Consider the following 57,671-nt stretch of genomic DNA (forward strand, 5'->3'; position numbering starts at 1 on the left):
GACCGTTGCTGTCCACTGCACGCCAACGCCAGTCTTTCACACCCCGGATCATGATGAMTACTTCGTCGAGATGCCATTTATCGCTGGACCGATTGCGGCTTGCGCGGATCCGTTTCGCGATTCCAGGACCGAGTTTTTTAACCCACGCGCGGATCGTTTCGTAGCTGACGGTAATACCTCGTTCAGCGAGCAGATCCTCAACATCCTGCAAGCTGAGAGCAAAGCGATGGTAGGCCCAGACCGCGTAGGAAATGATAGAAGTTGGGAAGCGGTGACCCTTCAGGCGGGATGGGGAGATCGTACAAATCATCGGAGTGGGCTACGTATGTGTCGGCCACAGGTCAACAAGTTGACGATGCCGGTGATGGTGTTGATACGCTCGACTTCACGCATTCAGGTAACAACGTTTCCATTGACCTCTCACAATCTCTGGTGACTTCGGAAAGCGGCACTATAGAACAGGTTCTGAACATCGAGAATGTCATTGCAGGCTCTGGCGACAATGACATCACTGGCTCCAATGTTGATAACGTATTGGCTGGCGGCGCAGGTGACGACACGCTGTCTGGCGGTGCAGGCAACGATACCTACATCTACGCACAGGGCAACGGCAACGATGTCATCAATGATGCAGGTATCGGCGGCGGTACGGACAGGTTGCATCTGACGGATCTAAATGCCGGTGATGTTGGGTTCTCGAGAAGTGCACAGAATGCCCTTGTAGTGACGGTTCTTCTGACACTGGAGACAATCACGATCACTGAGTATTTCGAGGAAAGTTCTGAGGGTATCGAAAGCATTCTGTTTGCCGATGGTACCATCTTGGATGCGGCTGGCATTCAGGCGAAGTTTGAAGCGGAAAACCCGGTAACAGATGCTCCGCCACCCACAGATGACCTGTTTGAGGGCACAGGTGCGAGCGATACGTTCACGTTTGAGGCCGGGCACGGTAACGATAGTATCAGTTCGTCAACTAACAATTCCGGTGAGGTCGATCGCATTATTTTTGGCGATGGCATTACAGTGGATGATATCTTTGCGGAATATGTCGGCACTGACCTACGTATTAGCCATGAAACAGAGGATGGCTCACTTACAGTGATCAACGATGCCGATGACAGTCGTTATGCTGAGATCCATCAAATCGAAGCCTATGAGTTCTCGGACGGCACAACGCTGAACCGTCAGGAGTTCCTGGCACAAGTGCTTGGGACAGACGGCGACGATGTGTTCAATGCCTCGGGTGAGAATGACACCTTCAGTTTCCGGGGTGGGGAAGGCGATGATCGGATCGACTCGTATTCCAACAACTATGAAGAGACGGATCGGATCAAGTTTGGTGATGGAATTACGGCCAACGACATCTACGCTGAATACGTCGGCGCTGATCTGAAGATCAGCCATAAGACACTCGGCGGTTCAATCACGATTGTTAAAGATGCCGATGACAGCCGATATGCTGAGATCCATCAAATCGAAGCCTATGAGTTCTCGGACGGCACAACGCTGAACCGACAGGAGTTCCTGGCACAGGTGCTTGGGACAGACGGCGACGATGTGTTCAACGGCTCGGGTGAAAGTGATACCTTTAGCTTCCAAAGCAACCAGGGTGATGATCAAATCGTCTCGGTTTCCGACAACTCAGGTGAGGTGGATACCATCGTGTTCAAAGACGGGATTGGTGTCGATGACCTGACCTCACAACGTTTGGACGTAAACGCTGATGGTGTTGATGACCTGGTCATCAGTCAGATTGGTCAGGACGGATCTTTAACGGTGATCAGCGCCTACTCTGGTGACAACTATGCCAACCTCTATGCGGTGGATCAGTTTGTGTTTGAAGATGGAACGGTTCTGAACCAGGCTGACTTTATTACGGCAACGGATGAGCTGCTGGCTTAAGCGGTGATTTAAAACAAGCGTGCTGCGCGACTATTAATGGCGTGCGGCACGCAACATGTAGAAGATTGACTGATCTTAAGCCTTTGAGCGTGGGTGGCCATTCAGGGAAATTTAGGTCAGTGCCAATTACTTATTTAACATAATAAGCATTATAGGCTTTCAATTTCCGCCATAAAATCTGCGATGGATACACCCAATTGCTGGCATATCGCTGCCAGCACAGTAAGTGTTGGTTGCCTATTTTGAGTTTCAAGCAATGAAATGTAACTCATCGACAACTCAGTCCTGAACGCCAGTTCTTCTTGCGATAAACCAGCCGCCCTCCGTCTTTCCTTCAAGACGGTGGCAAATGCTTTTATTAGTTGGGTGTTCTTGCGCTCCATTTATAAACTTATTGGAGAGCTTGACCGTTTCGTCTAATGACTATAGTCATATATATACTATAGTCAGTGAAAGAGTATCTAGTGCACACCATCACCATTCACGCATCCAAAGGCGGATCCGGGCGGACGACGGCAGTAATGGCGTTGGCGTCGGGATTTCTGGCTTTGGGCAAGTGTGTGATGGTGATGGATTGCACCAGCCAGGCCTACAGGAGCCCTAAATGCCAAGACCCTTCCACATTACAGACATGGCTGGCGGCAATGGAGGCCTGCCGGTTACGGCCGCCTCAACTAGAATTTGTTGAATGTCCGACAGACGAACGCGTGGAAGATGCCCTGGCCGGTGCCTCGACGCGCGGCATTGATATTGTTTTGATCGATACACAGGTCTATCCAGAAAACGCCCGGATGGTGGCACTTGCCAAGGCCGATCTGATTGTCGTGCCCGCCACAGGGCCGCTGGAAGCGCGTTTCTCATCGCAGAGCATCAGTGAACAGTTCGACTGCCCCGAACACATATTTGGCCTGATCACCGGCCATCGTCACGGTGAAGCAGAAGCTGCTGAGATCCGCGCGGCTTTTGGGACACTTCCCGTCTTCCAATCAGAACTCCCCGGTTCAGAGGCCTTGGCAGATCAAATCCTGCATGGCGATGTCGCACATTTCACCTCCATGTTGGTCTGCAAGCCTGGCCAGCCCGGATATGCCCGCTATCGCGAAGCGCGGGCAGCTTGGTCTGAAGTGCTTGCGCTGACCATCGAGCTTCAGTGGGCTCTGCAAGGCTTGCGCCTAGAAGCCTTTGAAGGCGATACCTCCCCCTATTCGTACATAAGAAAGTCAGTTGCATGACCCGTTTTTCATTTGCACTTGGGTTTTCCCTTTCGTTTGCCTCAGTTGGTTTCGCGGAAGATACTCTGGCCACTATGTCCGCACCTGCAGAGCGGCCATATCCCTATGAGATCCTCGGTATGCAACCCGGCGATCCGTTGGATGATGTACTTGTCGTCTACGCCGAACGCAGCGACGCTGCCCCAACAAGCGAGAGCGAAGTTCTGCGGATACAATCTCCAGACGGCGCGATGTTTGAGTTCACCTATCAATTGTTCTCCCGGATCGGCGATGTTGGCATCGATGGTCGTCTTGCCGGGGCAGCGCAGGATCAGGTGACAGCCCGCTTGTCCTCGGTTGTGATGGAGCAACGCCCGATGGCGATCTATCGCAGCATTCGCCAGCCGAGTGATGATCTGCCCGAACCGCTGGAACTGAAAGCACAGATTGAGGAGACCTATGGGCCGCCCTCCCGCGTTGAGATCAATGGGCGCGACATGGTGCTGACCTATGCCTGGAGCATGGACGGGTTCATTCCTGACCTCGATGCGCTTGGACCAATTAGACGTGAGGAAACGACCAGTTCTGGCGGCAAACTCATTTCTGAATATGAGCTGTGTGGTCCTGCCCAACATTACCGCAACAATGTTGAATATCGCTTTGAGCACCCGCGCGACAAGCTGATCAAACCGGGTTGCGTCGCCACCTTCAAAGTCAGCTATCGTGGTGAGCCGGGCATAACCTCTATCAACTTTTCTTTGGAGGACTATGAGCTTGGTCGGATGCACACCGAAGAACTGGATCGCCAAATTGTGGGCGCGCTGACCGACGAGGAGGTCGAAGCCTCGGACATGGATCTGTGAGTTCTCGGATAGCCAGGCGGGCTCCAAGCCGCTATGAACGCCACATGATCACAGTACGCGCACATATCACCCTATTTTAGCGCCCGCAGAATGGCGGGCGGCTTCGAGCTGTTTGCCACGCGATGATCCCCCATCCCTGCACTGTCTCTGACGCCGCCACCACCAGACATAACGGACCGGCATGACGGAGTTAAAGACATGACCAATTGGTATACAGCAGACCCCCATTTCGGGCACGAGAACATCATCAAGTTCTGTGACCGACCGTTCCGCTCGGCGAACCATATGGATGCGGTTCTGATGCAAAACCTTTGGGCAAAGGTCGGCCCCAAGGATGCTCTGTGGATCGTTGGCGACTTCGCCTTCGGACAGAAAGCAAAGGACCGCGAATGGCTCACCAAACTGTTTGCCAAGCTGCCGGGCGCGGAGAAGCACCTCATTGTCGGCAACCACGATCTTGAGCCGACGCTGGCCCTGCCCTGGGACAGCATCTCGTATTTGGCTGAGGTCAAAGATGGCCCTGACAACCAGATGCACCCCCTATGCCACTATCCCATGATCACCTGGAACCGCGCCCGACGCGGCGCGCTCCAGATATTCGGCCATGTGCACAAGAACTGGAAGGGCTCCAGCAACAGCGTCAATGCGGGCGTTGATGTCTGGGACTACATGCCCGTGCGGTTCGAAGATCTCGCGCGCCGTGCCAAATCGCTGCCCCAGAACAAGCACTGGCAGGATGTCGAGCATAATGTGAGGGAGTTCTGACATGGCACAACCTACATATTTCGGTGTTGATATTATCGAGGGTAAAGGTGTGCGCGAGAGCGATATCCGCAGCCTGCCCTTCTATGCATTCTGGTATGAAGGCGCGGTTGAAACAGAAAGGCTGAAGGATCCCGAAACGGGCGACATCTACGTGCCCGCTCGTGATTGGATCACCTTCTGTCAGCTATTCATCCTCACCGGTCGTCATCGCAACATGCCCCTGCCCAATGAAGCCGCCGAATTTGATTGGGAGATTTAGGATGTCCCGCTCCGATCGCAAAACACCCATCTATGGGATGACCACTGCCGCCAGCGACAAGGTCTGCACGAAAGCCGAGCACCGTCGCGCACGTCGGCAATTGAAAACCATTGATTTGCAGCGCAACGACCCGCCTGCACCAAAGGTCTACGGCAATTCCTGGCCCAGCGAAAAAGATGGCAAGCAGTGGTTTGATGCCGTGCGCTGTCCAGATCTGGTGCGCAAGTAGAGCGTACTTGCTGCATCGGTATACGTGGTAACGCTTCGCGCAAGACAGGCTATCAGTGATCATCACCTGATATGACACGCTGAACAAGAACTCCAAATGCTGCAGCACTGATTGTTGCGAATGGCAAAGCGACCAAACCAACGCCGAGGAACACAGCTATGAGGGCAAAAAGAACTCCATAATCTGCGACATCCTGAGGTGGGTATTGATTTACAATACCCATGGCTTCAATCGCAATCGGAACGAAAAGCCCACAGCATACCATAATCGGAAAACAAAGTATAACTATGAGGTTCAGCTGCCAACGCGGCAGTTCATTGTAGGATTTGACTTTCCTGTTGGCGAGTGATTTCAGAAGGTCTTTCATATCCGTTACTCCTGTTCTTGTTACCTATAGTTCAGCAATCAATGCTCGTGTTTTTCTGCTCACATTCAGGGGTGTCGGGGCTTGCCCTGACCATCGCGCGGCCGCGGATGATGGGGGTGTCGGGGGGAGGCTGCGTAGCTGTTCCCCCTGATCCCAGTTGACACTCCAGCGTATGTGGAGTTTCATTATGGGCAATAAAACTCCGATAACAGAGTTCTAAATCTGATGGCTCGCAAAAAGCGCAAACAAAGACAACCAAGAGCTGCCAGAAAGATAGCAGGTACAGGTTCAATTGTCACCAATTTTGAAACCGCAACACGCGCAGAAATTCGCGGTGCAAGTAAGCATCAGCTGATCCGCACACCTGACGGTTGGTCCGCTGTTGACCCGACACGTTCACATTTGAATCAGGTCATCATTGGCACCGGCATGGACATCGACCTAGATGTCGAAAATTACCTCAATACCATTGTTGTGTCTGAGGCAAAAAACGCCTCTCCTGATCCTTTTGTGACGATCATTTTGTCCGCGTCACCCGAATACTTCCGGCCAGATGGTGAAGACCCAGGAAATGAAGATCCGGATCGATTGAAGACATGGGAGGAAAAGACCATTGCCTGGGTGAAGGAGACATTTGCCGAAGATGCCGTCTCCCTTATCAGCAACCTTGATGAAACCACCCCACACATGCATCTGGCGGTGGTTCCGACTTACCTCAAGAAACCCCGGAAACCTGATCGTAAAAAAGCTGGCGAAAGCGATGAGAAGTTTACCACTCGTGTTGAAGAGGCCCTTTCTCATCCCGGGGTCAAAACACTAAGCCGATCGCGCAACAAAGTCTTTGGCCGCTACAACAGCTTCAAACTTTTGCGCGAGTCTTATGCCCGTGCCATGGCGCCTCTTGGGTTGGAGTATTCGCTTGAAAGTTTTGACCCCGGGATGCCTGCGGATCCACGCAGCGCGCGCGAATATGCCGAAGCCCGGGTTGAGGAGGCCAAGGAAAATCAGGCCGAACTCAGTCGGCAGGAAAAAGAGATCAGTGAAGAACTGGCCCGACGCGAAGACCTACTCAACCAACGAGAGGCCGAGCTGGCAGATCTGGAACAGCGCCTTGCGGAACGCACACGCGAACTCGATCAAGAAAGGCAAACGCTGAATACGCGTGAAAAAGACGCCGAAGCCAGAGAGCGCAAAACCACCAAAGCTATTTGGGACGCCTTTGTGCTGATGGCCGATATCTTCAACGGAATTATTGCTGGCCACATCCACAAAGATCAACAATCTAAAAAATGGATTTTACCAGAGGACTTTAAGGAGCAGCACCCGAACGTCGTAAATATTTGGTCGCGGGTGGAGCCGGCATTGGATCGCCTCGGGACGTTGTGGATCAATTTGACCAGGCTATTGAGCCAGAAAGAACAAACGGCAGTTGCAAAAGACACCCGCTCAGATTTAGAGGCCGCCAAAATGGCACCTCCAAATACCAGCAACAAATTCAGAATGTGACAAGAGCAATATGGTTGATCTTAGAAAATCCAAAGATGCGGCACTTTCGAAACTCGAACAGGATCGGCTGGCAGCGTATCGTGAGCAGTTGGACACGCATTCGCAAGAAGCGCTTAACCATTTTGAAGAGATCAAGCAGCAACATTTGGCGCAACAAAAACATCAGATGCATTCTATACATCAGCATTATCTCGAAGAGACGAGCGGCGCATTCAACGAGAGCTCCCGCCATATCAAGCAGCTGAATTCCAAAATCGACGCCATCGAAAAATCGTTCAGCGATACAGGGCTGCCAACGCGTCTGAAATTATACATCGCTGCGGCCGCGATTGCCGGTATCGCTGCCCTAGCGATCATGCTTTTGAGCGCCAGTTTTGTCTCTGTGAAACGACATCAACTCTCGGAACTCAAATCCCAGGCTGCCGCACTGGAGGCCAGAGTAGCATTGCTCACGGACGCGAAACGCATCGGAACTCGCATTGCCTTTGAAAGCGGCCGGTATGTGTTTCACTTACCCTCCGGGCATAAATTCAAACGCCACGTGTCCGTGAATGGGCTACAAAACCTCGGACGCAATGCCTGGTATATCGATGAGTAAACGGCCCATAGGAGACATTTGTTGCTAGAAGAATTCATCAAGCCGTCTTCTACGAAGCAGACCTTGGTGTGGAGCGTAGCATTTGCTGGCCACTTTGGCAGCAAATGCTACGTGCGAAGGATAGTTACATTCTCAGCGTCGCCTCTATATGGCGAAAGCCCGCGCCATAACCATTCCTAGGCGTCGAGCAAATTCTGGCGGATCAGATGGCGTTTCGCCTTCAACAATCCGCGCCTGATCAAGCAGCAGATGCGCTGCATCTTTGAGCAAACCATCTTCACTCGCTCCCTCACCCTGCGCGCGCTCTGCCAGCTTAGTGACTAACGCATGGCCAGGGTTCAATTCCAGCACCCGTGGCGCGCCGTGCTGCAATTGACCGTGGCGTTTGAGTAGGCGTTCAAGGCTAACGTCCATATCGCCGTCATCAGCAATCAGGCAAACGGGACTGTCGGTCAAGCGCTTGGACGGGCGAACATCTTTGACGGCCTCGCCTAGTTCAGCCTTGATGCCAGCAATCAACGCTGACAGGTCTGCTTCGTCAGCTTGATCCTCTTCCTTGTCATCTGCAGTGACATTATCCAGATCCGCCGCTCCGCGCGTGATGGATTTGAAAGGTCTACCGTCAAACTCGGTGATATGCTGCAACCAGAATTCGTCCACGTGGTCAGACAGCAGCAGCACTTCAACCCCTTTGGCTTTGAACCCTTCCAGATGCGGTGACTGGGCCAGTTTGGCAGCATCATCACCTACAATGTAAAAGATCGCCTCTTGCCCTTCTTTCATGCGCGTCACGTAGTCGGCCAGACTGGTCAGCGCCCCTTCAACTGTGGATGCAAAGCGGCAAATCTCTAGGATACGGTCGCGCAGGGCGGCGTCTTCGACGAGACCCTCTTTCAGCACAGCACCAAAATTACCCCAGAACTGAGCATAGTCCTCCGGCGCCTTGTTGGCATTTTTCTTCAACTCGCTCAGCACCTTCTTGCTGATCTGCGTCTTGATCTTGGCAAGCTTCGGATCGCTCTGCAGCATTTCCCGTGAGACATTCAATGACAGGTCCTGACTGTCCACCACCCCGCGTAAAAAGCGCAGGTAAGCGGGGATTAGATCCGTCGTCGTCTCTGTGATAAACACCCGATTGACGTGAAGCTTAATGTGGCTTTTGCGCTCAGGTTCAAACAGATCAAGTGGCTGGGTGCTGGGCACAAACAAGAGGCTGGTATGGTTCAGTGTGCCTTCGACCTTATTGTGCAACACATGCCACGGCGCATCAAACGCGTGGGACGTCTGGCGATAAAACTCGGCATATTGCTCCTCTGTGATGTCCTTGGCTGGCCGCGTCCAGAGTGCCTCTGCCGCGTTCAGCGGTTCTTCCCCCAGTTTGACAGGAAAGCTGATATGTTCCGAGTAAGTCTTGATGATATGGCGGATGCGTGCCTCTTCGGCGAATTCCTTGGCGTCTTTCTTAAGGTGCAACGTGACAGTGGTACCCGCCCTCGCACGCTCGGCAGATTGGATTGAAAACTCCCCCTTGCCATCAGATGACCAAAGCCAGCCTTCAGTCTCGCCCGCCTTGCGCGTCAGGACGTCCACATTGCCGGCAACCATGAATGCCGAGTAAAAGCCAACGCCAAACTGACCGATCAAACCGGGCTTGTCGTCGTCAGCTTTGAGCGCCTCGATGAAAGCACTGGTGCCAGACTTGGCGATGGTGCCCAATGTCGCCAGCAGATCGGCGTGGTTCATGCCGATACCGTTATCCGAGATCGACAGCGTCTTTTTCTTAGCGTCTATCTCTAGCGAGATCACAAAATCTTCGGCAGGCGCAAGCGATGCATCTGTCAGCGCGGCATAGCGGAGTTTGTCGCAGGCATCCGACGCGTTAGAGACCAGTTCACGCAGAAACACCTCGCGGTTGGAATAAAGCGAGCCAGCGACGATCTCCAAAAGCTGACCCACTTCCGTCTGGAAGGAAAAGGTTTCTTTCTTAAGGGTCTCTGTCATGGCTTGTACTTCCGATTTCTGATCGCGACGCAAATGGTAATTCGTCGCGTTTGTTTCAACTATTCGAATAAGATATCTCCTGACGGATGGGTGACGTCAACCGGACATCGTCGCAAATCAAGGTGTTGGCATCGCAATCTCCAGAGCCAACCGTATTCGCTTAAAGACGGCCCAAACCGGTCACTCAATGTGTGTCTTTAATTCTGCGGTCGCAGCCCACATTGCAGACATTCGCCGCGAGTGCAAAATCCAGCTATCATCGAACTCACAGTCTGCGGGACAAATTGAGCGTTCGCTGCGGTTGCACCAATGGCCGTTGTTGTGAAAATCCTCGGCCACAACTGCGCATGACAAGATTGGAGGAGCCGTGTAGAGTCACCCGTCGAACAGAGTTCGGCTCAAAGGGCATCACTTTCACAGTCCAAAAACTTGCCACAAAAAGCGCTATTTTCGGTGTATAAGGTGGTTTCGGCGACCCTGTTTCGATATGCAGCAGCGCAGACAGGATGCCGCGAGCAGTTGGCGTTTGCCCATATATTGAGGATCGGGACGGCTTTAAGCCCCGAAATTGAAATGGCGATTGGTGAATCAGGCAGTTTTGTAACGGACGGGTCGTTTGACAATCCGCCGACCTTTACCATCACCCTGACGGAACCTTTGACCGATCCGGTCTTTGCTTTCTCTGCGACAGGAAACGGCGGCGACGGTTTCAACCTGCGGCTTACCAATCAGACACTCGATTCTGACGGTAACACGACGTCCTTCACCGTTACCCTTGAAGAATGGGAATATCTGGATGGCGCGCATCCGGCTATCGAAACTATAAACTGGCTTGCAATCGAAGAGGGCGTGCACACGCTTCCCGACGGGCGCATCATCGAAGCTGGGACGAGTACAATCGGAAGTACCGGTCAGAATACCGGTGGCGCCGAGACGTTCAGTGCGGGCTTTACTGATCCGCCAGTGGTTCTGACATCTGTGATGTCGAACAATGACGGCACCACCGTCGACAGTGACCCGTCGAATGTAACATCCACTGGATTTGATCTGACCCTTCAGGAAGAAGAAGACGAGGACGGTGTCCATGGCGCGGAAACCATCGGCTGGATCGCGATTCAGGCGGGCGGTGATACGACAAGTGGTACCGCCAGCGTTTCTGGCGACACGGTGACCCACAATACAAGCACCCTTGGGCTGGGTGACACGTTCACCAATGGCGTTGTGCTGGCCGAAACCCAAACAGTTGACGGCGGCGATACAGCGGTTGTTTCGATTGCCAACCAGACCGGCACCACGGTCAGCGTCTATATTGATGAAGAACAATCAGCTAATTCCGAGACAAATCATACCACCGAAGTGGTTGGGATTGTCGCCTTTGAAGAGGGTCTTATCCCCTGCTTCACCCGCGGGGTACAAATCACTGTGCCCGATGGCACGCGGCTGATTGAACAGCTTTCCGTGGGCGACGCTGTCCTAACACGCGGCAATGGCCCTCAGACGATCCGTTGGATTGGGTCGCGCGCGTATAGTCTTGACGCATTGGCGCGAAACCCGAAGCTCCGCCCGATACGGATTGTGGCCGGCGCTTTGGGCAATGGCTTGCCGGAACGGGATCTTCTGGTCTCGCGCCAACACCGGATGGTGGTTAGTTCCAAAATTGCCGAACGTATGTTCGCCACCCACGAAGTCCTGATCCCTGCAATCAGACTCACTGCTTTGCCAGATATCTTTGTCGATGAAGGCGTCGAAGCCGTGGAGTACTTCCACCTGCTGTTTGACCGGCACGAAGTTATCTATGCCGAAGGTGCGCCCTCGGAGAGCCTGTTCACAGGACCTGAAGCGTTGAAAGCGCTTAACCCTAAAGCTCGCGCGGAAATTGAGGCGATTTTTCCGGAAATTTGTGAGCCGGATTTCGTTCCATCCCCAGCTCGCCTCATTCCCGAAAACGGAAAACAAATCAGAAAGCTCGTGGCACGCCACCAAAGAAACTGTAAACCGTTGTTTACCAAAACCTGACGCACCGCCGATTGTAACGCCTTGCCAAGGTCAGTTCATTCACAAGGCAACGAAACCCATGCAGCAAAACTCCGGTTGGTTTTGACAGATTTTTGAACGTAGCCCCATCTGAAGCTGTCATTCATGCACCACGCAGCATCGGTTAGAATGGGGCTCGCTGCTGCCGTTAGATCGGTTGCAGAAAATTCGGCTACGGGGTCTCAAGCCGCTGTCGTTGACGGCCCATACCTGCCGTTGGCTAAATCTAAGGGTTGCTGCGTCTGCAACCCGCTTAGCCGCCATTCACTGCAAGTGCGCGATCGCGATTTTTGCGAACTCACGGCCCGCAGACAATCGTAACCGCGCACAATTAGTCACGGCTTCCGGTATCACTCAGAAGCATCTTGAACAGTGCCTGCTGGGTCAGATTGAGGCCGCTGATAAATGCGCTTTGGCGGTCCTCCAAATTGCGCTTGCGCCTTGCGTCGGTTGCGCCATGCACGATCGCTGAGCGGACGTCATAGAACTGTTTGATTGCAGCTCGTATGTCGTCCTTATGTGCTTCATCGACACCCAGCAATTCTGCCATCCCATTTTGGAGTTGTTGGCTGATCCGACCGCCTTTGGGCCTAAACATCAACTCCAACGATTGCGAAATGTCCAGAATTCGGTCGTTGGCACCAAAACGCCCCGAGCGAGCCAAAGCTTCTGTAAGGCGATGAATGACTGGCGCAAGGCGTTCAAATTCCTCATCGCTCCGGTTGTTATAGGCTTGTTTAGCCAAATCAACCGAACTGTTCTGGAGTTGTGGAGGCTCTCGAAAAGGATCGTGCCGACGTCCAACTTGACGGATCGGCTGGGACCCGCCTTGACAGTGGGATAAACCCAACAAGCCATGTGCGGATCGATGCACACATCCGTGCATCAAAGTGAAAGGTAAGATCGGCGTCTGGTTGGCAACGGATAAGATCTCAAGAAACGTGAGAGCGTCATCCTCAAATCTCAGTGGCCAGCTAGCCCGCTCCTCCCGATAGTCAGCCTTATTCCGAAACACCGGTCGCCAATGGAACGGTCGCAGCACAGCGCCAATCTGCCGCCAATCACGTCGATCCATCTCTCTTGGCACAAAATCCCGGATCCAATGGCGCTCCAGATAGTCTGAGAGCATGGCCGCGGGTTTAACGATCAAACCTTCCTGAATCTCAAATTCGTTGTGAATTTCCGGACCATGGAAGAGCAGTAGATCGTAACCCACATCGAGACCGTTCGGGACATCAACATCTAAGGTCGTCGAACTCAGTTCAAGGATCGCTCCAAGTTCATTCGCAGCTTTCCTAAACCCACGATCTCCGTGATCATGTGCGCATTCCATTAGACCGGCCACGATCTGTGTTAGCCAAGTCAGCGATGTCCCGTTCAATATTCTGACGTGAAACTCGTCATTTCCGATACGGTTCCCAAGCGCCCTAGCGAGTGAAGGGTGCGACCTCAGGATGCCCCTTACCGGGTCTAGGGCCTCGCGAAGAGGCTTGTAATACTTACTTTCGGCGGATCGTGAGGCCAAGCGCGCGAGATCATAGAGGTCAGCCACGTCATCTTTTGGAAAAGGTGTTTCATCTACTCCATTGAATGACACGCGCGTGGGGTGCGAGTTCACCTGCCAATATGCTTCAAGAAAAGGCACTTGAACCTTCGCGAGTTGGCTCAGTGCTGTTCCCAAACGGTCGCACCATGTATCCAAAGAGTATGTCATCAGGTTCGTATAGCTGAAAATGGTGGAGATGACCCGGCCCAAAGTCGACCTTGACCGAGGATCACGATGCTGCGCTGCGGCTCATCCTAATTCGTCATCCTCACGCGGCTTGTTTTCCGTCATTCTTCTATTTAACGTATCAATAAGATTGACCTTCGGAGGAGTTGCGGGTTCGATTCCAATTGCTGTCGTCACACTGCTCATCGTCATAAATTTTTTAACCTTTCTGAGCTTGCTTGGAGAATCAATTAAAGGAGGAATGAAGATGGAAAAAAGCAGTAAAGAAGTCCGTGAAGAGAAGACCGAGACTTGTGAGAACAACAAAGCAACAAAGCACATACGTTTCTATAAACGATACATCGCTCAATTTATTGAGATCACCGTGTCGATGAGCGTTAGTGTGATGGCGGCTGGTTCCGCCTGCCTCATCCTAAATGTCAGGGCTGCGTCTCCCCGCAGCCCTGTCTAATCTGATTAGCACAAGCAAAAATCACTGATCGGCCCAAACCGGTCACTCAACGTGTGTCATTAATTCTGCGGTCGCAACCCGCATTGCAGACATTCGCCGCGAGTGCAAAATCCAGCTATCTTCGAACTGACACTCTACGGGACGGAGCAGTCGCTCACGACATCGGAGCCAATGACGGCTTTAGAAATTGACGGCTTAATCTTTCGTAAGAATGCTTTTGCGGCAACAGCCCTCAATGGACACGCCTTGCATTTAAATCGCTTCTGCGTGACATTTGAAGGGCAACAGGAGATTTAGAATACCGTGGACTTCAATCAGATAAGGTATTTCCTGGCACTCGCTGACACTCTGAACTTCACGCGGGCAGCCGAGCAGTGCTTTGTTTCTCAACCGGCATTGACACAAGCAATTAAACGGTTGGAAACGGAGCTAGGCGGAGATTTAATCTGCAGAGATGGTCGCGACAATGAACTGACCGAACTTGGCAGGTCGTTGCGGGCTCATTTTGAACAGATTGATCGTACCCGGCATATGGTTCGGGCAACTGCCAAGGCTGTAAATGCAGGCGAAATCGCGGAATTGAACATAGGACTGATGTGCACAGTTGGCCCTGGTGTGCTGGCTCCGATGCTGGATGAGTTTCGCATCAGTCATCCAATGGTCTCTATTTTGCTGCACGACGTTGCACCCGCCTCCATACCAGATTTACTGTTATCCGGAGCCTTGGATGGCGCATTCTGCGCCCGACATGGTCCACCGCATCCTCAGCTGGATTATATTGACCTGTTCGAGGAACCAATGGTCATCGCCTTTCCGTCCGATCATGCGTTTTCAAAGCTTGAGGCAGTACCTTTACGTGACATTGCAAAGCAGCAATATGTTGAGCGGCTCCACTGTGAATTTCGCGAAGAAGTTCTGGAATTTTACAAAGAACAGGACCTTGAACTTGAAGTTGCTTTCAGAAGTCAGCGAGAAGATTGGATACAGGGGTTGGTCAGGGATGGCGTGGGTGTCTGCTGTATCCCCCGCTATTCACTACTAAGGCCTGAACTGGAGCACCGGCCAATTGTCGAGCCCACACTGTCGAGAAAGGTCTCCTTTGCCACTGTAGGGCAATCGACACCAACACCCGCTTTGCATTCGCTTGCTCAACTGGCTGAGGGGCACGAATGGCCGGAGTATCGGCCCGCCGATTGACCAATAGGTATCAATCTACTGTACCAGACCCGTTTATAGATCAACTCACGACCATAAGCGGTGCCTATCGTCGTCGATCAACTCGATATTTCCGTTCGAATTAGCTGTGGCATACGATCTGTTTAACAACAGGCGCTTGCGTCTGGGTCAGGCTCAAGGAGGATCATAAGACACATCTGCTAAGGAGTGGCTAAAACGGTAGAAACCCCTGCGAAAGTTTCGGCACATGCGACCGTCTTGCCCTAATGGCAAGACAAATTGGCTGGAACAGAACGTTCCGTCTATTTTGTAGTTTACGATCCGCGGCGGAGAAACCTTCACAGGCTTGAAGTGAATCAAAGCACTCGGATGCAGGAGCAAGTCAGTTGCCAGCGGATAGAGTAGAAACCGCGTTCGACAACGAATTCTGGGATCACTGGGATGTCGGCATCTATGTCGATGCCACCAGCGGAGAGCCTTTGTTCTCTTCCGAGGAAAAGTGCGATGCCGGAACTGGATGGCCAAGCTTCTTGGGTACGATTGCAGCTGACATAATTAAGGAAATCAATGAGCGCGAGCATGGATTGATACGCATCCAGTTGTGTTCAAAGACAACAAACCGGCACATCGGGTATCTGCTCCTAGATGGGCCGGAGCCTACGGGGTTGATCTACTGTATCAAGTCTTCGGCGCTTCGCTTCGTGCCAATTGCCGACCTGCCGTAGCGACGACATCGCCCCGCAGAGTTTTTCACACGGCACGGAGACATGCCGAGTTTCAAAACCTACACAATTCATATGGGAGAACCACAATGAAACATCAAATTGGGTCTGTATACGCGACCTTCACAACAGCGTCCCTAGCGGCAGTGAGCGTCGCTGGAATGGCGCTGGCATCTGGTCATTTTATTTCGGGATTGCAGGGGCAATACCCGGAATACGACCTCAACGACACTTATGTCTTTCAATCCAGCAATGACGGCTACACAACCATTATTTCTTCTGCGAACCCCAGCACGCCCGGTTCAGTGGACTCACCTGCGGGTGTCACATTCGGCAATGATGGTCTTTATAATATCCATATTGCAAAGGATGATAGCTTTGAAACCGGCATGACATTTGCATTCACTTTTGATGGTGACGACATCGAGGCCCACAAGATCGGCTCTCCCAATGCAGAGGTTGGTGAAACGGGTGAAGCTCTTGGTCAAGGGGATGTCGGCGACCTGTTGACCCTGCCTGATGATATTCGAGTTTGGGCCGGGCGCGGCGAAGAACCGTTTTTTGGCAATGGTGTCGGTTTGGCCAAATTCAATGCCGCCAAGCAGGACGGAACGTTTTCACCAGAGATCTTTCAGGAAGACGGAGATTTGTTCCTGGGTGCAACCGCCAGCTTTATCGTCCTTGATATACCGAACTCAATGCTGGGCGACGAGATCAAGGTTTTCACAACGACGGCCGTTCCGCACAAAGGCGAGTGGAGCCAAGTTGATCGACACGCTAACGTTCTGTTCCCCTACGTATTCCTGTCTGACACGCCCGCGGTTCAGGAAGACCACGAACAACATCGACCAGACCTTGACGTGGAAGAACGACGCCAAGCCATCGTCAATAATGTGTTCTGGGCGGTTTCTGCATCCAAAGCAGATGTCGGCAACGGCGTAGATTACGCGGAGAAAGTAGCGGATTTGGTCATGCCGGACGTGATTTCGTATCGCACGGGCTCAGAGGCCAGCTACGCTGTCGAGAACCTGAATGGGCGCGCCCTCCAAGATGATGCGATGAACACCGTGTTGCAGCTCATGATGGGTGTACCGGTCGACGACAATGCCAATGACAGTCACCGCTACACTTCTGAGTTCCCATACATCCTACCAGCGAATTAACTAAAGCTATGCTCATCCAAAATCCCGGCTGCTGAATTTCGTGGCCGGGCTAATCAACTAAGCCGGAGAAATATCATGAGAAGGATTGTTGCTGGCGCAGCCATTCTGGCCTGTTTTAGTGCTGCATCATTGGCCGAAGAGTCAATAAAGTTACCTGTGTCTTTCAATGCGGATGGAACCGTAAACCGCCCTTTGAATCACAGGCATTGGGTAAATGTTGGCACAACTTTAATTCCCCACGGCGAAATCAACATTATCGACGATCTTCCGATACAGACGAGGGAGTACATCGATACTTACGTCGAACCTATGGCGTTCGCCATTTACATGGCCACCGGAACTTGGCCCAATGGTACGCAGATCGTGAAAGAGTTCACTGCCATAGAGCAAGCTGGTGAAGGCGAAGTCTTGATCGAAAGCCATTACAACGGATTGGCCATGCTGGTGAAAGACGCACAACGGTTCCCTGCAGAAACAGGCTATCTGGGATACTTCAACTTTGGGCATCATCCTGAACCCTATGAGAGCATATCACAACTTCTGCCTCGCGAGCAATGTTCGGCGTGTCATGAGGCGTTGGCCAGCGAACAGCAGTTCATATTCTCTGACCATCACATTGGACTAACGCGAAAGCAAAACTGACCCGATGTCTGGGTGTATGCAGGGGCTGTGAAGCATTAAACGGCAGCCATTCACACAGATTGCAGCAGTTGTTAGTTTGGGCTCCTGCCGACCACCGAAGCAGCGCTGCATCTGCATCTGCATCTGCATCTGCATCGTAATACGCAAAATCTTACGACGTAAACGGCCCATTGCTGCTATTCCGCGCAAAGCTGATATGCCGCAGCGCAGCCAGTCATAGCAGACCTTCGAGAATAATGTCGGAGACAGCTTTAAATGTGGACTTTTGTTCTGTACGAAACCGAACGATCAACTTTTGCCGGACAGGATCAGCTAAGTTGGACGCTTCCACCGTAGTCTCAACGATTGCGCTCTTCCCGTCCAAGTCCTCAGCGGGATCGTCAAGTTATTGACCACAATCCCAATAGTCCGTAACGCCTGCTGATGATCTGCCAAGTTTCCCAACTTCGCCTGAAAGGCCACCGCTTCCCACGTTCGATCATTTCTTTCGCAGTTTGGGCGTATCATCGTTTTGCGCTCAGTCTGCGCGACGTCGAGGATCTGCTCGCTGAACGAGGTATCATTGTGAGTTATGAAACGATCCGAGCATGGGTCAGAAAATTAGGAGCTCAGATTGCGAAACGCGTCAGGACGGCGCGCAAGCAGCCATCGGACAAATGGCATCTGGATGAAGTTGTGATCATGATCCGCGGTGTGAAACACTGGCTATGGCGCGCCGTGGACAGCAATGGTGAGGTTCTCGATATCTTGGTGCAAACACGTCGAAATGCGCGCGCGGCAAAACGGTTCATCGCCAGATTGATAGCCCGCTGGGGGAAGCCTCGGATCATAGTGACAGACAAGCTGCGTAGCTACGGTGCCGCCTTTCGCAAGCTCGCACTGGACGTGGATCACCGAGCCCATAAAGGATTGAACAATCGGATCGAGGGGTCGCATAGGCCAACGCGCAAACGAGAAAAAATACAGGGCCGTTTCAAATCAGCCCGTCAAGCGCAGAGGTTTCTGACAGCCCATGATGAAACGGCGAACTTGTTCCGACCACGCCGCCACAAGATGACCGCCTCTACCTATCGCCAGAAACGAGCAACTGCATTTCTCCACTGGAATCAATATGCTACAGAACTGCACCCTTGAAGCGACACGGATAGAAAATTTCGCTGCCGCTGAAAATAACCTGACAATCCCCCCAGACCGCGTAGGAAATGATAGAAGTTGGGAAGCGGTAACCCTTGAGGCGGGACGGGGAAATCGTACAAATCATCGGAGTGGGCTACGCATTTGTGGCCACAGGTCAACAAGTTGACGATGCTCCTAGGCCTCATAAGCCTTAAATAGACTTCCTATTGTTGCCCACGTTCAGCCAATAGCGCGTGTATCGGCGCTCACCGGTGCGATTGAGGGCTCCCTTGTCAACGAGGTCTTGCAGGTCTCGTGTCGCGGTTGCCCGGGAGGTTCTTGTGATAGAAAGGTAATTTTCCGCGCTGAGTCCGCCCGTGAACCCGTCAGGTCCTTCCCTAAACATCCGTTCGATTGCCTTGGCTTGCCGGTCGTTGAATTTATCCCGATGCTGATCGTAGAAATGTGCCTTCGAGATGAAGAACCCAACGCGATCAAGGGTTACTTGCTGTGCCGTCAGCACGACTTCGGCAAACCAAACGAGCCATGCCGTGACATCAAGTGTTTTCTGATGTTGCTCCAATTGGTCATAATACGCCCTCCGCTCACGCTCGATAGTGAAGGCGAGCGCGATGAGGCTGGGTTGACCGAGATTCTGTGCCAGGGACTTTTCTGCCAATGCCCTGCCTAGCCTGCCGTTACCATCCTCGAAGGGATGGGCGCTCTCGAAATAGAGATGACTGAGACCCGCCCGGGTCAGGGCGGGTAACGGACCGGCGGATCCGGGTGTCGTCCTATTGAACCACTCCATAAACCGCCCCATCTCGGCAGGTATCTGCCCTGATGGGGGTGCCTCGAAATGCACCGTTGGACGGTCAATGCGGCCAGAGACGATCTGCATCGCATCTGCATGACGCCGATAAGCGCCAATCGTTTCAAGCTGGCGATCATGAGACAGAAGCATGCCGTGCCACCGAAACAGTGTCTCATGTGTAAGTGGCTCAGAGTAGGTGGAATAGACATCGACCATCATCTCCGCGACCCCCTGCTCCCGCGGCTTTGCCGGGTAGCTATCGGGGGTCAGGCCAAGCTGGCGGCGCAATGAAGACTGGACGCTCAACCGATCCAGCATCTCGCCCTCTATGGCACTGGTTTTCATCGCCTCGTCGCTCAGCAGGTCGATGCGTAATTGATCACGCTCGGATGGGCTGACATGGTGCACGGCACCAAGGATTTCGCCCGAAGATAGCAAAAACCGCTGTTCCAGCGGCGCGAGTTCCGTCATGTCGTACCGAAAGTCCGGCCAATCTGGTAATTTCCAGTTCCATTTCATGAGTGATAGAATCCCTTTCTATAGCTCATATGTAAATCATATTTGAGCTATAGGGGTCAATACTATCGATCAGCTACGCTATGGCAATATCCGGTAGATTTCGCTGCCTGAAGGACTTCGTATTCCCTAGTGGCCAACAATTGGTCGAAACGTTAGATCAACGATTGCGGTGTGTGTCAGATAGCGTGCTGCATTTCACACAAGTAATACCCACGGCGGCATTTCTGATTGGATAGTTTATTGAGGGCGGCTTCCGCGTCCGCTTTTGAGGCAACGTAATCGGCCATCCTCTGTCCACCTCGGGAACCAATCCGCCCCCATTCACGGATAAGACACCATTCGCCAAACAGGGTTTGGGCGATGCGCATCACATAGAACCGTTTTTGCCGCTTTGCCGGGTCGATCTTTTCAAGCCGGATCTGCATCTGTGCCCCCTGCCCCGGCGATCCCCGCATCTTCCAGCATTTCCTTGTCGGGCAGGTCGCGCAGGCTTTGCAGATCAAACGCCACCAGAAACTGCTGGGTTGTGACAAAGGTATAGGGTGCGCCGCGGCGGGGGCTGCGCGGGCCGGTGGAGATCAGGCCACGGGCATGTAGACGGCCGATCAGGTCGCGGCTGATGTCCTTGCCAAAGATGTCTTTCAACCTGTCGCGCGTAATAGGCTGGTGATAGGCAATCGCCGCCAGCACCGCGACATCAAATGCGCGCAGATCCAGGTCCTGTGCCCCCACATCCGCCGTGGCACGGATCACATCCGCATAGACGGGGCGTGTGCGCAGCTGCCAGGCCTCACCAACGGCCGCAATCTCATAGGGTCGCTCCATCAAATCTGCCTTCAGATCCTCAAGCAACAGATCAACCGACACCCCCTGCCCCACCACGCGCGCCAGATCTGCGCGCGGCACCGGCGTGGCCGAGGCAAACAGCACCACTTCAATGCGCCGCATCCACTCGCGCCAGCGTAACTCCGGCGGCAGGTCTTCCAACTCTCGATCAAATCCGACATCAGGATGATCTTTCATGGCTACACCCCATAGATCCGGAACGTCTCGCGCCCGGTCAATTCGCGCACCGCCCCCAGTTCGACCAGACGCTCACAGAACCGTCGCGCACCCCGATCCGACAGACCTGTTCCGCTTATCGAGGCGGACAATTCCGCCGGGGTGACGGCATCCCTGCATAGAAACATTTGCGCCGCGGTCCCTGCCCCCTTGGCGCGCAGTTTCGGAGTGACCGCCTGTAAGCGCGCCGTCCGTCGGGTCAGATCCGCGGCCAAAGGGTGGGCGCCCTGCACCGCCGCCAAGACCGCCTGATGGCAAGCCAATCGCAGGGCCGTGCCCGTCTTACGCCAGTCGCTAGGCTTCAAGCCAACAGCCAACAATGGCACGATGTGGTCCCAGCCCAACGCCTGCGCCAAGGTCGCATCCGCCAGAATAGCTGCCGTGACCTCATCCTGTGGATGCGCCCTTAAGACAGATTCCAACACAGTCGCGGCGCGTGCAACCGTATCACCCTGCCCTCTTATCTGCCCAGCATCCAACCATTCCGCAATCTCTTCGCCCTGCATCTTTGACAAAGCTCTCGCCACCGCGCCCACAGAGACAGGGTGCTCCACTGCTTTTTGCCATTGGATCAATGTGGCCCCTGCCGGGCCAGGCTGATCACCCGGGCGCAGCAGATGCACCTCATCGCGCAACGCCCCTGCCCGCTCTGATCGTCCCGATAAAGCCACACAGGCCTCGGCCGCTTGCAGCGCCAGACGTGCCCGCAGTAAGACCAGAGGGACACCGGAGCCGTGTAGAACATGGTGCAGAAAACTCAATGCGGCCCCCGACAAAAACACCGCATCTTCAGGGGAATCCACGCCTACCTGGGTGATCCAGGGTGGCATCTGGGGGAGGGTCTCAAACTCGTCGTGCATATCAACGTGGGCATATGTCATGCCACTACACTAACTCATGACGGCGCTTATGACCACTATATACTGTAATAACCGCCGCACTTTACAGAACACCTTTATGTCCAATAAGTTTACATTATCGGACATAATAAAAGCAGCGCAGCACCATGCCGGAAAACACCGAGAAATCGAGCTCAGGACCATCATTCCAACCTGATGAGGTTCATCACGACGAAAGCGATGCCGCTCTCGCCCTGCCCTCCCATGTTGCAGGGTCCGGGACACTGGATCGGCTGATCGAGAACGCCCGCGGTTACGCCCGCCAAGCCGCCTCTGAGAACACGTTAAAGGCCTATGCCCGGGACTGGGCACATTTTAACCGCTGGTGCAGGCAAAAGGGCACGGACCCCCTGCCCCCCTCGCCCGAGATGATTGGGCTGTATCTGACCGATCTGGCAGCTCCCACTGGCCCCTCCCCTTCGCAGTCGGAGCTCCGCCCCCTATCCGTTAGCACAATTGAACGCCGGCTCTCAGGCCTTGGGTGGAATTATTCACAGCGTGGCTTCACTTTGGACCGCAAAAATCGCCACATCGCCGCCGTGCTGGCCGGGATCAAGCGCAAGCATGCCCGTCCGCCGACACAAAAAGAAGCGATCACGCCCGAAGATATTCTGGCGATGGTCAGTACCCTGCCGTTTGATCTGCGCGGGTTACGGGATCGGGCGATCCTGTTGATTGGCTACGCCGGTGGGCTCAGGCGCTCTGAAATTGTCAGTTTGGATCTGGGCAAGGATGACACCCCGGATTCTGGTGGCTGGATCGATATCCAAGACCCAGGTGCCCTCCTGACGCTCAATGCCAAAACCGGTTGGCGCGAGGTTGAGATTGGCAGAGGATCCAGCGAACACACCTGTCCCGTGCACGCGCTGGAGCAATGGCTGCACTTCGCCAAGATCAACTTTGGTCCGGTCTTTACCCGTACCTCGCGCGATGGCAAACGCGCGCTGGAGCATCGCCTGAATGACAAACACGTGGCTCGGCTGATCAAGTCCTGCGTGCTTAAGGCTGGGGTCCGTGCGGACCTGCCTGAAAACGAACGCCTAAAACTCTTCTCTGGCCACTCTTTGCGCGCGGGCCTCGCCTCCTCTGCGCAGGTTGATGAGCGGTATATGCAAAAACACCTTGGTCACGCCACTGCCGAGATGACGCGCCGCTATCAACGCAACAGAGACCGGTTCAAAATCAACCTCACCAAAGCCGCAGGACTGTAACCAATGCGAAAACCCAAATCAATGAAAGGCTTGGAGGAACTTGGGCGTGTGCGTCTCAGTCAGAACTTCTATTTGAGGGATTTTCTAATGTCGGAGATCGCGAATTTCTACGGCATTCCTAACATTCCGGAAGACCCAGATCTTGCGATTGAAACCGGGACCCAGCTTTGCCAGGCCCTTTTGGAACCCCTGCAGGCCAAATTCGGTCGCATTGCTACTCGGTCGGGATACCGCTCTGCCAAGGTGACCGCCTTCGGCAATGCCCGCAAACATGGGGCAAGCGTCAAATACAATGCGGCTTACCACATCTGGGATATGCTGGACGATCAGGGCCACAAAGGCGCTGCCGCTTGCATCGTCATTCCCTGGTTTGCCGATCGCTATGCCAAAGGTGCAGACTGGCGCGCCCTCGCTTGGTGGGTACATGACCACCTGCCCTATGCTCATCTGGAATTCTATCCCAAGCTCTGCGCCTTCAACATCCTGTGGAATGAGAACCCAAAACGCCGGATCGACAGTTTCATCCAACCGAGAGGTTGCTTGACCAAACCCGGGATGGACAATCATGCAGGCGATCACTCCAAATGGTATTCAGAGTTCCCCTAAAGGGCTGCTCCTCTGCTCCAACCACGCGGCAAACTGCGCCTCAGAAACATCGCTAGAGGCCAGCATTTCCATCATGCGCACACCTTCCACCGGGTCGGGACGGAAGGACAGGCCATTAAGCCGCAAGAACGTCACCGCCGTCACAAAGGCAGTCCGCTTGTTGCCATCAACGAACGCATGTGCTTTGGCGATTCCGAATGCATAAGCGGCGGCAATCTCATGCAGTGTCGCTTGCTCGTTATAGGTCGCAAGGTTCAGCGCCCGGGCACAACCCATTTCCAGCAAGGCCGCATCCCGCAGGCCAGAGCCGCCGCCGTGGCGAGAGATCTGTCGGTCATGTACGGTAACAATGGCGCGCAGCGGAACCCAAATCAGGCCTGTCACGCAAGCGCCTCAAGCAGATCACGGTTTTCATCCATAACAATCTCAGCCGCAGCCAGAGCTTCGGCCACCGCAGGGTCATGGGTCATGATTTTAAGCGATCCATCATCACCACGAACAACAAACAATGTGTCGCCCTCTTTCACATCCAGCATGGTCAACATTTCTGCGGTCAACGTCATGACCGCTGAATTTCCAACTTTGCGAATTTTGGTTTCAATCATCTGCAGGTCTCCGATATACGCATGTATATACCAATCAGAATGCAAATACAAACACCCTGCCCGCTCCGCCGCTCGTATCAGACACAAATCAATCGCTTAGACCTTATAGTTTAACGCCTGCATATGTTATGCCCAGTCTGTGATGGCTAGGTTTCGCAGCGAAACCTAGTGGGATTTTTCCAACAAAGCTTGAATTTCCGTCATCAGAGAATCCATCAGATCAGCATCCAACCCAGCCCCCTCAAAACGCAGAACATAGCCCTTGCTGTCTTGCAGCTTGCGCAGCGTAATCCCGGCAGACGTGTGCAGAGTATCGGCATTCTGCCAACCCAGTGCCTGAGGTGTTTTGGATTTAGGTCGTCCGCCACGGCTGGCGTCACGTGGAGCAATTTCTGTGGCATCCAGCGCCACCTCAAGCACCTCCCACTCGTCATCTCCATTGGTCGCAGATTGTTGAGACAAGGCCTCGCGCAGCGTGCCCTCTGCCCCCGAGCGCAGCGCCTGTGCCAAACGCAGGCCGCGCTTTTCTGTCAGTTGTTCCGGGAACGACAGCATATCGCCCAGTTCTTCAAAGATCATCGCAAATGATCGCACTTTGGAGCGTTTAGCCTTTGACGCCGTGGCATACAGTTTGTTGACCGCGTCTTCGACATTCACAAAGGCGCCCTGCTGGGCTGATATCACGGCAATGCGGCCACGTTCGAAATGGCTCAGCTCGGAGCGCACTTCGTTTTCTTCAACCATGGCCACAAAAGCTGCGTCCGCATCTGAACGCGGTCGGATGATCGCACGAATCTGTGTATAGATGTCTTTCTCGGTCAATTCGTGCAAGGCCTGCACTGCTTTGAAACGACGGTAACCGGAAATCAACGCGTATCGGGCACCATTGGGGCGCGGCTCTGGTAGCTCAAAAACCTCGATTGGGAGGCGCAAGCCGTTTGCTGCGATCGACAGGCGCAGCTCCATCAGGTCTGCCTGATCCAGATCGATCCGGTCGCGGATCATCGCATCAGCATCTATTTCCGTCAGCAGTAAATTGGCCATCAAAAGACCATCTGATCGAACCTTAGCCAACTCTTTGGCGTCTGCTGCATTGCGGGCATTTTCCGCGCGTTGCTCTGCTGGTACAGCTTGGGACATTGCCGCTGTATCCGCTGCAATTTGCGCAATTGGTGCCACTGCAGATCCCGGACCCGCAGGTGCCCGACCAGAGGTTTCGCGGCGAAACTCATCCTCGATTTTATTCAAATCCGCTGCACTTGGCGTTTCTAGTTTTCTCCGTTTAGCCATTGCTCATTTCCTTCTGCTCTTGTTCTGCGGCGTCTTGTTGCGCCTCTTGTAGATCTCGATACCATGCACCCAGGATCAACTCTTTGACCTCAGCCCAAGACCGATCAAATGTTTCGCGACCGCGCACATAGGTGTCTCTGTTGAACTCGCGGTAATCAGCCTCATAAATTCCATTAACCTGTTCACCAGCCTGTCCAACCATGGCGGTGACCTCTTGCCGAAAGGTTGTCATGAAGTCGCCAAAATAGGCCTGAATCACATTGGCCAGATCAGTTTGCTGATTGGCATCAAACCGCGTGATCAACGCCCGAACGGCATCCCACTCAAACCGAAACTCTGGCAGGCCCTCGCGGCGCCGGGCAGCGTTTTCACCGTCTTCGATGCTGGCAAAGGTGGAATAGAGCATATCAAAGAATCGACCTGTTGAATCGAATTCCAAAAATGAAGCCCCCAGAGGAACCAACAAAATGTCGGCGGCTGAAAGCGCGTTGATGGTCAAGTATCCCAAAGCCGGTGGAGTATCGATCAGGATGATATCGTAGTCGTCAACGATGCGTTCGTTAGTCAGCGCATTGGTCAACGCATCCCAGAGCGGCCAGCTGCGCAGGCCCATGCGCCAGACCGGAATTTGAAATTCAGCCCAGTACAAATTGAGCTGAGCACCGAGCAAGTCAATATTTGGCCAGTGGGTGGTCTGAATGATATCGCGGGCCGAGACATTCGAAGCCTCGGTCAATGTTTCATCGAAGGGTAGGGGGGGTGTCCCCGCCGCGCTGCGCACCTCATTTTCTGCTTGCATCGCCTTGGCATAATCCTTGGCCATCAAGGGAAAGGCCGTGGACCATTCATCCGGGACGTCGCCACCCATGATCGAGGTCAGCGAGCCCTGACTGTCCAGATCAATGACCAGCACCTTGTAGCCATCCAAGGCGGCAGACATCGCCAGATGGGCGCAGGTTGATGTTTTGCCAACACCGCCTTTGAAATTGGCAACGGCAATGATTTTGGCGGGCAGACCTTCGGGGCGCCAGGGCATGTATTCCCGGTCGGCAGCCCCTTCGCTGGCAAAGTGGTGACGGAGGGCCAATACGTCTTCGATTGAGAACCATTTGGAATTTCCCTCACCCTGTCCTTGGGGTAGGGTTGGGTTCTTTTTCAACACGCGTCTGAAATGGGCCGGAGCGACGGGGATGAGGTATCGGCATATTTCCCAGGTAGAAAACCGGCGCAGTCGTTTTTTTCCGTCGGGGGCATAGCCACGTTTTGCCAGATCTTCACGACCGCGCCCCGCAAAAGCGGCGGCTTTCGCGAATCGGGCCGTATCGATAGGGTCAGAAAGACGTTCTGCCGCTGCAGCAGGATCAATGTTGAAATATGGTGGAAGGTGATCTTTGCCTGATGTCATCGTGCTTCCTCTGAGATGTGCGCTATTCATTGCAATTTACTGACATCTATCGCACATCAATCCTCAGAAGGGAATCATTTCTCGCGGTTTCGCGACGAAACCAATCAATTCAAACTAAAATGACATCAACAAAGTTGTAGAGTCTTTAGTAATATTTAGAATCTTTGCGATGAAAAAATAATTTTTTATCAGATACTTAGCGTAGTTTAGGAACCTGTTTACAGGTGGATAAGTACCAGTTTACAGGATAAAATGGCCCCATATACAGGAGGAAGGGGCCCGATTCGCAGGATTTACGGAACCAGAGTCCGGTTTGCGTGGTTTAGTGTCTAATTCAGTAACAATACGTTGGAAGTGTTGGCCTGATATCCCGTATATTGGTACCTTTCGTTGTTCTTGGATAGGTTCTTTTTAGTATAGGAACCCATTTACAGGGCCACCGTTCGCATCATTAAGAACCTATTGGTGAATTGACGATGGGTTCCTAAAAAGGCATATTTACGGAAGAATAATGAGGCGAGCAATGGACGAGATTCCACGGGACCGTTTGACCGGCTCCCTACGGCGAGCAGCAGTAAAAAAACATGTGGCGGCGATTCACGTGTCGGGCAAGCTGACGCTGTTACAGCGTAAGTTATCGAATGTCTTGCTTTTGAACGCTTACGATACCCTTTCAAGTCAGACACGGCATCAGATTGACGCGCGGACGTTGTGTTTGATGATTGGCTATAACTCCAATGACTTTCAAACACTGAAACAATCCTTGCGCGGGTTGGCGGAAACCGTTGCGGAATGGGACATGCTGGATGAAAAAGGTCGACAGGAGTGGGGGGTGTCCAGCCTGTTGAGCTATGCGAAGTTGAAAGACGGTGTTTGTGAATATGCTTATTCGCCGGCCTTGGCGGAAAAGTTGCATGATCCAAAGGTCTTTGCTTTGATCAATCTGAACATCCAGCGGCGTTTTACCAGTGGTCACGCACTGGCGCTTTATGAAAACTGCTATCGGTTTGTGCGCACGGGCAGTACAGGTTGGTGGTCTTTGGAAATGTTTCGCAGGCTAATGGGGTTGGACGATTCCAACTATTACGAAAGCTATAAACACCTGAACGCCAAGGTGATCAAACCAGCCGTGGCTGAGATCAATAAAACCAGCAATATCATGGTGACACCGGAAACGCGCAAGCGGGGCAGGGCGGTGACGGACATCCGGTTTAAGATTCAGGAAAACCCACAATTGGCTATTCTGGATCTGGATGATGGGGCAGGGCTGCGCCATGGCGCGATATACACTAAGCTGCGCGAACTTGGCGTCAGCGACCGTCTGGCCCGCCAGTGGTTGCAGGTGCACGGTGAAGATGTGGTGGCGCAGAAACTGGATTATGTCAGCCAACGTCAAAATGTCGAAAGCATGGTTGGGTACTTGAGCGCCGCATTGAAAGATGATTTTGGCGGGGCAGGGCAGGGGGCTGCACAAGCATCACCACAGAGTGCCAAAGCAAAGCGGCTGGGGCGGGTGCAAGAGGCCGTTCTGGCCCGTACGCCAACACAAAGAGACGCAGACAAACGTCTTTTCCTCAGTCGGATCGAAGACAGCGGTGCGCGTGCCGATTTTGAACGTTTCGGCTGGATGTCACCTATGAATATCAAAGAGGTCGCGACGTTTTGGGAAGACCTTGTTCCGGGTATCTTTGATGATGTTGATCAAGGGTAGGTTAGGGGGAGACATCAGTGATGGCGTTGACCCGCCACGCACATATTCCTAGCAGATTACAGGTTTCTTTCGCTCAGCAGCTCGCGCCTATAAGGTGTTTTTCCATTTGGCTTGGGTCACATAAACGATGCTATCGTCGACGCTGACCATCACGTCACCGTCCTGAATGTTGACCTGCAGCTTCATTGAGCGACTTGCAAGGTTTCCCAAATCGTGGGTATCCGTCTCTGAGAAATTGACCACCTTGAGGTTGTCAAACCGGGTGGTGCTGTTTTTGATTTTTTCCCACCACACCTCAGCCGTTCTACCATAACTGTAGATGATTACCTCTTTGGCTTTGCCACAAGATTGACGAACAATCTTCTCGCTTGGAAGTCCTAACGCCACCCACAATTCAAGCTCGCCACTCAGGCTTTTCTGCCAAATGTCCGGCTCATCATCAGTTGAAAGGCCCTTGGTAAGTTCCAAATGTTCATTGGCATTCAATGCAAAAGCGAGAAGACGCACCATCAGCCGCTCATCCGTCTCAGACGGGTGTTTGGCAACGGTCAGCTTGTGGGTTTCATAGTAGTGACGATCCATGTCGGAAACGGAAAGCTCAACTTTATAGATGGTGGATTTTTGCGCCATGATCTTTCCCGGACTATCGTAGATAGGGTTGTTTAGAGCGCAGCGAGGCTGTGCGAAAGCGGAAAGCAACGGACATCGTTCCGAAACATTCTTGGTTTAGGTCATCACAGTGCTGAACCTGTGCTTGAATGGCTGGTCTGGGGAAGCTGCGGCGCAGCGTTTGCCAAACCCGACAACAACAAGAAGGGGTCTATTTGGCTGCGGCAATAACATTCGAATTCAATTTGTTTGCCATTTAGAGAGAAGGCGAAACCTTAAACGAACTCAAGAGATTGCGTTAACTCGGGTGTCGTGGGCACTTGGGCCCTAGTTTGCATAGATTGTTCAACACAGTCATAATTCTACCCATTGGCGTGGAGGATTGTGATGAAAAACCCGGCAGTAGATGCCTATGAGCTTGCGCAGCAGCGTATTTCACTTGCCTCGAAAGCTCACTCAACGGGCCTCAACTTATCCACAAGAACAATGGAGATTGACGGAGACAGCCATAAAGGAGACCCACGTTTCAAGGCGTTGAATGAACTTCCGCCGGAGATCGCTAAACTTCAAGAGCTTCGCGCTTTGCGACTGGCGAACACAGAAATTTCCGACATCACCCTTCTCAGAGGTTTGGAAAAGCTTGAAAAGCTCAATTTGGACGGGACTGGGGTCCGCGATCTCGGGCCACTAACAGAATTGGGAAATCTGAAAGAGCTGCGTTTTAGCGACACGCCAGTGCTTAATGCCGATCCTGTGCTTGCCTCATTGCTCAAGATCAATCCTCAGGCGCGGCGAACAGAGAGCATACTCGACTATTTGAGGCGTTCGTCAGACTGGAGGGTGGCGGCGCTAACGGCGCTGCAGCACGGACTGGCAGATACCGGTCAATATGCGGGTCCTTTGGATGGTGTTCTTGGGCCGCAAACATTGGAAGCCTTGGCTCTCATTGAATTTCCCGACGCGCCCGATATCGAGCGTCAAGTATCAAGCAGATTTCCAAAAATGAGGCAAGATATAGTTTACGACGTCGCCGAAATTCTCGAAGGGCATACGGACTCGCCTACACTCGCGATTAAGGAGGGGCTTTTTTCGGACATGGCTCCTCCGTCGTCGAACTTTACTCAAAACCAACCTAAGCGGCGCGTGAAAGCACCAGTTACATCACCGCCTAGTGAAACCGCGCCTTTCTATCCAGACCGGCCTGCCGTTGAGGACCAGTTGAACCGTAAGGCCGTCGCAGAAACACTCGGTACGATCATCGACGAGGTCTGGAGCGATCATGATTCAACCCGAGAGGACAATAGCTTTATCGTTCATCTGCACGGGCGTTGGGGTTCTGGGAAGACATCGATTTTGAATTTTTTGCGTGACGTGCTTTTGTCAGGCAAGATTGCGCCTCAAAAACCAAAAGATCCATGGCTTAATGCTGAGTCAGGTCCGCCATGGGTCATTGTCGAATACAATGCTTGGCGTAACCAAAACCTAGGGCCCGCATGGTGGACCCTGATGGATTCTGTCTACCGGCAAGCACACAAACAACTGGGTGATTGGTCGGGAAAAGATGGTTGGCGCGTACGAATTCGCCACCTAAGCTGGCAAGTTCGCACGGGATGGGCGCCAACTATAGCAGGTCTGTTGGTTGGTCTTGTGGCCCTGTATCTCGTTTTTTTTCACAAATTGCCGAACGATAGCAACTGGGGTGAAACCACTAAAAACCTCACAGGTTTGATCGGATTAATAGGATCGTTTTTTCTTGTGAAGGGAGAAATGACTTTTTTTAATGCTCGTGCTGCCAAACGCTATGTAGAGCTTACTCGTGATCCACTGGGTCCGTTGACACAACGTTACGAGGCAATGGTCGGCGAGATCGGGCGCCCAGTTGCCGTATTTATAGACGATCTTGATCGTTGCGATGCAAAGTTTGTTGTCGAATTATTACAAGATATCCAGACACTCTTTCGCCGTGCTCGCGTGTTGTATGTAGTCGCTGCTGATCGAGATTGGATCTGCTCCTCTTATGAACAGATATATAAATCATTCAGTGAACCAATTGCCGAGCCAGGTCGAACACTTGGGCATATGTTTCTGGAAAAGATGTTTCAACTTTCGATCGAGGTTCCACACCTGGTACAGGTTCAGCGCGACGAATTCTGGAATCAACTAGTTCTCAAACAACAACCGACATCTTCCGACGAACGTGACGCGATTGATCGCAAAATCACTGAGCAGCTTGAATTGGCAAACACTGAGCAAGAGATAATCGAAGTCGTCGACCAATTTCGATCCGACCCTTCTCACGCCGCTATCGCAGGTGCACGGGCTTTCCAGCGCATGCAATCGAAAGATCTGACCCGCGAACGTGAACACTTTTTGGGGCAATACTCCCATCTGCTCGAGCCTAATCCACGTGCGATGAAGCGGCTCTTGAACGCCTATGGATTTCGGCGTGGATTTGACATCCAATCAAGTCATCGCTCCGATCCTGACGCATTAGTGCGTTGGACAATTCTCGAGAACCGCTGGCCGGTACTGGCCGATCATCTTTCTGGGCGTACCGCAGGTCGTGCAGATTCTCGACTTGTCGAACAACTGCTGCACAATTCTGAAGTCAAGACGGTCGCAGGAGAAATGACCTGGGAAATGCTGCGCCATGTTGCCAGCGCGCCTCGACACGCACCCAAGCAGAAATAGGCACGGTAAAATGGTATTTAGGATTGTAGCGGGCCTATTTCTGCTTCCGATAATGGAAGTAAAATCAAGATCGGGGTCGGGTTTTCTGCGGATCATAGTGCGAAAGCGGAACAATGGTAGCAGGCAGGCGTTTTTGGTGCCCGTCGAGCTTCCCAATCTCGACCTTGGTGCCAATAGCATGATGGGTCACGTCCACACGGGCCAGCGCGATGTTTTTACCCAGAATTGGGGACCGCATGGAGGAGGTAATTTCACCAATCTGGGCGCGTCCAATGTGAATGCAATCCCCATGCGCCACGTCCACGGCGCTTTCGATATCAAGGCCAACTAATTTACGAGCAGGCGTTTCCTTGCGTCGGATGAGCGCCTCGCGTCCGATGAAATCATCGGTTTTGGATTTGAGCGGCACGGTGAAGCCGATCCCGGCTTCAAAAGGATCGGTTTGATCACTGAAATCATAATCAGCGAAGATCAAACCGGCCTCAATCCGCACCATATCCAGCGCTTCCAGACCCATGGGCCTGATGCCGTGATCTTGCCCCGCTTTCCAGACCGCGTCGAAAACCTCGCTTGCGTGCTTGGGATGGCAAAAGATTTCGTAGCCGAGCTCTCCGGTATAGCCCGTGCGGCTGACCACAACAGGGACGCCCTGATCATGACCAATGCGTGCAGGGGTGAAACGGAACCAATCCAGATCTTCGAAATTAGGCTGGTGCGGCGCGGTCCAGATGACCTTGTTCAGCAGGTCCCGGCTTTCGGGGCCCTGAACGGCGATGTTGTGTTGCATATCTGTGGAAGAACGCACCAGCACCTTTAGGCCCAGTTCCGCTGCCTTTTCACGGATCCATTCTCCGCCATAGTCAGAGCCACCAATCCAGCGAAAGTTGTCCTTGCCCAGCCGGAACACCGTGCCATCGTCGATCATGCCGCCGTGTTCGTAACACATGGCGGTATAAACCACGCCACCAACCGGCAGGGTTTTCATATTACGGGTAAAGACATACTGACATAGGGCCTCGCTATCGGGGCCGGTGATTTCGAATTTGCGCAGTGCGCTGAGGTCTAGCACGACGCATTTTTGGCGGCAGGCGTGGTATTCCTCGATTGGACCGGCGGTGGAGGTGCAATTGGCCAGCCAAAACCCATTGTATTCGATGAAGTTTTTGGTGAACCGGGCAAAGTGGTCATGAAAGCCTGTTTCTTTGGTCATTTTGGGTTCCGCATCTGGGGTGGGACGATAGGCGATTGAGCGCTGAAAGGATTGTGAGCAGCTGTAGACGCGCACATGAATGTCTGTGGGGTTCCAACCGTTGGCGGCCGAGGTGTCATCAGGACAGGCGGAGCTGATGCAAACCAGATCGGTCAAGGCGCGCAGCAAGACATAGTCACCAGGGCGCGACCAAGGTTCATCCGAGGTCAGAACGCCGTGTTCGTCCAGCGCTGTGTTGAAGAAAAAGTTCGTAGCCATCCAGCCGGGGCGGGGGGGTACACCATGCTCGGCCAGAACGGCATTGAAATTATCGGAACAGTTGACATGTCCGGGGTAGCCGATGTCGTCGTAGTATTTCGCGGTACAGGCCAGCGCAAAGGAATCGTGCCGTCCACAGGTGTCTTGTATCACCTCAACCAGTGGGATCATGTCTTGATCATAATATTTTGCGTGCAGCCCCGGCATTGCATAGTTGTGATGTAAAACGGTGCGCGTGGTGGTGACATCCAGTGGATGCACAATCCCCTTGTCCAGTTTGCGGACCGAAAAACATTGAAAATCAGTGCACTGGCGGCCATCTACATCCTGAATCTGGATGTAGTCGCCAGCTTTGACAAAATATGCCTCTGCAGTTGCCGAATGTATTCTGATACTTTGCAAGGGTTCTGCAAGAGGATCAGGCAGCTCGAACTTTGGATGCCCCTTGATGACAGCGCGACGCACATAGATGGTTAAGGGTGTTGCGGTGTTTTGTTGTTCAAAGTCCATGATATCGCCGGGGGCTGCGATGATCGCGTGGCATTCATCTTGCGTGGTGAATGTCTCGGTGGTGCGTGCGAGGGTTTGCTGGTCAAAGAGCTTAACGGCGCTGGCATTCGAGATATCCAAACCACGTGCTTTGATACCTAATTGTAAACCGTGTAGGGCTTGATCGTTTGACGCCAACAAGGTTTGCAAGCCAACAGCGGCCCCACCATCGATGGCACCGATCAGCCCGGCATCAAACCGGCCGCTGGGGTCGGCGCAGGTGATCTCGCAGGGTTGCCCGCCTTCGGTGTTTTCAATCTCCATTTGGTCACCCGGTTCCAGCCGAATGAGGATGGCGGTAGCACCATGGACCACGTAGCGCTCGGTTCCCGGGGGCAGGGAAAAGACTGCCGGTTCAATAATGACGCTTGGTTTCGGCGGTCCGGGAATGACTTCAGGATAATTTGAGACCAACATGACTTATATCTCCTGCGCGGGGTCACCAATTTGGCATTTGTTTCTGTGCTTTTGAGTGGGCGAACGTATTGTTGCGTCAAGGTCGTCATATCGTTTGCGATCTGCGCTAAGACGAAGAAGCCATTCTTTGACGATGCGTTTTTCGGGGAATGATTCACATAGGGGATTGCTGAGCAGGTAATACGCTGATCGTTCCCGTATTGAAGTATCGCCCAAGGGGCGGACCAAGGCGCCACTGTCCAATAGTGCATCAACCAGATGAGCAGATCCTAAGGCAATGCCCAGACCTTCGACGGCAGCTTGCACTGATAGAGGGTTGGTGTTGACCGTCATCACATTATCCATGGGAAATGTCGGATGTCCGGTGCTGCGCGGCCATGCATCCCATGTCATCGACCCGGTGTGGGAGCTCTCGACGTCGATCAAGTCCAGTTGCAACAGGGCTGCGGAATCCATGGCTTCTGGATGGCGCTCTAAATAGCTAGGGCTGCACACCGGAAAGATTGTTTCACCGAAGAGAAACTGCGCCTCGTATCCCGGCCAGTGTCCGTCTCCGTGTGCGATGATCAGATCCATTGCGTCGAGCATGCAATCGGCGGTGTTGTCAGAGGCGGTTACTGACACACGTATACGCCCGATGGTGTTTTTGAATTTGCACAGTTGCGGCGTTAACCACAGGGACGCCACGGAATTAGGCGCCGCAATAGACACCGTATTGTCCAAATAATGTGTGGGCACGTCCGGGCTGACATCGCGCAGCAGATCTAAAGATTGTTCAGCTGCCGCCAGTAGAACTGTGCCTTTTTGAGTGAGTGAGATTGAGCGGTGCCCATGGATGAACAAGGGCATGTCGTAGTATTTTTCCAAAAACCGAACTTTGCGGCGGACCGTCGTTTCTGAAAGATTCAGGGCCTCACTAGCGCGCGCAAAGTTTTGCATCTTTGCGGCGGCTTCAAACGCCAGAAGGTAGTCTGTGGCTGGAAAGGCTTTTGAGGGATTTACGACCTCTTTTGGCCTGCCGGATGTAACGTTAATCTGAGATGCCATGTTCTAACACCCAAGTGTGAGGGCTTTGCCAGCGCGGTTGGGGATGCGGGAGTGGGCAACAGATTGAAGGGTTACTTATCTGCTGCCCCGAAAGTGCCGCGCGGATCTTAGTTCTTAAGATAGGCGCCCATACTGTCGTCCAGCGCTTCTTTCCACGGGGTGTGGTGAACTGGCGCCATGGTGCCCGTGATGACCGATTTGTAGCGGTTGTTGCGAAAGCCCATGATGTCTTCGGACTTGTGCTTTTTCCATTCAAAGAAGGCTTCGCAGGCGCCATCGATATCGAAACTGGGATAATCGGTTTCGGACACGAGTTCCTTGACGTAATCCGCCTGATAGCGAATGGCGTATTTTACGTCATCATCATCATCTTCACGTGTTTCACGCTCTTTCACGTCCGCAAGCATCTCATCTTTGGAGATGCCCGAGATGTCGATTTTGCCAAGGATGGCATCGCGAACCCACCAAGCCTGTGCGTCGAACATGTTGAAGGTGAACCACTGGTCCTGCATGCCCAGATAGAACATTTTGGGATTATGGACGTAAACAACACCCTTGTAGAGTTCCGCCGAGGCCAGCCGGTTGGCAGTTTTCAGGCGCAGATCGTCGGGCAGGAAGTTAAAGAAGTGTTTGTAGCCGGTGCACAGGATGATCGCATCAACATCCTTGGTGGTGCCATCCGAGAAATAAACCGTGTTACCGCTGACCTTTTCCATTGCGGGCTTTTCTTCCCAGTTGTCGGGCCATTTGAAACCCATGGGCGCAGAGCGATAAGAGCTGGTGATGGTTTTCGCGCCATATTTCCAGCATTGCGATCCGATGTCTTCGGCAGAGTAAGAGGAGCCCATAACCAGAATATCCTTGCCTGCGAATTCACGGGCATCACGGAAGTCATGGGCATGCACAAGGCGACCGTTGAAGGATTCGAAACCCTCGTAGTAAGGCACGTTTGGTGTTGAGAAGTGGCCTGAGGCACAGATCACGTGGTCGAACTCCTCCGACGTCGTACTGTCGAGGTTGTGGTCATGCACTGTAATGGTGAACTTGCCGCTGTCTGCATCATAACTGACCCAGCGAACCGCATGATTGAAGCGGATCCAATCCCGAACATTGGCCTTCAGCACGCGACCCTCAATATAGTCAAACAACACGGCGCGTGGAGGATAAGAGGCAATTTGCTTGCCGAAATGTTCCTCGAACGAGTAGTCGGCGAATTCGAGACCTTCTTTCGGACCATTAGACCATAGGTAGCGATACATCGAGCAATGCACGGGTTCGCCGTTTTCGTCCAGGCCGGTGCGCCATGTGTAATTCCACAGGCCTCCCCAGTTGTCCTGTTTTTCATAGCAGACGATTTCCGGGATCTCCTCGCCTTTTGCGGTGGCGGATTGGAAGGCACGCAGCTGCGCCAGGCCAGATGGCCCAGCCCCGATAATGGCGATACGCTTATTGGTCATCGTTTTCTCCGTGTTGGTATTTATTGGTTCTATTGGTTTAGACCAGTTGATGATATTTGGCCCTTCGGAGTCAAGTTATTTTCTCTACAGGAAAGAATTATTCGTATTTGGCTAGTGAACCTGTGCAGGTTCTTTTGGTTTTGACATGATTGGTTGGAGTGGTAGAAAGAGGCATGCTAACATCTAGTTTCGCGTACCGCATTGCTATGTCGTCGTTGCTCCCGAATGATCAGGTCGGGACGGATGAAGTCATTAAAATTGGGTTTTTGGCCCCCCTGTCTGGGGACGTGAGCTCATGGGGGTTGCCTGGTCTAAATGGTTGCCGCCTGTGGCAAGATTGGTTGAATCAGGCTGGAGGCTTATTGATAGGTGCGCGCCGCTATCCTGTTGAAATTGTCCCCTTTGATTGCGGGTATGACGCCGATCGGGCTATGGCGGGCGCGCGGCATCTGGTTCAGTCTGAAAACGTGAAACTTCTGATGATGTTGGGCGGGGATACCTTAACAAAAGCACGCAGATTTCTGACGGAAAACAAGGTGTTAACCTCGACTTTACTACCAAGTGACCTATCCCCGGACACGCGATACCTGATCTCACCGTCAGAGGTGCATCCGCTCTATAATGTCACTGGTGTTGATTGGTTGGCACGCAAACACAAATCGGTGCACCGCGTTGCTCTTTGCAGTCAGAAAGACGCGCTTGGCCTGCCGTCCATCGCCACATATCGTGCAGCATTCGAGGCGGCAGGAATTGATGTGGTCAAAGATGTGCTTTACGATCCCGAGGAAACCGACGTCGCGGGGATTGTGCAGCCCATGCTGGATGCCAAACCGGATCTGGTTTGCTGGTGTACCAGTTACACACCAATGGTTCACGCGATGACCGAATATGCCCATGCGCAGGACTATGGCGGTAAAATTATGTCCTGCACGCTAGATGATTATCAGCGGCTTGTTGCGCGGACTTCGGTGGAGTTCATGGAAGGAACCATTTTCCAGTTCCCTGATTTCGATGACCCCAAGCTGGCCAAAAATGCAACGTTTGTGAACAAGCCAAGCTCGTTTTTCAAGGAATATAACGCACGCTATCCCGGTACTTGGAGTGCAGTAAGCTGGGAATACGTTGCAATTCTGGACATCTGGCACGCGGCTGTTGAAAAGGTGGCCTCGGTGCATCCGGTGTCGGTGCTGGCAACCATGAAACAGATGGACCCGGTGACCCATGCCTTTGGCCCGGCACGCTGGTGGGGCGAAAGCGTGTTTGGTATTGATAATGCGCTGATAGGCGATTGGCCGGTGGTCACCATCAAGTCAGGCAAGGCCCGTATTGCCGAGTTTGTGTCAATTTCGGATTGGTTGGATCAGCATGAAAAGCTGTTTCGCCATCATATGAAGCAGATGGGGCTGCTTTGGCAGCAACGCATTGAAAATCCAGAACATATTGCCAGCGCAGTGTTTGGGTGAACCCGAGTTATCTTAGCTTTCATGCATGAAAAGCTTTTGCTCTTCCACAAGGTGTAGCTTAGTAATTTCTACTGCCGCTTCAAGGTCGCGCGTGGCAATCGCATTGAATAATGAATTGAACCGCGTCTGGAAATCCTGAATGCGATCTGGGGTCAGATGTTTGCGCATCAAGGCGGCGCGAAAACTTTGCCGACACACCTCGATCATCATCTCGTAGCAAGATTCCAACAGCGGATTGCGCGTGGCCTGGGCGATCTGACGATAGAATTCTTCCTCAAGCCGGATGAATTCGTTCAGATCTGTGCGAACGGCTTCGATCTGGGCAATGGTCTGCGACAGCCGTTCTAGCTGCTTTGGTGTCATGTTCATCACTGCCAAACGGGTCATTTCCGGCTCGATGATAGAGCGTACGATCAAGTGGTCCAATGGACTGGACCGCTCTCCAACGGATCCGGGGATAGGGGCTTCGACCTGTTCGGTCTGGAAAATTACGAAACTGCCGCTGCCCTGCCGACGACGGATCATTTTGCGCATCTCCAAAACGTCCAGCGCTTCGCGCACGGTGTTGCGTGAAACGCCAAGCTCTGCAGCAAGCGCACGCTCACTGGGCAGCCTCGATTCTGTGGGGTATTCGCCTGACTGTATGCGTGCGAACAACGTGCCCATCACTATACGAACGGTCTCGCCGATTGCTGGTGCTTCGGGCAGATCCGCATTTATTGTCTGGCTCATTTAGTGCTCCGCCGCCTTTTTGGCGTATCATTGGGTTCCACTTTAGAACATGCGGTATCCGAAGTTCAAGCAACCCATATGAAAAGGCCCCGCTATGATTGGAGCGGGGCCTTTGGTTTAGTTCAGATCATATGGTTGATCAGGCGCTGTCGGCGTGAGTGACAACATCGGGCTGCAGGTCCCAGAATTTTTGATCCAGACCGTCGATTTGATCGTCTTCATCGACCCGCAAGCCAATGGTTCTTTCCAGAATGAACGACAGGATCATGGCGGTAACAATGCCGGTGCCGATGCATGTGGCAACCCCAGCGATTTGCATGATGAGTGAGATTTCACCATGCTGGAAGGCATAGGCCCCTTCCTCGACACCGAAATATCCACCGCGAGGTGTGCCCGCCTTGAATATTCCCAAAACCAGCATGCCAAAGGTGCCGCAGCCCAAGAACAGGGGGAACAACTTATGTTCATCAACGCCGCGCTTAAGTGTGAATTCATACACGGCATAGGCCACGCACGGCGCCGCGAGGCCGACAATGAACGCCTGCCATGGCAGATAGACATCAAAGCCCGAGGCGCCCGCGACGTAACCCGCAAGTGGGCCAAGCAGTGTATAGGCATAATTACCTGATTTGTATGCGATAATCAGACCAGTGATCGCACCACCGGCCCAAACCAATGCATAATTGTTAATCGAGATGCCAACGCTCGTATCGGCCATCGTCACGCTAACGGCCAGCGCTTGGGGGTCAAAGAAGAACAGGCACGACATGATCACCATCGGTAGGCCTGCAAAGATCAGCAGCAGTCCTGGAGCACACAAGCCGATACTGGGCGCAAGATAGGCTGACACACGAGGGTGAGGTTCCATCATGCCGGGACGCGCGCCCAGTTTAGGCGTGAAAACCAAGGCCATGCCGGCAGGGAACAAGTACACGAAGCCAACGCCAAAGAAGTCATGAAACCCGGCGTTGGTCAAAGGACCAACTGAGCCCCATGTGGCGTAGCTGAGTGCGGACGAGACAACTGCGGCGACGATGCAGGTGATGAAATAGGCTGAGGCTTTCATCCGTTCGGACACCGAGAAGTGTAGCAGGATGTTGATGATCCCGGCAAAGGTGGCCAGAAAGAAGATGAAGATCTGGAAGGTGTTCAAACCAGGAAAGGTCCCCGGATCAGTATGGTGCGCCATGGCGTTGGTCATGTTGCCGCCGATCCACCAATCCTTGATGGAATCCATCATGGTCGCACCTTCCATGATGTAATATTGTCCCGCCCAAAGGCCAAAACCCACTACGTAGTAGGTCGCAAAGCCAAGGAAGAACCCCAGAGTCTTTTCGATGGTTGAATTGAAGAGGTTCTTGCGTCGGGCCGTTCCGGCATCAATCAGCAAGAGGCCGACCACCACTAATATGGCCCCAACCGTGCCTGAGGCGTATAGAATATTTTGCACTAATGAGTTTAGTGTGACTTGTCCTGCGTGTATCGCGCTCACGTCGAGAGTCATCGTTGTTTCCCTTTTGATTTCTATATTTCCATCGCTCTGGCGGCGATCATTTTTCTGCGAAATTGGGGCACAGTTGGTGCAACCAATATTTAGTAAATGGCACCAATTAAGACCAACACCTGGGCCAAGTACGCATAAATTGATCATGGACCAATATTGGACCAAATCAATCATTTTTTTAATTAATAGGAATAAATATTTAATAACAGTGCTGTAGAGTGCGCTCTCGTTGGAATTTCACTACTGATGAGAGAACCAATTCTGAAATTTATCTGGATATTGCGAATATTGGTTGTCCAATTCTAGATCCGCTAGCGGTTCGATATCCGACATCTGCACCTGTGGATCCGAGTACTGGTCAACAAGTTGACGATGCCCACTCTCCTTGCAGTGCAGCTTTGCTAGTTCTTAATTCTACCTGATAGAATTCAACCCGGCTTTATCCAAGCTCCGCATCAGCGTTTCTTTGTACTCTTCTTCTAGCTGCCAAATCGAAAGAATAGTCTGCGCCTCTAAAGCAAAATCCGGCCTAAGTCTAAGAAGCTGCCGCACAGCAGAGTCCGCGGCTTCATGATCCCCCAGTTCCTCATTCAGCACTGCTTGCCAAAGATGTGTCCAGAAAAAACCCGGCATCTCGATTTCATCTAAAACCTCAAAGGCATGTTGGAATTCACCTTGATCATACAAATAAAAAACTCTGGGAAAGTAATACCAATGCGGGTGGGCAGGATTGAGTGCGATAGCCTTGTCCATGATAGCCAATCCCTCATCCCAAGAACCACTAAGGGTTAGCCGTAATCCATAGTGAGCCAAAACAGCATTGTCATTTGAGTTCAATTCTATGGCGGTCGCGCCTGATTTCCTAAAACCGGCCAAATCACCTAATGAAAACCGCACATTTGCTAGCATCAGATGGCCTCCTGCAGAATGCGGGTTCAATTCTACTGCACGGCGCGCAGCTTCTTCTGCAGATTTGAATATTTCTTGTTCATTACCCCCAAGAGCAAACCGAATTTGCTGCATATAGAGATTTGATAAAACGACCCAAGCATCGGCATAATCAGGCTCTGATTGAACGGCTTGTTCAATACAGGCTTTCACTTCAGCATGACGAGTCAGATCAATCGATATTTGATAACTGTAGTATTCCAAAACGCATTCATAAGCGCTGCGATTGTTTGGTGGAATCCGAGTCGCAGCTTTCATCGCTTCTTTCGAAAAAACCCCATATTTGCCTGCCAGATTGCCGATGACTTCGCGCGTAATCTCATCTTGCGCTTTGTAAACCTCTTCCGGGCTGCTGGTCGTGTCATAGCTGCGCACCCAGACGTATCTTTCTGTTGTTAAGTCAACAAGACGGGCAGAGATATTAAGGCCGTGTCCGGTATTTCTGACCGCCCCTTCGAGCACAAAGTCGGCATTAAATTCGTCTCTTAGTACTTTGAACTCTGTTTGGGTGTTACGAAATCGTGCCACACTGCCTAATGGCAATACCCACAAATCATCAAACTTGATCAATTCAGTGGTTACTTGCTGTGTAATCCCATCGGCAACATAGCTTGGCCCATCCCCAAAAGAGGCGAAGGGGAGCACCGCAATGACCGGACCCTTAGGTAATGTTGAAGATACCGTGGCCGGTGCATTGTATTGAGCTTGAAATAGAAACAACCCAAGCCCGGCAATCATTACCAAAATGCCAACCGCACCCAAAATCAATCTTATTCTCTGGTGAGATTGCACTGGCGTGGTGGTCTTTTGCTGCGTCGCTGAATCAGCCTCTTGTAGTGTTTCATCATGTTCAAACCGAGGGACATAACTTCCTTTCGGGATCGTGATCCGGATTGGATCATTGCGCCCAGGCCCCGCATAATACGAATCTATATCCTGACGGAGTCTGCGCGCTTCCAATCGCACAATTGGGTCAATTTGTTGGTCGAAATCTTCATCGCGGCCAAACACTGACATTGCGATAGAAATGCCCTTGATCTGTTTTGTTCGCCCCGCCAATGTTTCATCAACAACATAGTTGAGAAACGCCCGTCTTTGGGGTGTTGAAGCAAAGTCCGGATGATCAAGCAACCTCTGCAATTGGGAGCGAATATCTTGGTCCTTTGGGGTTGGTCCGGCTGCAGATGCCACGGCTAAAAATCCTTATGAAACGATCATTAGTATATTATTTTTCCTTAGCTATATGAATTATTGAGCAGGTAGCAACATGTTCGCACTTCACAGCTGAAAATCACTTCCTAGGGTGCACAGGCAATTCATCAATTGATGAATGCCGAGACGTCGAGAAGAGTAAAATACTAGCATCCTAAGCTCGAGCTAAGCCTCGTGGTGAGAGCCTAAGATGCCTTCTCGTCGTACTCGTGAAATGCAGCCATAAAGGAGCCGTTTTAAATGGTATGCCGCACCCCCCTCATTCTAACCTCCGCTCTGCTGGCTTTGACCGCAGGGATGGGCACAGCGCAAGAGCACTTTGACCCCAAGGGCAAGTTGCCTTCGAGTTTCACGACAGAGTTTCAGGAGCAAATGCGCGGCGCACTGCCCTTCGATGATGAACGCGACTTCGAAGAAAGTCGTAAAGGGCTCATCGCAACGCCGGATTACAAACAAATTCTAACAGAAGACGGCACTGTTGCGTGGGATATCGGCAGCTATGAATATCTGTTGGATGGTCAAGATTTCGATTCAATCCATCCTTCGTTGCAGCGTCAGGCGATCCTGAACATGAACTATGGCCTCTATGAAATTCTCGAAGGCCAGATCTATCAGGTTCGTGGTTTTGACCTTTCAAACATCTCTTTTATTCGCAGTGACAACGGTTGGATCATCTTTGATCCCCTCGCCTCAAAAGAAACGGCAGCGGCAGCTCTGAAGCTGCTAAATGACACTGTGGGTGAACGCCCAGTCAAAGCTGTAATCTATTCGCACTCGCATGCTGATCACTACGGTGGTGTCCGCGGTGTGATTTCAGATGAGGACGTTGCGAAAGGTGTGGAAGTCATTGCGCCAGAAGGCTTCATGGAACACGCGGTGTCAGAGAATGTTTACGCGGGCAACGTGATGAACCGCCGGCTGTTTTTCCAATACGGAGTTCTTCTGCCACGCAGCCCCTATGGCCATGTAGACCAATCCATCGGTAAGAACATCTCAGCTGGTACAACGGGTCTGATCGAGCCGACGCGCTATATCTCGGATGATTACGAAGAGATCACTATTGATGGCGTGAAAATGATCTTCCAAAATACGCCAGGCACCGAGGCACCTGCGGAAATGAACACCTATTTCCCTGACCTCAAAGCGTTCTGGGCTGCTGAAAACATCACGGGCACGATTCATAACATCTATACACTACGAGGCGCATTGGTGCGTGATGCATTAAGCTGGTCCAAACATATCAACGATGCTCTTTATGAGTTTGGACAGGATGCAGATCTGATGTTTGCGTCGCATTCGTGGCCACGGTTTGGCAACGATCGCATTCAAGAAGTGATGCGGGCACAGCGTGACACTTACGCGAACCTCAACAATGGCGTGTTGAATTTGGCAAACAAGGGTGTGACGGTCAATGAGGTTCACAACGTTTATGAGGTGCCTGAAAGCCTGCAAAACCAATGGGCTGCGCGCAGCTATCACGGGTCGGTTGAACACAACAGTCGCGCAGTCATCAACCGTTATCTGGGGTATTGGGATGCGAACCCAACGACTCTGACACCGCTTTCCCCAGAGGACAGTGCGCCACTTTATGTTGAGATGATGGGGGGGGCCGAACCAATTTTGGTCAAAGGCCAGGAGTTGATTGATAGTGGTGAGTATTTTGGCGCGACTGAGATTCTGAACAAGCTGGTCTATGCAGAGCCGCAAAACCAGATCGCCAAAGATCTGTTGGCGGATGCGTTTGAGCAAATTGGGTACCAAAAAGAAAGCCCATCGGTTCGCAACTCTTTCCTTGGTGCTGCTTTTGAACTGCGGAATGGCATCCCGCAAGGTGCGACCATTGAAACCACTGGCCCCGACACGATCAAAGCGATGCCAATCACAATGTGGTTGGATTTTCTGGGGATCCGCGTCGATAGTGCAAAAGCGGCAGATATGGCGTTTACGATCAACCTCAACATTCCTGACCGAGACGAGCAAATCGTGATTGAGATGAGCAATGCCACTCTGACCCACATCGTTGGACAAACTGACGACGATGCCGAGCTGAGCGTCACAATTCAACGCGCCGACTTGGAGAAAGTCATGGTCGGTGAGGAAAAACTGATAGATCTAATCGCAGATGGAATCGCGCAATCTGAGGGTGACACATCAGTCATCGGACAATTGGCCTCGACACTGGATCAGTTCGATCTTGGTTTTGAGCTTATGCCAGGCACTGGAGCACAAGATCTCACACCTGAATCTAATGATTTTGCCCAACCACCGCTCGCTAATTCCAACGGAGGTTAATGGATATCTCCGGTAACTATCTATACCGTCCCAAAGGCATAGAGCCATTGGGGCGGCTATTCACTGCGAAACACGCTCCAACACATTTCAATTTCAGCTTGCACGGCGCAGATGTACGCTCCGTTAGCTTCGCAATTTCAGGCCCAAACTTTGGCTTTGCGGATCATATGGGCGGTTTCGACCCGGTTATCGTTGCCGCCGCGGAATGATACGCCTTAAAGCCGTGCATTGGCCGGATGATCCACTTGATGAAATGATGATCCGAACCGATCCGGGATGCCGTTGTGCTAATTGCTTGTTTGAAGAACCTTCGAGCAGCAGTGGCCTCGCGGCGCTCTGACAGCATGCCAGACTAACCACTAAAACTTTGCGACAGAGCCAATGGGCGCGCGCAGGCTGCATGCTTGAAGCCGTGGATGATGAAAGTCGAATGTCGCGAATGTGAGCACGGCCCCGGTTTAATCATAGCGCAGCGAGATTTTGTCGGAGGTTGCAATGGATTGACAGGTGAGAATTTGACCTTTGGATACATCGGCATCCTCAAGCGCCATGCGGGCCCGCATATGAACAGTGCCACCTGAAAGCTTCGCGCGGCAGGCACCACAAACGCCGGACTGGCAGGAAAACGGCGGGGTCAAACCTGCGGAGCGGGCCGCCTCGAGAATTGTCTGACCTTGCGCGATGGATACCTCGTGGGTTTGTCCATTCAGTAGTATTTGCGCGGTGGCTGCCATGCCCGTGACGTTGTCATCTATGTCAGCCGCACCGCCATAGCTTTCCATGTGGATGCGAGAGGCGGGGACATCGAGACTCATCAAAGTCTCTTTGACCGCCTTGTTCATCCCGCCGGGACCACAGATGTAATATTGGGTATCCTGTGCGTAGGGCGGGTTTTCGGTGATCATCGCCTCGATCGCATCATTATCGATCTTTCCGCTTCGCCAGTATTCAGCCCCTGATAGCCAGCCCGGCTTCGAGAAGATATGATTGACCTGCAGACGCTCAGGATTGGCATCGACAAGCGCGTTGATTTCTTTGCCCAGCAGCATGCTTTTTTCATTCACATTACCATAGGCGAGATAAGCCACCGATTGCGGCTGTGATGCAAAAACAGAGCCTATCATGGCGTAGAGCGGCGTGATGCCTGAGCCCGCGCCAAAGAAATAATGCGTGCAGCGGGCGTTGTCCGACCCGGCCAATGTAAAGCCACCAAAGGGGGGCATGACATCGATGACGTCGCCGGCTTTAACCGTGTCGTTGATGTGATTGCTGATCAGGCCGCCCTTGACCCGTTTGACCGTGATCCGAAGGGGTTCGCCAGTGTCTGGCGAGGACGAGATCGAATAACTGCGCCGGACCTCTTCGCCATCAATGTTAAAGCGAAAGGAAAGGTGCTGACCCGGCTGCCAAGCGAATGTTTCGCGCAAGTGGCTGGGGACCTCGAACATGACCGTCTTGGCGTGACCGCCAATCTCGGTACGGGTGTCGAGGACGTTTAACTGATGAAAATCTTGCATTTTATCACTCGTAATTCTGGATGTTTTGATAAGCCTGCACCAGTGGTTGACCTGCGGCACCGCTGATCACGAAGACATCGTTCTCGATCAGATCACCGGTGTGATCCTCATAAGAATAGGTGCTGGTCTGGACGGCGTAGACCCTGATGACCTCGCCTACTTCTTCGGTTTTGATGATGCGGTGGCTGAGGTTGGATTGGGCGAATTTCTCAAGCTCTTCCAACCCGCTGGTGTCGGCATTCATCAGGTCGGTGGCTTTGAAGGTGAAATGCTCATCCGGTACCCAACCGCCAAATTGCATTGAAATTTTGATCGTGCTGTCCTCGGCAAAAAGTGTGTAAAGCGTGTTCCAATCGTCTTTGGCCGCGGCGTCGTAATAGGATTGCACCAATGCTTTGGCATCAGAGGTTTGATCCGCCGTCGCGGGGCCAGTGATAGCGGCAAATGTCGCAAGCGCCAGTGCTGGAATTTTTGATTGCAGATAGATCATGTTACTCTCCAAAATTTTTGTACGACTTCAATGCTGTGATCACTGGACGGCCATAGTAACGTGTAAGGGTGAAGATCTCGTGGCCTGTAGCCTGCCCCTCGTAACCCTGAAAGTCATAGTCCGAAGTATGATCAATGCGGATGTGAGTGCCTTTTGGGTTGATAGCGACTTCGCCGGACTCAAATAGCCAATTACTCTCGTTCAGTTCGGTGCCTGCAGTCGCAAAGCCCCATCCACCACCTGACGTATTGGCCACCTCGGCCCATTCAGTGACCGTGGTATCATAACCATCCGGCTCGGCAGTGTTGCCGTAGTCGGCACGGACCTCAATTATGGCATTCGGCTGAAATAGGGTCGAAACTGTGGTCCAATCTTCCTCCGCCAGCGCGCTGTAGTAGGTCTGAGCCAGTTTGCGTGCCTCATTCGCCGAGACTTTGGCCGGACCGAAGATCAACAGATAGGCAAGACACAGGCACATAAGCGCTGAGATGATGCGTTGAATAACAAGCGGAGCATTTTCTCGGATCATGCACCCTCCTCCATCAGATCAGAGGTAGAGCGATTGATGCGGTGGGTGATTTCGCTTAACCGTGTCAAGCTTTGCAGTGCGTATGGCAAGGTGACTGCTGCCCCAAGAAACTGGGTCGAGTAGGTGACGATTGCAAAGATATCGCCGGCAGATGCCCCGCTTTTGGTGGCGGCGAACCATAGGTTGAACGCGACCATGGCCATCAGCACGGCAAAGATCTTGCCATAAACGATGCTTTCCATGTCCGACAGTTTGACTTCGAGCTTGCGCAAGCCAAGAAAATAAGCGGCAACCTTTTTGGGGCTGGCACTTTCTAGCGCGGTCACTTGTTGTTCCGCCTGCTCGTTCAACCCGGCATTGGTTCGAAAGAAGCTGCGTGAAAAGGCCATATAGATCAACAGAATTACGATGGCGGATCCACCTGTTGAGAGGGCAAGCATGGTGTGGAACGACAGCAAGATCACAACAGATGCAATGACCTGCACTAGGGCGGTCATGGTGTTGGGGGCTGTGTCTTCGAGAAAATCTACCAGCTCACGGCCCATTAAAACGCGGGCGTTGGTGACACTGACCGGCGCGCATTCCGAGCGCGCATATTGCGCCTTGCCCAGTTCGACCCGCATGGTGCCATAGGCGCGGGTGTCATAAATACGCCGCCCCGTGGCGACAACCAGCACCACGACGAACATGGCAATCAGGAACTGAAACGGCAGCCAATCATCTTTCAGCAGGCCATCAATAGACCGGCCAATCATCAGCGGCATCAGCGCAAAGAACGCGGTTTCCGCCAAGGTCAGCCCCCATGTGATGGCCACCTTGCCCCAAAAAGCGCGAAACAGGGTGCCGATAGACAGGCGGTCGGTGATCGCGATCATGTTTCGCCCAACCATTTGAGGACGCGTTTTTGGTGCTCGATCACAGGGCTTTCACCCTGCGCAGCGGGGCCGGTTTCAAAGTAGGGCGATTGGAGGGAAGCCTGCTGTTGCTCACAAGCATAAATGTCCTCGGCGGTGAAATCGCCGCCGGCCATTGGATCGTCTTCACTTGATGCGTCGCCCGCTTCGTATTTACCACTCAGACCGAAGTTGTTCCAGAAACTGGCGGATTTCATCGCCTGTTTGGAAAACGCCCAGTCTGAGGCATTGGCCACGCGAGAGCGATTGTGAACACGCGTCAGCGAGGGCCCTAACGGTTCAATGATGAAAATATTCCAACCATCTTCCGCCGAGCCGATGCCGATTCCGGGCCAGAGCATTGGAACCCAGGCACCGTTCTGGCCTTCGGGGATGACCCTTGGGGCGGTCAGTTTGGCGTCTTGGTTTTCGGCATACGCGGGAACTGGTGGTTCCCAAAACATGTAGTGATCACCTTGCCAGTGATATTCAGCCGATTTGTGGTCATACATCTGGAGCGTGCCCGAGTGCAGATGGCTGAGGTGATAGACATCGATGTAATTCTCGACCACGATCTTCCAGTTCGCTTTGATCTCGTAGCTATTGCGTCCCTCTTCGTATTCGATCAATTCTTCGGGCACATGGGGGCCGATATGCTCCTCGGTCGGGCCGAACCAATCGGTGATCGGGCCTGCCTCCGGATCGGGATGAACGAAGATCATAGATTTCCAGATATCTACGCTGGCGGGCTTCAGCCCGTGACAAGCCTTGTCGACTTTTCCAAATTCTTCGTGCTCTTCCGGAACCGAAATCAGGTTACCCTCAAGATCGTACGTCCAGTCATGATAAGGACAGGTCAGGGCTTTTTGGGTTTTGCCGACTGCACGGATCAACTGCGTTCCCCGGTGGCGGCAAATATTGTGAAAGGCGCGCAAGCGGCGATCCCGACCCATGACGATGAAGATATTGTTCAGGCCTGCCTGAACGCTAATGTATTGACCGGGCTCCGAGACATCCTCCATGAATCCGGCATAGCGCCATGTTTTGGAAAAGATGTCGCGCATTTCGCGATCAAACCACTCTTGCGAGGTATAAGCTGCAGTGGGCAACAGGTGTAACATTGTCGACATTTAGGTTTCTCCTCAGAGTGGGGGTCAGGCCCAGCCGGGCAAGAAATCGGCCAAGATCAGCATGATGCCGAGTACGACCCAGGCAAGCTGGATTAACCAGAATAGAATTGGATCTTCCTCGCGCGAGACATCCGACACTAAAAAGGCGTGACCTGCATAAAAGTTTGGGATCGTCCAGTAGAGGAACAGCAGCCCCCACAAGGATTGAAACCCAAGCGCGGTGCTGAGCATCAAAACCGCAAACACAACATAGTTTAAAACACGAGGTTCCATTATTTCTCTCCGATTGAGTTCAGCAAGGTCTGCGCGGCTTGTTTGGATGTCAGGCGCCAACTGTCTGGAAGGTTAAGCGGGTTGAGCGATGAGACGTTGAAGAAGATCGCAGTAATACCGGTGGCGACGATGCGAAGGGTCTGCAGATCGGCACTTGCGTGGTCCATGGCAAGAACCACGTGGATCTTGTCCTCGAAATCGGTGATCCAATCACGACATTCATGTTGCAGGGCGCTGTCCTCTGCTGCGCGTGCGGTCAGGGCGGCAAAAGCCATCACCAAATCGGCTGAGGCGCTTTCGTCGGCGACGAATAGTATGTCGATCAGGGTTTGCGATTTGTGGGTGTCAGGCAGGCTGTCGAACATCGCATGGGCCAGTTCGGTGAAGGTGCCGAGCACAAAGGATTTCAGCTTTTCCAGCATGTCCTCTTTGTTGCCGAGATGATGCCGGATCAGAGGGCGCGACAGCTCTGCCTGCTTGGCGATGCGGTCCAGCGTGGCCCCGTCCAAACCATAGCGTGCAACGCAATGCACCATGGCCTCCATCACTTGATGATATCGTTCTTTCTGATTGGATGGGCGCCCAGCCATTGTGCCCGCCTTTCTCGTTTTGACCAGGCGTATCTAGGGTAGGTTTAATTTATTGTCAATATTGATAATAAATATAAAGATAGCGTGCGTGTAATTGAGTATACGGCCCTAGCTAAGTCTGAGGGTTCTGTCGCAAACTTTTGGGGTTCATTGTTTGAATCGAAAGGTTTGTGATATCGGCGGCACGTGATTTCATGCTGTCGAAGCGCCGGAACAAGTCGGCAGCCACAAAGTTCTTCGCTCGTGCGCTCGAAGCGAACGGGCTCCCACGAAAGATTGTCACCGACAAGAGCGGAGCAAATACAGCCGGTATAACAGCAATCAACAAGATGCTGAGAGGGCTTTGGTTGTCCGATACCGATCTTGATGGTTAGGCGGAAATACCTCAATAACATCATTGAACAGGACCATCGGTTCGTCAAACGGCGGATCAGGCCCATGCCGGGCTTCAAGTCTTTCGATTCAGCTGCATCTGCCTTGGTGGTTAACATGATCCGTAAAGGGTCAATTCACGTCCGCACTCTGTCCGTTTCAGCAGGTTGCTCTACTGGCTGAATAGTCGACTCGCCAGCTCCATCTATGCTTCAGTCAGAGAATTTTGCGACAGAACCTTTCCCTTGCTATCTACGAACCGCCACTTTTTGCCGAAATCACGTTTAAAGTCAGTATTCCATATCCTGTTTTATCTGAATGCGATGACCCCAGTCCCGAAACGATTGCTGAGCGGACCGCTGGGCCATCCACGGGCAACTTGTTCGAACGTTGAGTTTCAACGAACCGTGCGACCACACCGGTAGCTTGGGCGCTGGCGGCCGACGTGCCCCCAAAGCCATATTCAGTTGCTTGATGAGAGTATAGCTTGCCGGCGCCTTCCGCATAGCCACCATGCCCCAGAATATCCGGGGCTGGGACATAGTTGTATTGTGGTTTTTTATCGGCTTGCTCGTTAGATTCTTCGGGTTTTGAGGATATGAAATCCTCATCACGGTCACTTGGACAAAGTGCACAAAGACCTCTTCCATATTGACTATATTCAGCCGGTACGAGTTCGGAGTTCTTGTTCGTGAGGTCAGAAAGCTTGGCAGATCCGACGACAATGATGCCGGTTCCTATAAATGGGTCTACACTCGCTTCTGCAGTCGCAGCAGCTTTTGCAGATGGCAAGGTTACCTTCATATCGAACTGATCAAGCAGCTTTTCAACGGCCAATCTACCGTCTTTGCTGGCAAGTATTTTACGGACTGCAGCAAAGTCGGACGGAGCCCCGGGATAAGAGATCACATTTGTCCCATCGTTGCCGGATGGGATCACAACGGGAATTTTGAAGCTGGAAACGAAAATGGCCAATGCCAAAGGATCGCAGACTGCGGCATACGAATCCAGATCAGTATCGTTGGCTAATTCATCAGGATACTGGCCTGATTCCGGGCGAACAAAAGGAGGCCCGATCAAGAGTACATCTGCAGGCTCCTTGAAACCAAATACCGTTTTTAATATGGCCTCCGCAACAGCCATCCGGTTTGTGTGACTATCGGCAAGTTTGGTTGACACCCGGATTGGGATCAGCCGCGCCTCAGGCGCTGCGCCCCAAAGCGGGCAGTAATCGCTGTGCGTACCTACAATTAACCCACCCATCGCAGTACCATGACCGCCACCTTTGGAACTAAAGGCCATACGACAGTCGCTTGAGACTGGGTAATCCACATTGATTACAGATTCTGAATTTTTCCACTTGTCAGGATCAGTGGTGTTGGCAAGCGTGGCACTGATGGCATGTCCGCCGTGGCGGGTAAATGTCGGATGGGTGATGTCAATTGGTGCATCAACAAGGCCAACAGTGACGCCATTCCCGCCTTTATCAATATTGCCGTGTTGCGCACTGATCCCCATACGTTCAAGAGACCATTGTTCAAGCTTTATGTTGGGCTTTGGCGTGGGCAGCCGGTCTAATACCGGGCCATTGCCCAGATAATCGGGGCTGCCACCATCGTAGGATTGTACGTCATTGATGGCTTCGACAAAAAGCTCGTCAAAGATATCGCGCAATTGGGTGAATGCGGCTCTGGCGATTGCTGCCCCTGCCACCCCGTCCGAGGCATAATGAACCCCCGCCCATTCACGGTTTTCCCGGATGCGATATGCGACATCAAACGACTCGGCCATGATGCCAGGATCGTAGCCAAAAATTTCCGCCATTCCATGAGCTAGCAGCGCAGATTGCGTGGCGTGCCCACTGGGGTAAGCCGCGTGATTGGGTACCGTTACAGTTGGATCGATAGCATGATCCATCAGGTGAGGTCTTGGGCGATCGAATTTGTTTTTGTAATGGGCGGCAAGGCCCAAACCAGCAGTCTGCAACAGTGAAAGCAATCGAACAACGCTTGCAGGTGTCCCTGCCGAATTTTGAAATATAGCCAAGAACGGAGAGATGATGTCATCTACTTCTGCGTCAATTTCGCTTTGTCGCAGTGCGCGTTCCGAGGACCCTTGTTTTAGGAGTATATCGTCTAGCTCAGCTCGTAAGTTCGAGCCCAAGTAGTCAGGTGCAGCTGGCACTCCTGATTTATCCAATGTCTTGATGATTTGATCCAGGCTTTGATAAAGTTGATGCCGATAGCGATCATCTACCACAGACCAAACAGACATATCAGGCAAAGACGATTTTGTTTTTGTCTTCGTTTTTGTCTTCGTTTTTGTTTTTGTCTTCGTTTTTGTCTTGGTCTTGGTCTTGGTCTTGGTCATATCAATCCCCTTCACTGAGTTATCGCAATTTTTTCAATACTTTCTTGGTTTTTGTCTTCGGCATATTCAATTTATTCTTGCGTCAATGTCAGCCTTCAATCAGGCCCATTTTCAATAATCCATTATTGATAACTTCGCGGCTGCGTTCTGAGGGCAGTACATAACTTGGCAATGCCATCGCCTTTGTGCCGAATTCCGGATCTAACTCGCGAATGCGTTGATACATCGCTGACGCGGCAGAGGTATTATTGATCATTACAAGGCTTGCGAACATATGGCGCATCACCGGAAGAAAGTCCGGCCTACGGGATAGAACCTGGTTGCCGATACGGATCGCATCTTCATGTTTTTCTTGAAGGGTCGCCACTATTGCCGCAGATGCATCGTAGTAAAACTTATAGGGACTATAGCGCCCAAGGTTTCGGGCTATTTCAGCGGCAGATGCACCTGTATTCAGATCACCTGTGTAAATAGCATTCATTGCAGTTGCATCCCAGGCAAAGGCAAGATTGGGAACAAGGCGGCGGCTTTGTGCTAAGTAGTCGCTGGCAAGAACATGATCGCGATGGACGAAGCTGGTAAAATGCCCAGCAATGGCAAGAACCATCGCATTTGATGGAGACATCGAAATGGCATTCTTGATGTGCTCATTCGCTTGCCCAAGCTTACGATCGTCGTCGCCATGACCTTCGCCAAGCATGAACATAGCAGCGACCCCAAACCATGCTTCGGTATTGGCTGAATATGTCTCATCCATCAGCTGCCTAAGTAGGGAACGGGCATCTCTAATCCCATCGCGTGATAGTCCAAATAATTGATGTACGGCGGTATAAAGAGTCGGCTTGGTGTTGCGCCCCGATTGTCGCAGGATCAATGATTCAATTGAATCAACCGCACCCATAACAAATTCCATCATGGTCTCTGAGCTGATTAAAGTGGCGGTTTCACAATCGTTACTGATGGAGGAGGTCCAAATCACTTTGCCTGTTGCTGGTATCCTAGCCACAATTGAAACTTGGAGTTCTTCACCCAGCAACGATGTGCGGACCTCAACAAGAACCGGTGGACGAGAAAGGGAGTTTACATCCCTGTCCTGTACTTGATTGGATGTTAAATCACGTAAATCATAAGTTTCGACATAGCCATTTTGCCTAAATGTGTTTTCGATCGCAGTAGCGATGCGCTCAGCAATGACTGAGGCCCGTACGTCGTCAGAAACAACGACAGGATTGCCTATCAATATACAAGGAAGTGCTGCGATATTCCCTGGTGCGATAGCTGAAATTACTTCACTGCCCATCATGTCCGATTGAGCATCTTGTACGCGCGCAGCAAAGGCTTGGCGTTCCTCACGCAACCAGTCTTCGCCGGCTTCCCCCAGGTTTGGCGCGTCTTCAAAAAACTCGATGTGCGTATCGCTCCCGGGGTCCATGTGGATATCAACACCCTCTAACCAAACATAATCATAGTCGGCTTGAACGACGTCGCTGTGGTGATTTAGAGTTTGGCGCAATGCGGACAAAGCTTGGCGGAGAGAACTACTCGCGTAAGCTTCTGGTGACCGATCCCAAAGACGTGATCTAAGCCATTCACGAGAGCGGCGGCGATCACGCGATGTCGCTAGCATTACGAGAAGTGTACGCGCCTTTTTTGAGGGTATTCTAATTGCGCGCCCGTCAGGATCACAGAACCTGAAATTGCCAACCAAAGACAATATTGGCCGGTCTGCATCACTGTTGGAAGTCCTCCCCATTAGGACCTCCCCCCCAAATTCATCATCCACATCTATCCCAACGAGACTAGTTTCATCCAAATTATACGTCAGATTTTGTTTCTGTGAAGCGATTATGCGTGGATGGCGCGATTTATGGGTGTCAAACAGTGCCATGTTATATCAAATTACGAGGGTAGCGGTCGCTATTGAAATCGTAGGGAAGAAGTTCCCGCGACCAAGGTACATATGTTGCATCAAAATGGGCTACAATGCCGGGCTCATTGGCGGCCAAAAGCGGGCAATCGTTTCTATGCGACCCAGTCTGCGTACCTGACTCTAATCTTATCACCCCCCCTAAACTGATTGTGTCTCCTGATTGTTGCAGAAAAACGCATCCGTCTCCGCCCACGTGATGACCAATGGTTTCTTGGCCGTCAGGTAGTTTTCGGTCGACAATAAAGAGCTCACTCTCATTCGGCCCCTGTGAAACAAATGTAGAAAAGATCGCTAAGTCAGCAGTCAACTCCATAGGAGCTTCGTGTTCGCGCTCTAAACAAGCGCCAGCATTAGAAATGCTTAAGAATTCATTCTTCTTACCTGACCTTTTAACGATGAGGAACTCATTATATCTAGCCAAGATTGTTTGAGGATGATGATAACTAGCTATTGCGCGTTGATTCTGCATAGCTATGAAAAAACTCATTTGTCGATCTCTTTACCGAATTCTCGTGATAAAGAAATATATGAGCGGTTGGCGTTAAAGCGATATGGAACCAAACGTTAATGAGGCGTTAAAAAAGTCATGTCGTGGATAATTATTGAACATACTGAACGTATTTTATCCTACTGGCTGAATAGTCGACTCGCCAGCTCCATTTATTCTTCCCTCAGAGAATTTTGCGACAGAATCGCATCGAGCATACCTTGTTTATAGCCAGGTGACTGACAGTGACCTACAACGTCGAGCACAAATCGGGTTGAACTGTCCGTCATCATATAGTTTGAGACAGAAGACGTTTTGACTTTTAGGAGTCATCGCTCATCTGTGTTTAGTTAAGCAGCGGATTTAGCGTGCTGTAAGCGCCTTAGTTTCATGGTCCTCCTTTTTGTCTTCTCCCGTTTGCGCGTTGGTCTGTGTGACCCTTTGGTGCTATTATTCAACCGTTTGTGCGCACGATGATCCACGTCTAACTCAAGCTTGCGTAGAGCCGCGCCGTAGCTGCGGAGCTTGTCCGTTACCACAACCCTCGGATTGACCCAACGGGCCATCAATCTGGAAATGAACCGTTTGGCAGCCCGTGTGTTGCGTCGAGTTTGGACCAGAACATTAAAGATCTGGTCGTTGCTGTCCACTGCACGCCATAGCCAGTGTTCCACACCCCGAATCATGATGACCACTTCGTCGATATGCCATTTATCGCTGGGCCGAATTTTAAACCCACGCGCGGATCGTTTCGTAGCTGACAGTAATGCCCCGTTCAGCCAGCAGGGTCTCAACGTCGCGCAGGCTCAAGGCGAAGCGGTGATAGGCCCAGATCGCTGGTCAATAAGTGGACGATGCCCGACGGACAGTTCACAGTAACACAGGCCAATTAAAACTATTGCAATAAGAGTTTTCCATTAACGGTTAGTGCGTCGCTACATGACCACTGATGCAATGTGTACTCTCCAACGGAAATTTGTCGTTTTTGTTCATTCGGTACACCAGCTGCTTTTGATGTTTTCCACTGGGTGTATAACGAGCAAACTTTTGACTTTTCATATCAGACATCACTTGTGGAAATAAGCTCAGAATCTCTTCGATGGCATCCTGCTCCAAAGCGTTCATAGCGTTAGAACCAAGATAGAAACTCTCAGACTGTAAACCATTTGCAAAGAGGATTTGATGAGATTCAAAAACTAGATGAAAATATTCAACAAATTGAATCGCCTCATCGATATGGATATTTTCGAACTCTGATAATTTGATAGCGGAAACCAAAACTTCAGCTTCGTCAAACATTCGTTGTGATATGCTAGAGCGCACCAACATTCTATGCTGGCGTGAAACAAGTAAATCCTGCCGAGGGAGCTCCTCCCCAAACGCGCCTGCCTTGATCCTAACAGGCCTGAACTTAGGATTCTGGCGCAATTCCACACTAGTAACCATGCGACTGAGTGCTAGGCCAAGCGGTTGATACCCATTATCTAGTGTTAGGACTTGGTCACCTGTTTTCAGATTTTCAACTGCGACCTCACCCTCCATTGTCTGAATCAATGTTCCGCGCGCAAAGCACGCAATTCCCGTTTGTTCTAGGATGGACGGCGAAGAAGCCCCGCTTAGCCCCGCAAGACCTGTGATCGAGCCCCCCAGAGCTGTATTATCAGAATAGTCGCTACCATCTGACTGATTAAGGATACCGTCATCTGCCAGATCGGCCTTAAATTCAGCTTGGTTCGTGTAAAAAGCAGACAGGTTAATAAAATCATTGTTGGTATTATCGCCGTCATTGGCATTCGTTGACCCCGCGCCAAAATCTGTGATGACTGTGCCACCATCGCCAGC

52 protein-coding genes and 3 pseudogenes (1 of these 55 running past the window's edge) are annotated in these 57,671 nt (G+C 52.2%); 22 read left to right on the forward strand and 33 right to left on the reverse strand.

Features of this window, described 5'->3' with window-relative positions; genetic code table 11:
- A partial coding sequence (locus tag D9A02_RS00460) for a transposase (RefSeq protein WP_162932907.1) occupies positions 1 to 310 on the reverse strand: 310 nt, incomplete at its 3' end.
- 17 nt (positions 311 to 327) lie between these two features.
- Here D9A02_RS00460 and D9A02_RS00465 point away from each other — a divergent pair.
- Positions 328 to 1,902, forward strand: coding sequence for a calcium-binding protein (locus D9A02_RS00465; RefSeq protein ID WP_120499030.1), 1,575 nt, complete (start codon positions 328 to 330; stop codon positions 1,900 to 1,902).
- A 149-nt stretch (positions 1,903 to 2,051) separates the two neighbouring features.
- Here D9A02_RS00465 and D9A02_RS00470 read toward each other — a convergent pair whose 3' ends face one another.
- On the reverse strand, positions 2,052 to 2,285 hold the full coding sequence (locus tag D9A02_RS00470; protein ID WP_120499031.1) for a helix-turn-helix domain-containing protein: 234 nt from the start codon (positions 2,283 to 2,285) through the stop codon (positions 2,052 to 2,054).
- Between the two features lie 81 nt (positions 2,286 to 2,366).
- On the opposite strand from D9A02_RS00470, the gene D9A02_RS00475 reads away from it, so the two are divergent.
- From D9A02_RS00475 to D9A02_RS00495, 5 genes are all read left to right on the forward strand, one after another.
- The gene (locus D9A02_RS00475) at positions 2,367 to 3,134 is read left to right on the forward strand and encodes a ParA family protein (RefSeq protein ID WP_162932908.1); all 768 of its coding nucleotides are present in this window, start codon (positions 2,367 to 2,369) and stop codon (positions 3,132 to 3,134) included.
- On the forward strand, positions 3,131 to 3,976 hold the full coding sequence (locus tag D9A02_RS00480) for a hypothetical protein (protein WP_120499033.1): 846 nt from the start codon (positions 3,131 to 3,133) through the stop codon (positions 3,974 to 3,976). The genes D9A02_RS00475 and D9A02_RS00480 overlap by 4 nt, the downstream gene beginning before the upstream one ends.
- Positions 3,977 to 4,174: 198 nt before the next feature.
- A complete protein-coding gene (locus D9A02_RS00485; RefSeq protein ID WP_120499034.1) occupies positions 4,175 to 4,741 on the forward strand; it encodes a metallophosphoesterase in 567 nt (188 codons plus the stop codon).
- Between the two features lies 1 nt (position 4,742).
- A complete protein-coding gene (locus tag D9A02_RS00490; RefSeq protein ID WP_120499035.1) occupies positions 4,743 to 5,000 on the forward strand; it encodes a hypothetical protein in 258 nt (85 codons plus the stop codon).
- 1 nt (position 5,001) lies between these two features.
- Positions 5,002 to 5,229, forward strand: coding sequence for a hypothetical protein (locus D9A02_RS00495; protein WP_120499036.1), 228 nt, complete (start codon positions 5,002 to 5,004; stop codon positions 5,227 to 5,229).
- Positions 5,230 to 5,281: 52 nt separating this feature from the next.
- Here the strand turns inward: D9A02_RS00495 and D9A02_RS00500 are convergent, their stop codons facing one another.
- The gene (locus D9A02_RS00500; protein WP_120499037.1) at positions 5,282 to 5,596 is read right to left on the reverse strand and encodes a hypothetical protein; all 315 of its coding nucleotides are present in this window, start codon (positions 5,594 to 5,596) and stop codon (positions 5,282 to 5,284) included.
- A gap of 225 nt (positions 5,597 to 5,821) precedes the next feature.
- On the opposite strand from D9A02_RS00500, the gene D9A02_RS00505 reads away from it, so the two are divergent.
- Positions 5,822 to 7,102: a plasmid recombination protein gene (locus D9A02_RS00505; protein ID WP_120499038.1), complete on the forward strand. Its 1,281-nt coding sequence runs from the start codon at positions 5,822 to 5,824 to the stop codon at positions 7,100 to 7,102.
- Positions 7,103 to 7,112: 10 nt separating this feature from the next.
- Positions 7,113 to 7,700, forward strand: a complete 588-nt coding sequence (locus D9A02_RS00510; RefSeq protein WP_120499039.1) for a hypothetical protein — start codon at positions 7,113 to 7,115, stop codon at positions 7,698 to 7,700.
- A gap of 144 nt (positions 7,701 to 7,844) precedes the next feature.
- Here the strand turns inward: D9A02_RS00510 and htpG are convergent, their stop codons facing one another.
- On the reverse strand, positions 7,845 to 9,701 hold the full coding sequence (gene htpG / locus D9A02_RS00515; RefSeq protein ID WP_120499131.1) for a molecular chaperone HtpG: 1,857 nt from the start codon (positions 9,699 to 9,701) through the stop codon (positions 7,845 to 7,847).
- A 462-nt stretch (positions 9,702 to 10,163) separates the two neighbouring features.
- On the opposite strand from htpG, the gene D9A02_RS00520 reads away from it, so the two are divergent.
- Entirely contained in the window at positions 10,164 to 11,717 is a 1,554-nt protein-coding gene (locus tag D9A02_RS00520; protein WP_254054494.1) for a Hint domain-containing protein, read from the forward strand.
- Positions 11,718 to 12,066: 349 nt separating this feature from the next.
- Here the strand turns inward: D9A02_RS00520 and D9A02_RS00525 are convergent, their stop codons facing one another.
- Complete coding sequence (locus tag D9A02_RS00525; RefSeq protein WP_162932909.1) at positions 12,067 to 13,449, reverse strand: HEPN domain-containing protein; 1,383 nt, start codon at positions 13,447 to 13,449, stop codon at positions 12,067 to 12,069.
- A gap of 265 nt (positions 13,450 to 13,714) precedes the next feature.
- On the opposite strand from D9A02_RS00525, the gene D9A02_RS00530 reads away from it, so the two are divergent.
- The 6 genes from D9A02_RS00530 (at position 13,715) to D9A02_RS00555 (ending at position 18,755) form a co-directional block, all read left to right on the forward strand.
- A complete protein-coding gene (locus D9A02_RS00530; RefSeq protein ID WP_162932910.1) occupies positions 13,715 to 13,918 on the forward strand; it encodes a hypothetical protein in 204 nt (67 codons plus the stop codon).
- A gap of 303 nt (positions 13,919 to 14,221) precedes the next feature.
- The gene (locus tag D9A02_RS00535; RefSeq protein ID WP_120499042.1) at positions 14,222 to 15,115 is read left to right on the forward strand and encodes a LysR family transcriptional regulator; all 894 of its coding nucleotides are present in this window, start codon (positions 14,222 to 14,224) and stop codon (positions 15,113 to 15,115) included.
- Positions 15,116 to 15,480: 365 nt separating this feature from the next.
- Positions 15,481 to 15,819 carry a peptide-methionine (R)-S-oxide reductase MsrB gene (msrB, locus tag D9A02_RS00540; protein ID WP_120499043.1) on the forward strand — a complete coding sequence of 113 codons (339 nt, stop codon included), beginning with the start codon at positions 15,481 to 15,483 and terminating at the stop codon, positions 15,817 to 15,819.
- Between the two features lie 86 nt (positions 15,820 to 15,905).
- Positions 15,906 to 16,979, forward strand: coding sequence for a DUF4331 family protein (locus tag D9A02_RS00545; protein WP_120499044.1), 1,074 nt, complete (start codon positions 15,906 to 15,908; stop codon positions 16,977 to 16,979).
- 75 nt (positions 16,980 to 17,054) lie between these two features.
- Positions 17,055 to 17,621 carry a cytochrome P460 family protein gene (locus D9A02_RS00550; RefSeq protein ID WP_120499045.1) on the forward strand — a complete coding sequence of 189 codons (567 nt, stop codon included), beginning with the start codon at positions 17,055 to 17,057 and terminating at the stop codon, positions 17,619 to 17,621.
- A 423-nt stretch (positions 17,622 to 18,044) separates the two neighbouring features.
- A complete protein-coding gene (locus tag D9A02_RS00555; RefSeq protein ID WP_120499046.1) occupies positions 18,045 to 18,755 on the forward strand; it encodes an IS6 family transposase in 711 nt (236 codons plus the stop codon).
- A 193-nt stretch (positions 18,756 to 18,948) separates the two neighbouring features.
- Here the strand turns inward: D9A02_RS00555 and D9A02_RS00560 are convergent, their stop codons facing one another.
- The 4 genes from D9A02_RS00560 to D9A02_RS00575 form a co-directional block, all read right to left on the reverse strand.
- Positions 18,949 to 20,070 carry a Fic family protein gene (locus tag D9A02_RS00560; RefSeq protein WP_120499047.1) on the reverse strand — a complete coding sequence of 374 codons (1,122 nt, stop codon included), beginning with the start codon at positions 20,068 to 20,070 and terminating at the stop codon, positions 18,949 to 18,951.
- Between the two features lie 176 nt (positions 20,071 to 20,246).
- Entirely contained in the window at positions 20,247 to 20,495 is a 249-nt protein-coding gene (locus D9A02_RS00565; protein WP_120499048.1) for a WGR domain-containing protein, read from the reverse strand.
- On the reverse strand, positions 20,479 to 21,093 hold the full coding sequence (locus tag D9A02_RS00570) for an SMC-Scp complex subunit ScpB (protein ID WP_120499049.1): 615 nt from the start codon (positions 21,091 to 21,093) through the stop codon (positions 20,479 to 20,481). The genes D9A02_RS00565 and D9A02_RS00570 overlap by 17 nt, the downstream gene beginning before the upstream one ends.
- Before the next feature lie 2 nt (positions 21,094 to 21,095).
- Positions 21,096 to 22,013, reverse strand: coding sequence for a DUF1403 family protein (locus D9A02_RS00575; RefSeq protein WP_120499050.1), 918 nt, complete (start codon positions 22,011 to 22,013; stop codon positions 21,096 to 21,098).
- A gap of 125 nt (positions 22,014 to 22,138) precedes the next feature.
- Between D9A02_RS00575 and D9A02_RS00580 the strand changes: the two genes are divergently transcribed.
- Together D9A02_RS00580 and D9A02_RS00585 are read left to right on the forward strand one after the other, a co-directional pair.
- Positions 22,139 to 23,242 (forward strand): tyrosine-type recombinase/integrase, encoded by a 1,104-nt coding sequence (locus D9A02_RS00580; protein ID WP_120499051.1) that lies wholly within the window; start codon positions 22,139 to 22,141, stop codon positions 23,240 to 23,242.
- A gap of 3 nt (positions 23,243 to 23,245) precedes the next feature.
- Positions 23,246 to 23,848, forward strand: a complete 603-nt coding sequence (locus tag D9A02_RS00585) for a hypothetical protein (RefSeq protein ID WP_120499052.1) — start codon at positions 23,246 to 23,248, stop codon at positions 23,846 to 23,848.
- Here the strand turns inward: D9A02_RS00585 and D9A02_RS00590 are convergent.
- The 4 genes from D9A02_RS00590 to D9A02_RS00605 all read right to left on the reverse strand — a co-directional run bounded on the left by D9A02_RS00590 (position 23,834) and on the right by D9A02_RS00605 (position 27,148).
- Positions 23,834 to 24,232 carry a type II toxin-antitoxin system death-on-curing family toxin gene (locus tag D9A02_RS00590; protein WP_120499053.1) on the reverse strand — a complete coding sequence of 133 codons (399 nt, stop codon included), beginning with the start codon at positions 24,230 to 24,232 and terminating at the stop codon, positions 23,834 to 23,836. The two genes, D9A02_RS00585 and D9A02_RS00590, sit on opposite strands and share 15 nt — an antisense overlap.
- Positions 24,229 to 24,453 (reverse strand): AbrB/MazE/SpoVT family DNA-binding domain-containing protein, encoded by a 225-nt coding sequence (locus tag D9A02_RS00595; protein WP_120499054.1) that lies wholly within the window; start codon positions 24,451 to 24,453, stop codon positions 24,229 to 24,231. The genes D9A02_RS00590 and D9A02_RS00595 overlap by 4 nt, the downstream gene beginning before the upstream one ends.
- A gap of 165 nt (positions 24,454 to 24,618) precedes the next feature.
- Complete coding sequence (locus D9A02_RS00600; protein ID WP_120499055.1) at positions 24,619 to 25,743, reverse strand: ParB N-terminal domain-containing protein; 1,125 nt, start codon at positions 25,741 to 25,743, stop codon at positions 24,619 to 24,621.
- Positions 25,736 to 27,148 (reverse strand): AAA family ATPase, encoded by a 1,413-nt coding sequence (locus tag D9A02_RS00605; RefSeq protein WP_120499056.1) that lies wholly within the window; start codon positions 27,146 to 27,148, stop codon positions 25,736 to 25,738. The genes D9A02_RS00600 and D9A02_RS00605 overlap by 8 nt, the downstream gene beginning before the upstream one ends.
- 523 nt (positions 27,149 to 27,671) lie before the next feature.
- Here D9A02_RS00605 and D9A02_RS00610 point away from each other — a divergent pair.
- Entirely contained in the window at positions 27,672 to 28,859 is a 1,188-nt protein-coding gene (locus tag D9A02_RS00610) for a replication initiation protein (RefSeq protein ID WP_174232015.1), read from the forward strand.
- Between the two features lie 87 nt (positions 28,860 to 28,946).
- On the opposite strand, the gene D9A02_RS00615 is transcribed toward D9A02_RS00610, so the two are convergent.
- On the reverse strand, positions 28,947 to 29,489 hold the full coding sequence (locus tag D9A02_RS00615) for a YaeQ family protein (protein ID WP_120499058.1): 543 nt from the start codon (positions 29,487 to 29,489) through the stop codon (positions 28,947 to 28,949).
- Between the two features lie 366 nt (positions 29,490 to 29,855).
- Here D9A02_RS00615 and D9A02_RS00620 point away from each other — a divergent pair, with 366 nt between their 5' ends.
- Positions 29,856 to 32,159: a P-loop NTPase fold protein gene (locus tag D9A02_RS00620; RefSeq protein ID WP_120499059.1), complete on the forward strand. Its 2,304-nt coding sequence runs from the start codon at positions 29,856 to 29,858 to the stop codon at positions 32,157 to 32,159.
- Positions 32,160 to 32,223: 64 nt separating this feature from the next.
- On the opposite strand, the gene tdm is transcribed toward D9A02_RS00620, so the two are convergent.
- From tdm to D9A02_RS00635, 3 genes are all read right to left on the reverse strand, one after another.
- Entirely contained in the window at positions 32,224 to 34,593 is a 2,370-nt protein-coding gene (gene tdm, locus D9A02_RS00625) for a trimethylamine-oxide aldolase Tdm (protein WP_120499060.1), read from the reverse strand.
- A 3-nt stretch (positions 34,594 to 34,596) separates the two neighbouring features.
- A complete protein-coding gene (locus tag D9A02_RS00630; protein ID WP_120499061.1) occupies positions 34,597 to 35,640 on the reverse strand; it encodes a LysR substrate-binding domain-containing protein in 1,044 nt (347 codons plus the stop codon).
- 107 nt (positions 35,641 to 35,747) lie between these two features.
- On the reverse strand, positions 35,748 to 37,097 hold the full coding sequence (locus D9A02_RS00635) for an NAD(P)-binding domain-containing protein (RefSeq protein WP_120499062.1): 1,350 nt from the start codon (positions 37,095 to 37,097) through the stop codon (positions 35,748 to 35,750).
- Positions 37,098 to 37,270: 173 nt separating this feature from the next.
- On the opposite strand from D9A02_RS00635, the gene D9A02_RS00640 reads away from it, so the two are divergent.
- Entirely contained in the window at positions 37,271 to 38,560 is a 1,290-nt protein-coding gene (locus D9A02_RS00640) for an ABC transporter substrate-binding protein (protein WP_120499063.1), read from the forward strand.
- 12 nt (positions 38,561 to 38,572) lie between these two features.
- Here the strand turns inward: D9A02_RS00640 and D9A02_RS00645 are convergent, their stop codons facing one another.
- The 3 genes from D9A02_RS00645 to D9A02_RS00655 all read right to left on the reverse strand — a co-directional run bounded on the left by D9A02_RS00645 (position 38,573) and on the right by D9A02_RS00655 (position 42,935).
- Positions 38,573 to 39,292 (reverse strand): FadR/GntR family transcriptional regulator, encoded by a 720-nt coding sequence (locus tag D9A02_RS00645; RefSeq protein ID WP_120499064.1) that lies wholly within the window; start codon positions 39,290 to 39,292, stop codon positions 38,573 to 38,575.
- Between the two features lie 139 nt (positions 39,293 to 39,431).
- Positions 39,432 to 40,796, reverse strand: coding sequence for an ammonium transporter (locus D9A02_RS00650; protein WP_120499065.1), 1,365 nt, complete (start codon positions 40,794 to 40,796; stop codon positions 39,432 to 39,434).
- Positions 40,797 to 41,210: 414 nt separating this feature from the next.
- Positions 41,211 to 42,935, reverse strand: a complete 1,725-nt coding sequence (locus D9A02_RS00655; RefSeq protein ID WP_162932911.1) for a tetratricopeptide repeat protein — start codon at positions 42,933 to 42,935, stop codon at positions 41,211 to 41,213.
- A 261-nt stretch (positions 42,936 to 43,196) separates the two neighbouring features.
- Between D9A02_RS00655 and D9A02_RS00660 the strand changes: the two genes are divergently transcribed.
- Complete coding sequence (locus tag D9A02_RS00660; protein WP_174232016.1) at positions 43,197 to 45,248, forward strand: alkyl/aryl-sulfatase; 2,052 nt, start codon at positions 43,197 to 43,199, stop codon at positions 45,246 to 45,248.
- A 137-nt stretch (positions 45,249 to 45,385) separates the two neighbouring features.
- Here D9A02_RS00660 and D9A02_RS19355 read toward each other — a convergent pair.
- From D9A02_RS19355 to D9A02_RS00700, 8 genes and pseudogenes are all read right to left on the reverse strand, one after another.
- Positions 45,386 to 45,594 (reverse strand): annotated as a pseudogene (locus D9A02_RS19355) (DDE-type integrase/transposase/recombinase); the annotation flags it as partial.
- A gap of 112 nt (positions 45,595 to 45,706) precedes the next feature.
- Positions 45,707 to 46,765 carry a ferredoxin--NADP reductase gene (locus tag D9A02_RS00670; protein ID WP_120499068.1) on the reverse strand — a complete coding sequence of 353 codons (1,059 nt, stop codon included), beginning with the start codon at positions 46,763 to 46,765 and terminating at the stop codon, positions 45,707 to 45,709.
- A 4-nt stretch (positions 46,766 to 46,769) separates the two neighbouring features.
- Positions 46,770 to 47,255 (reverse strand): hypothetical protein, encoded by a 486-nt coding sequence (locus D9A02_RS00675; RefSeq protein ID WP_120499069.1) that lies wholly within the window; start codon positions 47,253 to 47,255, stop codon positions 46,770 to 46,772.
- Between the two features lies 1 nt (position 47,256).
- Positions 47,257 to 47,784 carry a hypothetical protein gene (locus D9A02_RS00680; RefSeq protein ID WP_120499070.1) on the reverse strand — a complete coding sequence of 176 codons (528 nt, stop codon included), beginning with the start codon at positions 47,782 to 47,784 and terminating at the stop codon, positions 47,257 to 47,259.
- Complete coding sequence (locus D9A02_RS00685) at positions 47,781 to 48,659, reverse strand: ABC transporter six-transmembrane domain-containing protein (RefSeq protein ID WP_162932912.1); 879 nt, start codon at positions 48,657 to 48,659, stop codon at positions 47,781 to 47,783. Before D9A02_RS00685 ends, D9A02_RS00680 begins: the two co-directional genes overlap by 4 nt.
- Positions 48,656 to 49,807: an aromatic ring-hydroxylating dioxygenase subunit alpha gene (locus D9A02_RS00690; protein ID WP_120499072.1), complete on the reverse strand. Its 1,152-nt coding sequence runs from the start codon at positions 49,805 to 49,807 to the stop codon at positions 48,656 to 48,658. Before D9A02_RS00690 ends, D9A02_RS00685 begins: the two co-directional genes overlap by 4 nt.
- 24 nt (positions 49,808 to 49,831) lie before the next feature.
- Positions 49,832 to 50,080 carry a hypothetical protein gene (locus tag D9A02_RS00695; RefSeq protein ID WP_120499073.1) on the reverse strand — a complete coding sequence of 83 codons (249 nt, stop codon included), beginning with the start codon at positions 50,078 to 50,080 and terminating at the stop codon, positions 49,832 to 49,834.
- Positions 50,080 to 50,670, reverse strand: a complete 591-nt coding sequence (locus D9A02_RS00700) for a TetR/AcrR family transcriptional regulator (RefSeq protein WP_120499074.1) — start codon at positions 50,668 to 50,670, stop codon at positions 50,080 to 50,082. Before D9A02_RS00700 ends, D9A02_RS00695 begins: the two co-directional genes overlap by 1 nt.
- Before the next feature lie 188 nt (positions 50,671 to 50,858).
- On the opposite strand from D9A02_RS00700, the pseudogene D9A02_RS00705 reads away from it, so the two are divergent.
- Positions 50,859 to 51,229: pseudogene (locus D9A02_RS00705) on the forward strand (DDE-type integrase/transposase/recombinase); the annotation flags it as partial.
- A 65-nt stretch (positions 51,230 to 51,294) separates the two neighbouring features.
- Here D9A02_RS00705 and D9A02_RS00710 read toward each other — a convergent pair.
- From D9A02_RS00710 to D9A02_RS00730, 5 genes and pseudogenes are all read right to left on the reverse strand, one after another.
- On the reverse strand, positions 51,295 to 53,412 hold the full coding sequence (locus tag D9A02_RS00710; protein WP_120499075.1) for a S8 family serine peptidase: 2,118 nt from the start codon (positions 53,410 to 53,412) through the stop codon (positions 51,295 to 51,297).
- An 88-nt stretch (positions 53,413 to 53,500) separates the two neighbouring features.
- Positions 53,501 to 55,300, reverse strand: coding sequence for a hypothetical protein (locus D9A02_RS00715; RefSeq protein WP_120499076.1), 1,800 nt, complete (start codon positions 55,298 to 55,300; stop codon positions 53,501 to 53,503).
- Position 55,301: 1 nt separating this feature from the next.
- A complete protein-coding gene (locus D9A02_RS00720) occupies positions 55,302 to 55,829 on the reverse strand; it encodes a hypothetical protein (protein WP_120499077.1) in 528 nt (175 codons plus the stop codon).
- A gap of 407 nt (positions 55,830 to 56,236) precedes the next feature.
- A pseudogene (locus tag D9A02_RS00725) lies at positions 56,237 to 56,663 on the reverse strand (IS6 family transposase); the annotation flags it as partial.
- Positions 56,664 to 56,753: 90 nt separating this feature from the next.
- A protein-coding gene (locus D9A02_RS00730; protein WP_120499078.1) for a Hint domain-containing protein crosses the window boundary here: on the reverse strand, positions 56,754 to 57,671 show its 3' portion. The gene runs 768 nt beyond the window's last position; the window shows 918 of its 1,686 coding nt (coding positions 769-1,686); the start codon falls outside the window, past its right edge; its stop codon occupies positions 56,754 to 56,756.

The organism is Roseovarius sp. EL26 (genome assembly GCF_900327775.1).
Lineage (GTDB): Bacteria > Pseudomonadota > Alphaproteobacteria > Rhodobacterales > Rhodobacteraceae > Roseovarius.

Bases quoted from the DNA above. Each gene is read 5' to 3' on its own strand.
- D9A02_RS00545 (WP_120499044.1), top strand. From the start codon at position 15,906: ATGAAACATCAAATTGGGTCTGTATACGCGACCTTCACAACAGCGTCC.
- D9A02_RS00495 (WP_120499036.1), top strand. From the start codon at position 5,002: ATGTCCCGCTCCGATCGCAAAACACCCATCTATGGGATGACCACTGCC.
- D9A02_RS00510 (WP_120499039.1), top strand. From the start codon at position 7,113: ATGGTTGATCTTAGAAAATCCAAAGATGCGGCACTTTCGAAACTCGAA.
- D9A02_RS00530 (WP_162932910.1), top strand. From the start codon at position 13,715: ATGGAAAAAAGCAGTAAAGAAGTCCGTGAAGAGAAGACCGAGACTTGT.
- D9A02_RS00560 (WP_120499047.1), bottom strand. From the start codon at position 20,070: ATGAAATGGAACTGGAAATTACCAGATTGGCCGGACTTTCGGTACGAC.
- D9A02_RS00680 (WP_120499070.1), bottom strand. From the start codon at position 47,784: ATGATCCGAGAAAATGCTCCGCTTGTTATTCAACGCATCATCTCAGCG.
- D9A02_RS00500 (WP_120499037.1), bottom strand. From the start codon at position 5,596: ATGAAAGACCTTCTGAAATCACTCGCCAACAGGAAAGTCAAATCCTAC.
- D9A02_RS00650 (WP_120499065.1), bottom strand. From the start codon at position 40,796: ATGACTCTCGACGTGAGCGCGATACACGCAGGACAAGTCACACTAAAC.
- D9A02_RS00715 (WP_120499076.1), bottom strand. From the start codon at position 55,300: ATGGCACTGTTTGACACCCATAAATCGCGCCATCCACGCATAATCGCT.
- D9A02_RS00710 (WP_120499075.1), bottom strand. From the start codon at position 53,412: ATGACCAAGACCAAGACCAAGACCAAGACAAAAACGAAGACAAAAACA.
- D9A02_RS00700 (WP_120499074.1), bottom strand. From the start codon at position 50,670: ATGGCTGGGCGCCCATCCAATCAGAAAGAACGATATCATCAAGTGATG.
- D9A02_RS00555 (WP_120499046.1), top strand. From the start codon at position 18,045: ATGATCTGCCAAGTTTCCCAACTTCGCCTGAAAGGCCACCGCTTCCCA.
- D9A02_RS00635 (WP_120499062.1), bottom strand. From the start codon at position 37,097: ATGACCAATAAGCGTATCGCCATTATCGGGGCTGGGCCATCTGGCCTG.
- D9A02_RS00525 (WP_162932909.1), bottom strand. From the start codon at position 13,449: ATGACATACTCTTTGGATACATGGTGCGACCGTTTGGGAACAGCACTG.
- D9A02_RS00620 (WP_120499059.1), top strand. From the start codon at position 29,856: ATGAAAAACCCGGCAGTAGATGCCTATGAGCTTGCGCAGCAGCGTATT.
- D9A02_RS00600 (WP_120499055.1), bottom strand. From the start codon at position 25,743: ATGGCTAAACGGAGAAAACTAGAAACGCCAAGTGCAGCGGATTTGAAT.
- D9A02_RS00610 (WP_174232015.1), top strand. From the start codon at position 27,672: ATGGACGAGATTCCACGGGACCGTTTGACCGGCTCCCTACGGCGAGCA.
- D9A02_RS00605 (WP_120499056.1), bottom strand. From the start codon at position 27,148: ATGACATCAGGCAAAGATCACCTTCCACCATATTTCAACATTGATCCT.
- D9A02_RS00485 (WP_120499034.1), top strand. From the start codon at position 4,175: ATGACCAATTGGTATACAGCAGACCCCCATTTCGGGCACGAGAACATC.
- D9A02_RS00575 (WP_120499050.1), bottom strand. From the start codon at position 22,013: ATGACATATGCCCACGTTGATATGCACGACGAGTTTGAGACCCTCCCC.
- D9A02_RS00505 (WP_120499038.1), top strand. From the start codon at position 5,822: ATGGCTCGCAAAAAGCGCAAACAAAGACAACCAAGAGCTGCCAGAAAG.
- tdm (WP_120499060.1), bottom strand. From the start codon at position 34,593: ATGTTGGTCTCAAATTATCCTGAAGTCATTCCCGGACCGCCGAAACCA.
- D9A02_RS00660 (WP_174232016.1), top strand. From the start codon at position 43,197: ATGGTATGCCGCACCCCCCTCATTCTAACCTCCGCTCTGCTGGCTTTG.
- D9A02_RS00490 (WP_120499035.1), top strand. From the start codon at position 4,743: ATGGCACAACCTACATATTTCGGTGTTGATATTATCGAGGGTAAAGGT.
- D9A02_RS00570 (WP_120499049.1), bottom strand. From the start codon at position 21,093: ATGAAAGATCATCCTGATGTCGGATTTGATCGAGAGTTGGAAGACCTG.
- D9A02_RS00695 (WP_120499073.1), bottom strand. From the start codon at position 50,080: ATGGAACCTCGTGTTTTAAACTATGTTGTGTTTGCGGTTTTGATGCTC.
- D9A02_RS00580 (WP_120499051.1), top strand. From the start codon at position 22,139: ATGCCGGAAAACACCGAGAAATCGAGCTCAGGACCATCATTCCAACCT.
- D9A02_RS00720 (WP_120499077.1), bottom strand. From the start codon at position 55,829: ATGAGTTTTTTCATAGCTATGCAGAATCAACGCGCAATAGCTAGTTAT.
- D9A02_RS00670 (WP_120499068.1), bottom strand. From the start codon at position 46,765: ATGCAAGATTTTCATCAGTTAAACGTCCTCGACACCCGTACCGAGATT.
- D9A02_RS00690 (WP_120499072.1), bottom strand. From the start codon at position 49,807: ATGTCGACAATGTTACACCTGTTGCCCACTGCAGCTTATACCTCGCAA.
- D9A02_RS00480 (WP_120499033.1), top strand. From the start codon at position 3,131: ATGACCCGTTTTTCATTTGCACTTGGGTTTTCCCTTTCGTTTGCCTCA.
- D9A02_RS00685 (WP_162932912.1), bottom strand. From the start codon at position 48,659: ATGATCGCGATCACCGACCGCCTGTCTATCGGCACCCTGTTTCGCGCT.
- D9A02_RS00615 (WP_120499058.1), bottom strand. From the start codon at position 29,489: ATGGCGCAAAAATCCACCATCTATAAAGTTGAGCTTTCCGTTTCCGAC.
- D9A02_RS00595 (WP_120499054.1), bottom strand. From the start codon at position 24,453: ATGATTGAAACCAAAATTCGCAAAGTTGGAAATTCAGCGGTCATGACG.
- D9A02_RS00630 (WP_120499061.1), bottom strand. From the start codon at position 35,640: ATGGCATCTCAGATTAACGTTACATCCGGCAGGCCAAAAGAGGTCGTA.
- D9A02_RS00550 (WP_120499045.1), top strand. From the start codon at position 17,055: ATGAGAAGGATTGTTGCTGGCGCAGCCATTCTGGCCTGTTTTAGTGCT.
- htpG (WP_120499131.1), bottom strand. From the start codon at position 9,701: ATGACAGAGACCCTTAAGAAAGAAACCTTTTCCTTCCAGACGGAAGTG.
- D9A02_RS00585 (WP_120499052.1), top strand. From the start codon at position 23,246: ATGCGAAAACCCAAATCAATGAAAGGCTTGGAGGAACTTGGGCGTGTG.
- D9A02_RS00640 (WP_120499063.1), top strand. From the start codon at position 37,271: ATGCTAACATCTAGTTTCGCGTACCGCATTGCTATGTCGTCGTTGCTC.
- D9A02_RS00565 (WP_120499048.1), bottom strand. From the start codon at position 20,495: ATGCAGATCCGGCTTGAAAAGATCGACCCGGCAAAGCGGCAAAAACGG.
- D9A02_RS00645 (WP_120499064.1), bottom strand. From the start codon at position 39,292: ATGAGCCAGACAATAAATGCGGATCTGCCCGAAGCACCAGCAATCGGC.
- D9A02_RS00470 (WP_120499031.1), bottom strand. From the start codon at position 2,285: ATGGAGCGCAAGAACACCCAACTAATAAAAGCATTTGCCACCGTCTTG.
- D9A02_RS00675 (WP_120499069.1), bottom strand. From the start codon at position 47,255: ATGATCTATCTGCAATCAAAAATTCCAGCACTGGCGCTTGCGACATTT.